Genomic DNA, 57,671 nt, shown 5'->3' on the forward strand with positions numbered 1-57,671 from the left:
AAGAGCGTTATACTTTTAAATTTGGAGATTAATATGAAAAAGATAATTGCTATTGCTACTTTAGTAGCTGCTACATCAGCATCAGCTGGTTTCTTTAACAATGGTTCAAATAATAATGGCTACGGCTATGGTAATGGTTCAAATAATTGGGGCCCATTTGATGGTGGTTCTAATTTTGGTCCAATGAATGGAGGTTCTAATTGGGGTCCTTTTTCAGGTGGTAATAATTGGGGCCCATTTGATGGTGGTTCTAATTTTGGTCCAATGAATGGAGGTTCTAATTGGGGTCCTTTTTCTAATAATAATGATATGAACAATGATTCTGATTGGGGCTTCCATTATAATAATAAGAATAAAACTAAAAATGTTTCTAATGTAACCGCTGATGGTAAATATGCAGGTACTGCTGATGCATTTGCTAAAGGACAAGCTGATGCATTTGCTAAAGGACAAGCTGATGCATTTGCTAAAGCTCAAGCTGATGCTTATGCTAAAGGTTATGCAGATGCTAAAGCTAATGCAACTATTGATAGTCGCGATCAAGTGATTGTTAAGTAAGTTTTTTTAGTATTTAAGGATCACTAAAGATCATCCTTTTTTGGGGTGGTCTTTTGCGTTTGGTAAAATTTTAGTAGTTTTAGAAGATTTTAGTATTAGCTTAAACAATTATAATTATAAAAATAACTATTTTATAGCTATGCTATTGAGTAATGATTTTTTTAGTATAAAACCATACTAACTTAAAAGTTATAAAAATAACTGACCTTTAGATTGCTTTAGTAATCATGTATCATTATAATCTTATCTATTATTCCTTGATAGCTCAGTTGGTAGAGCAATGGACTGTTAATCCGTTTGTCGGTGGTTCGAGTCCACCTCGAGGAGCCATATTTTTTACGTAAGTTATTGATAATTTATATTAATATTATCAATTTTATAATATGTATCAAAATACCTACTATATACATCAAAGAAATAGTTTGTACTATTATGTTTAATGACATAATAGGTCTACATTCAAATAGTTGAATTAGTACTCTTATCTATGAAGACATGGATCACTAAATTTAAATGTAGTGATTAGTAAATATTAGTATGCAGTTAAGTATTTGGAGGTAATAATTTTATTTACTACATTATTTTAGTAGATGTATTTCAAAGTTGTGATAAATATACTAACTTATATATCTTCAACTGTTTATATCTTATTATCTAGGTTGAAAAGTCTCTTTTCTAAGGATTTGTTACTCTTATATATTTATTATAATTGTAAAATATTTATAATAGCCTAAGAGGCTTTATTTTGTACATAATTTGATGAGCAGGTCAGGTATAAAGTTCAAACTTATATTCAGTATGATTTATATTATTAATTTAGATAAAATTGCCATTGATTTAGATTAGTTATTTGATTAAATTAAGAAACAATAATTATCATTATCATTGTTAAAAATATGTTAATAAATTTTTGTTATTTATTGATTATTTTGATGTATTTTAAGTTATTTTATTTAGACAGAAAAAACAGATTTAAAACCTTAAAGTATATTGTATATATATATTACGTATTTTTTCTTAAAATTTTTTATATTTAGTGTGACGAAAGATAGTTTTATATCTCGGTAATTCAGTATAAATTAATTATACTTATATTTTAAAGGTGTACTTCTTAAATATGGAAAGATAATCTTTATATTACTTTAGTACTAAAGTTTTGTTGGGTTTCCTAAAGTATTTAATTTTTATTCCTGATAATTTAAGATGATGATTCGTGAAAAATGGTTTTTCACGCTAGTTAATAACTTAGGAAAAATTAAAGATACATGGTATTGTAATTTTGGTATCTTTTTACCCTATAAAATGATGAGTTTGATATTCTTACAGAAGAAGAATGTTAATTTTTTAAAGGTATTAAAAATAACGAGAAACTATTAAAAGAATTATTTGATAAATTAGACAAGTGATAGATAAGTTATTCTATATATAAGGTAGTATAGATATTGTATTATTCATATAATAAAAGTATCTATTGCTAAATATATAAGGAGTTTTTAGAATTGTGCTAACTTAACAAATTTAATGCTGATATTGTTTATTACTTATAAATAAGCCAAGGAGAAGAAAGTGGTACATAAAATTGAATGTGAACATTGTGGTAATAAAATCAATATTGAACAATCAATATGGAAAAGTATATCAATAGATTTAAATTCTAAATATGTCAAAAAAAATGTTGAAATTAAAGTAAGAGAGAAAGCACTTAATGATAAAAAAGAGAAGCAGGATGAAGAGGTTGCTTTTTTAGTAGCGCAGGAAAAGAGTGTATTAGTAAAAGAATACAACAATGTACAAAAAATTCAAGCAAAGATGATTCAAACTGAAGTTGATAAAAGAGTGATTTTAGATAAAGAATTTTTAGATAAACAGATACGTGAAGAGGTTAAAAATGATTTAGAAGATGCTAAACAGAAAAATATAGAAAATAACAAAATTAAAATAGAAAACATTAGGTTAGAGGCTACAGTTAATACAATGGAATCTCAACATCAGGTAGATATCGAAATGAAGGTAGCTGAAGCTATTAATTTATCTGAAAAAAAAGCTATAGAAGATAGAGAACAGCAACGTAGTGAGAACGATGTGAAAATGAAACAAATGCAAAAAAGTATAGAAGATGCACATCGCCAGTCTAATCAAGGTTCCATGCAGATTCAAGGCGAAGCTCAAGAACAAACTATTGAGAGTTTTTTAAAATATAATTTTCCGTTAGATATAATCGAACCAATCAAACAGGGTGCTAGGGGAGGGGATTATTTGCAATATGTAGTAAACAATAATAATCAAAAATGTGGAATAATTTATTATGAAAGTAAAAGAACAAAGAACTTTGAAAATTCTTGGGTACAAAAATTCAAAGCTGATATGCGTGAGAAGAATGTAGATATAGGTGTTTTGGTAACACAAGCTATGCCAATAGGTATGAAGCGTGCTGGATTAGTAAAAGGTATTTGGGTATGTTCACTTGAAGAGTTTAAAATGATATCTTATATTCTTAGAAAACAGTTGATTGAAATATATAAAATTAGGGGTATTAGCGAAAATAGAGAAGATATAGTAAGTCATTTATATAGATATTTAACTAGTAGTGAATTTAAAATGGATATGGAAGCAATAGTTGAAGGTTTTACAGAGATGAGATCAGATATTGATTCAGAAAAAAAGGCCTTTAATAGAATATGGAGTAAACGAGGTAAGCAACTTGAAAAAATTATGCTGAGTACTGTAAATATGTATGGATCACTACAAGGTATTTCAAATAATTCTATTGAAACAATTAATGGGTTGGAGTTACCTGGAGATCATTATAGTTCAATTAAAGAATGATAGAGTGTATAAATTTTTTTAGACCCATATAGATTTTATTTTATAATAAGTTTTTATACTTTTCTGATCTTATCAATAGCTTTTCTGATGTTATCCATACTTGTGGCAAATGAAAAACGTATATAACCTGGCATACCAAAATCTGAACCTGGGACTAATGCAATATTCAATATTTCTAAGCAGTAAGTAGATAGTTCAATATCATCTTTTAAACCAAGACGGTTAATTAACCCCTCAACTCTTGGAAAGGCATAAAAGGCGCCTTGTGATTTAGGACATTCAATGCCATTAATTGTATTTAATGCATCAACAATAAAATCATGTCTTTTTTTAAAAGCACAAACCATTATGTTGATAATGCTTTGATCACCATTTAAAGCCTCTAAAGCAGCTGCTTGGGAAATAGAGCAAGGATTAGAAGTGGATTGACCTTGGATTTTTTTCATGGCTTGAATAATATCTTTTGGACCTGCACCATATCCAATTCTCCAACCAGTCATTGCATAGGCTTTAGAGACTCCATTCAGAATAATAGTGCGGTCTTTTAGTGTTTTATCAACCATAACAATGTTAACAAAATTCTCATTATTGTTCCAATGAATATGTTCGTAAATATCATCAGTGATGATTAATATTTTTGGGTATCTTTTTAATACATTTGCTAAAGCTTGTAATTCAGCTTGAGAATAAACTGCACCTGTTGGGTTGGAGGGGCTGTTAATAACAAATAATTTAGTATTATTGGTAATATTTGATTCTAATTGTTTTGGTGTAATTTTAAAATTTTGTTCCAATCCTGTTGTAATAATAATTGGTGTTGCATCAGCTAAAAGAGTTATATCTGGATAACTTACCCAAAAAGGTGCGGTAATAATTACTTCATCACCCTTGTTTAGTACTGCTTGGCAAAGGTTATAAAATACTTGTTTTCCACCTGATGAAACAATTACTTCGGTATTGGTGTAAGTTAGGCTATTTTCTCGTTTAAATTTATCAATAATTGCTTGTTTTAATATTGGTGTTCCATCTACCATTGTATAACGAGTTTGACCATTCTTAATAGCTTGTATAGCTGCTCTTTGAATATTGTTAGGTGTATCAAAGTCTGGTTCTCCTGAACCCATAGATATAATTTGAATACCTTTAGATTTTAATTCGTTGGCTTTGGCAGTGACTTCAAGTGTGGCTGATGGTTTAATTTTTTGAATTCTATTGGAAAGATATGTTGACATGATTATGTAATAATAAAATAGATTAAAATTGGGTGCTTATGTTAATGAAAAAATCTTTTGTGTGGATAATAAATTTCAACTGATATCAAATTACCCCTAGTAGAAATCAGTTAAAAACGATTAAAATTTTGGTTGACAGAATGAATTATGATTCTAAGTTCCAAGTATCACTTGGTGTAATTAGTTCGGGAAAGACCTTTACACTAGCTAAATGTTATTCACTATAATAAACACCATAGTTTAATTATAGTACCAAACAAAACATTAGTAGCACAATTGTATAATGAAATGAAAGAGTTATTTTCACACAATTCAGTAGAATATTTTGTTTTTATTATAATTATTATCAGCCAAAGTCTTATGTTACTGCTTCTGATACTTGTATCAAAAGGAGGATTCTTTTATTAATAAACAAATAGAGCAAATATGTCTTGTGCTACTACCAAGGCTTTATTAGAGACGTGGATGATATTATTATTATTGCTAGAGTGTCTGCTATTTACGGTTTAGGCAATCCTGAAAGTTATATGGCGATGCTACTACTACATTTAAGTATTGTGAAAATTATTAATCAGCGTGGAATACTTTTACGCCTATCATAAATACAACATTCATGTAATGACATGACTTTAATATGTGGTTATTTTAGAGTTAAAGGTGAGGTAATTGATATTTTCCCTGCAGATTCTAAAAAGCAAACTATACTTATTGAGATGTTCTATGAATAAATTGAACAACTTTATTGGCTTGATTCTTTAATAGGTAGAAAGCTATAATTTTTACAAAAAAATATTATGTTACACTAAAATCTAAAATCTAAAATCTAAAATTTTGAATATATTGGATTATATTAAAGAAGAGCTAAAGGATTAAATAAATGCATTATTATTTGTTAATAAATTGGTTGAAGAGCAGCGTCTAACACAACTTGTACACATGGATATTGAAATGATAAGAGAATATAAGATATTATACAGGTATTAAGAATTACTCAGGTTATTGCCTGGTCAAAAACCTGGTGTATCCCCCAGGTTTTATTGTATTATTTGCTATATAATTCATTGATTATTTTAAGATGAGTCACATATTACTGTTAGTCAAATTTAGTGGTATGTGTAAAAGGCGATAGGGCTCGTAAAAACGCTTGTTGAATGTGGTTTTTGTCTATCCAAGTACCTTAGATAATATATCACTTAGATTTTCAGAATTTGAAGATAGAGTTCATCAATGTATTTTGGTATCTGTTACCTCCTGTACGATATGAACTAGAAGTTTCTAGTATCATTACTAACTTGGTAAGATCAACAGTATTATTAGATCCTAAAATTGATATTTTCTCTGTGAATACACAGGTAGATGATTTACTTAGTGAAATACTAATATATTTTAAAGTGGATGAACGTATACTAGTTACAATTTTGACCAAAAAAAATGATATTACACCTAAAGGTGTTTCCAAACTTATTATCAATATTCTTGATAATAAGTTTAATAAATAACATATATAGTAGTTCTTATTCAACTTTAGCCAGTGTAATTAGCAAAATAAATTAAAATATTAGAAGAGAAAATGTATAGTTTTGCTACCGATTTAGAGTTTGAATATGCAGTAGATATACGTAATCAGATTAAACAACTAAAAGACACTTAATTTTAAAAAATATTATGATTAACGTTAAATTAAATATTAATGAAATATTTTACTCACTTCAAGGTGAGGCACGTGAAGTTGGTTTGCCTAGCGTATTTATTCGCTTAACTGGTTGTCCACTTAAATGCACATATTGTGATACTGAATATGCATTTAAGGGAAATAATTTAATGAAAATTGATGCAATCATTAGTGAAATAAAACAATACGACACCCCTTATATTTGTGTAACAGGTGGCGAGCCTCTATTACAAAAAAACTGTTATTTATTGTTAGATAGATTGGTTGAAAATAATTATCAAGTGTCTTTAGAAACTAGTGGTAGCATTAACATACAAGATGTTAATGCTTTAGTGTCAATAGTTATGGATGTTAAAACCCCAAGTTCTGGTGAATCTGAACAAAATAAGTACACAAATTTTAAAAAACTAACCGTTAAAGATCAGCTAAAATTTGTCATTGGATCACATTCTGATTTTGACTGGAGTGTGGCTATTTTGAACCAATATTCTATCACTGCAGGTGTATTATTCTCACCTGTATTTGGCAATATTACACCAATGCAATTAGCAGATTGGATTTTGGATAAACAATTGAATGTGCGATTACAATTACAATTACATAAATTACTTTGGGGTGATGAAAAAGGAAAGTAACTATTGAATAGATATTTTTTGTACTTCTTGTGGTTTTTTCTGCTTAAGTTTTGGAATAGAGATATTCAGTATATTGTTGTCAAGGCTTGCATTGATATTATTGGTATCAACATCATCTGGTAGGGTAAATTTTTGGAAAAAACTGCTAGACGAAGTGCTTAAACTGTGATTGTTACTTTGAACTTTTTTGACACACCATTTGATTAAAATAATGTTATTATTGGTATAAATATTAAGATTTTCTTTACTGATTCCATTAACTTTTATTTGGATAATAAAACTATTTGTTTGATTATCAAAGTATCTTCTACTTTGTGTTCTAAGGTTACTATAGTTTTGTGTTTGATTAATTTTATAATGTAGTTGTTTGAACTTTTGTTCAAAATCGTGCCAAATAAAATTGTTATCAAAGAGAGTGCTATTAAATAAATGGTTGTTATTGGCATTAATTGTGCTGGAAATTAGTAATATAGATAGTAGTATCTTGTACATTATTTTTCTTAGAATGGTTTTTATTAATTTTATTATACTAATTAATAGCTATATTTTCAAGGCTAAATCAAGCTAATTTATGATTTTTATATTTTTAAAATTATTTTTTTAGGAGTAAAATACTTGCAAGTTATGTGTATTGGAAATAAGTAAGAAGATATTAGGCCCATAATGTTTACCTAGTAAGTTTTAATATCGCTTATGTTATTTTATTTTGATTGTGTAGTGAACAAATCTATATTGAGGATGGAATAATAGGTGTAATTGATGCAACGTTTGAGTTTTGAGCCCGATGACGCATGACGTGATCCATAATGGTTATTGCTAGCATAGCTTCAGCAATAGGTGTTGCACGAATGCCTACGCAAGGGTCATGTCGTCCCTTGGTGATTACTTTAATAGGCCTTCCATTTTTATCAATACTTTCAATTGGTAAGTTCAAACTTGAGGTTGGTTTTAGTGCAATAGACACCAAAATATCTTGACCTGAACTAATTCCACCAAAAATGCCACCAGCATGATTTGACTTAAAACCTGTCAAGGTAATGGCATCACGATGTTCAGTACCTTTTTGGTTAATTACTCTAAATCCATCACCAATTTCAACCCCTTTTACTGCGTTAATGCTCATCATACTATGGGCAATATCTGCATCTAATCTATCAAAAATCGGCTCTCCTAATCCAACAGGCATATTATTTGCTATGATGTTGATTCTAGCACCTACTGAATCACCTGATTTTCGCAAAGTATCCATATATTTTTCTAAAATTTTAACTTTACTAACATCGAGGCAAAAAAATGAGTTGTTGTGTATTTCGAGCCAATCATAATTTTCAATTTTAATAGGTCCTAGTTGAGATAAATAACCTTTAATTTCAATGTCGTACTCTTGGTTTAAATACTTTTTAGCAATACCACCGCAAGCAACACGCATAGCAGTTTCTCTTGCAGAAGAACGTCCACCTCCACGATAATCTCTAATACCGTATTTTTGATGATAAGTGTAATCAGCATGACCAGGTCGGAAGGTATCTTTAATATTTCCATAATCTTTGGAACGCTGGTCTGTATTTTGAATGATGAGTGCTATTGGTGTACCTGTTGTTTTTCCTTCAAACGTGCCAGATAATATTTTTACTAAATCCTCTTCATGGCGCTGACTAGTGTGGCGGGAAGTGCCTGGCTTTCTAAGATCTAAATCATCTTGTAAATCAACCTCAGTAAGCGTCAGTCCTGGAGGACAACCATCTACAATACCAATTAATGCCTTACCATGAGATTCACCTGCTGTGGTAACTGTAAATAATTTTCCAATTGTATTGCCACTCATTTACCATTCCTTATGTAGGATAATATTGTTATAAATTATTGTCTTAGTTCGTTTTTTAAGTCTTTAAAAATATGTTTTTGAATAGGCTTCTTAATGTTGTTTACAATAGTACCTATCTTAATTCTTGTGTGGTTTGGATTGTTTTTCAATTTTTACACAATTGGTAAGTCATGTTTTTTACAAAAACCTATTTTATTAAAATTCTTTTTAAATTCAGTTAAGTTTTTTATATTATCATTAGTTGCAAACGCCACACTCTTGAGAATTGTGATATTTAGAGCAACGACACATATATAATATTGGTAATTTTATTGACGTAGTTTAAATTGTACTGATTCACACAAACATTTGTACTTGATGTAAGAAATTTATTTTTAAAAATAATTATACCTAGTCTATTTAACTAGATGGTTATATAGTAAAGTAATTATAAGATTAATAATACTTGTGTCAAAAAACGTATAATACTAATAACTCTTAAAGTTAAAATGTTATTGTAAAGATTTTAATATTAATTTTTATGCATTTTTACTTTTTTAATTGTGCCTCCGGTGCGATTTGAACACACGACCTACCGCTTAGGAGGCGGTTACTCTATCCAGCTGAGCTACGAAGGCAATGTGCTTATTATCCATGATATAATTATATATTGAGATCTTTGCATTATTCTTTTATCTGATTTATTGATGATAATATGTTTTACTTATTTTTTAGGTGGATATTTATTTGAATGAAGTTTTATTTTACAAATTTGTAAAATTTAAATCACAGTATAATTTTAATACTTTTTATATTTATTTTAATCAAACATGAAGGATATTAAAGTTGAGAATAGACTTATATTTGCTTTAGATGTGCCAGAAATTGAACAGGCTAAAGATTTGGTAATTCAACTGGATAATAGTATTAATTTTTATAAAATTGGTATGGAATTATTAATGACAGGACAATACTTTAATTTGCTTGATTGGTTATTAGAAAAAGACAAACAAGTTTTTGTGGATTTAAAATTTTTTGATGTACCAGAAACTGTAGGTAGAACCATTAAACGCTTAAGCCAATATGGGGCTACTTTTGTAACTATCCATGGTAATCAAGCACTTATGGAAAAAGCTAATGAAAATAAAAACAATCTTAAAATTTTAGCAGTAACTGCGCTTACTAGTGTTGATAGAGGTGATTTAGATGATTTAGGTTTTGATTGTGATGTGCTGGAGTTGGTTGTTTCTCGTGCTAAACGTGCTTTTGAAGCTGGTTGTGACGGTGTGGTATCCTCTGGACTTGAAGTGCCATTTTTGCGTGAATATGTTAACAATAAACTAATTGTTGTTACACCAGGTATCCGTCCTGTGGTTAATGATGATGATCAAAAACGTATTGTAGGGGTAGCAACAGCATTTAACTCAGGGTCAGATTATATTGTTGTTGGTCGTCCAATTAAAAATGCTACTAGCCCGTACCAAGCTGCGAAAGATATTCAAACAATTATTAAAGGTTGTTTTTAAGTAAAATTATAACTTCTTTAGTCGCGTAGCTCAGTTGGTTAGAGCGCTACCTTGACATGGTAGAGGTCGGTGATTCGAATTCACTCGTGACTACCAAAGAGATAGTCAGTTTTTTAAAATATTTAGGGGATTTTAGAATAAAACAAATAACTTAAACTATATATCTATTTTTAATTCCAAATGGAGAATTTTTATAATGCCAAAACTTAATAATGTAAATAATAAGATTATTTAGATACATATTTTATAAGTGTAGGCAACCCCAACAATAAGTATTAAAACTAATAATAGTTAAATATATTAAGGATAAACACTAATTTAATTTACTAATTAAATAAAAAATATAGTCAAATTGGATAACAATATAAATCATAGTAAGTGCTCGTGGTTATAATGCAGTATATTATTTTAATTTTTTTTGTTTAATGAAAGTTGATATTGTAATTATTGGCGGTGGTCCAGTTGGTTTAAGTTTTGCTAGTGCTATGCTGAATTCTAATATTAAAATATTATTGATTGAAAGATCAAGTCTTGACTCTATTGCAAGCCCTCAGGTAGATGGTAGAGAAATTGCATTAACACATTTGTCATTAAAAATTTTAAAGAAGTTGGGTGTTTGGGATTTAATCAATCAAGCAGAAGTTTCTCCTTTAAAAGAAGCAAAAGTGTTTGATGGCGATTCACCTTCTTTATTGAATTTTACAACTAAAAATACTTCAATAGAAGCCTTGGGTTATTTAGTTCCTAATTATCAAATAAGAAAAGCGCTTTATACAAAAGTTAAACAGAAAAAAAAGATTGATATTATTACTAATATGGTAGTTGAGGATGTAATCCAATTGGATGAGTGTTCACAGGTTATTTTATCTAATGGCGATAAGATTGAGACTAAATTAGTTATTGCTGCTGATAGTCGTTTTTCAGATATTCGTAGAAAAGTTGGGATTCCGACCTTGATGAAGGATTTTTCTAAGCTTATGATTGTTACTCAAATGAGTCATGAATTATCACATAATAATGTTGCTTTAGAACGCTTTGATTATGGTAGAACATTGGCATTATTACCAATGGTAGGCAATATTTCATCTATTGTATTAACAGTTAAAATCAACCAATCTAAAGCAATACTTGAAATGAATGAAACTGATTTTAATCACATGATAACACAATCATTTAAATATGAGTTAGGGCAAATGATACAAATAGGCGAGCGATATTCTTATCCATTGATTGCAACGCACGCTCAAACTTTTATTTCTAAACGATTTGCATTGATTGGTGATGCTTCAGTAAGCATGCATCCTTTAACTGCGCATGGGTTTAATTTAGGTTTAAGAGGGCAAGCTATATTAGCTAAATTAGTTAATGAGGCTTTAGACAATGGTCAAGACATTGGTTCTAAATCCTTACTAAAATTGTATGAGAAAAAGCATATTAATTTAACTAGACTTATGTTTTTTAGTACTAATAGCATTGTGGCATTATTTACTAATGATGCACCGTTGATTAAACAAATAAGGAGCTTTGTGCTTAAGTTTGCCGAGCATTTTCCACCTATTAAGTATCTTATTTTTAATCATTTAACACAAGATAAAAAGTATAAATCTTTTCATTTTTAATGAAAGTTGATTTAATTGGTCTTAGGCGTGAATTTAGTCAGAGTGGATTAAATCGGACTGATTTGAATAATAGTCCTTTTTGTCAATTTAATTTGTGGTTTGAGCAAGCTCAAAAAGCAGATATTATTGAGCCAAGTGCTATGAGTTTAGCAACAAGTGATAATAATGAAATAGGTATTAGAACTGTATTACTTAAATATTTTGATATGTATGGTTTTGTGTTTTTTACAAATTACAATTCTAAAAAATCTAAACAACTTCAATCCAATCCGAATGTAGCTTTGTTGTTTCCATGGTTGGTTTTAGAGAGGCAAGTTAAAATTTCTGGTTATGTGGAAAAGATCAGTATGCTTGAATCCTTAAAATATTTTTCTTCTAGACCTAAAGCTTCCCAATTGGGTTCCTGGGCATCTCAACAATCATCAAACTTATCCTCAAGGAAGGTGTTATTATCTCAATTTGAACTAATGAAGGTTAAATTTAGTAAGGGAAAAGTGCCATTACCTGATTTTTGGGGCGGGTATCGTGTTGTGCCATTAAAAATTGAATTTTGGCAAGGAAGGGAAAATCGATTGCATGATCGATTTGTATATCAACTAAATAAAGGTAAGTGGAGAATTGAACGTTTAGCGCCTTAAGTTACTTAGAACTTTTTTAGTATCAGGTTTAGTACCTGTCCAGAATTCAAAAGCTATTGCTGCCTGTTCAACTAACATGCCCAAGCCATCACTAATCATTTTGGCGTGGTTGGTTTTTGCCCAATCCATAAATGGAGTTTGATACCCATACATTAAATCGTAACATATCGTATTATTGGCAACATTAAAGGCAATATTAGGTATTTTTCCATCAAGTGATGCACTAGTAGCATTGATAATAATATCAATTGACTCATGTTTAATTTTATTTAAACTAATACTACAAGTATTGCCAAATTTAGAGAAGTTTTTAGCTAGTCTAATTGCTTTAGAATGTGTTCGATTAGAAATGATAACTTGATTAGGCCCTTGTTTTAAAATAGGGAATAAAATTCCTTGAGTTGCACCACCTGCACCTAAAATTAGAATAATTTTATTTTTTAATTTAATACCAATATTATGAGTTAAATCTTTAATTAGTCCAATTCCATCGGTATTTTCACCAAAAATTTTATCAGCCTCTATCTTAATAGTATTAACTGAACCTGCTATTTTGGCATTTAGTGTAAGTTCGTTTGCAAATTTAAATGCATCTAATTTAAAAGGCATGGTAATATTAAAACCATTTCCCCCTTGATTGATAAATGCTTGTACTGGGGATACAAAGTCATCAACAGGTGCTAAGATTTTGTCATAGCTAATTTCAAAACCAGTTTGCTTAGCAAACTGGTTTTGAATATATGGCGACAAACTATGATGTATCGGATTACCAAAGACAGCGAATTTATACATTATTAATCTTATTTTTATTTCGGTTTCTATTATTAGGATTTATTTTACGTTTATTAGGTTGTTTTTTCTTCTTTCCAAATAAAGTATTTTTGATTTTATCAAACAAGAAAATTTTCTTTTCAGGAACGCGAGTATTAGGTCTATTGACATTAATGGCTGGAATTTCAGCTTGATTCGCAAGACCATTCTCAACTAATATATGTTGGGGCTTTGAAATACCTTGGTAGCTTTTATGTTGTGATTTTTTACCCCATTTTTGTTTATTAATAGTGAAATTAGGAAATTGCATATATGGATTAGGCAATAAGGTAATTTTAATACTATGTTTGTCTTCTAATTTTATTACCTCTTGGCGTTTTTCATTCAAAATGTAAGTAATCACTTCTATACTTGATTGAATGGTTAAACGTGCTGTTTGTTTGGCAGCATTACAGCTATTTTCAAGTTGTCTTAAAATGGTTAATGCTAAAGTTGGAATAGTTGGAATAGTGCCACGACCATGACAAATAGTGCAAGGCTTTTCGACTGATTCAGTGACTGAGTTCATCAAGCGTTGTCTTGACATTTCAAGTAAGCCAAATTGAGAAATTGTACCAATTTGAATACGTGCTCGATCTGAATTGATCGCTTTTTCCATAGCCTTTTCGATTGAAACTCTATGTTCTTCAGAGGCCATGTCTATAAAATCAATTACAATTAATCCACCAATATCTCTTAATTGTAGTTGTAGGGCAATTTCTTTAGCTGCTTCAAGATTAGTGTTGTAGGCAGTTTCTTTAATGCCAGCACCTTTAGTAGCACGAGCAGAGTTAATGTCAATTGAAGTGAGTGCTTCAGTTGGATCAAAAACAATAGTGGCTCCTGTTCGTAACGATACTTCACGGTTAAATACACTTTTAACTTGGGTTTCGATGCCCATATGACTAAATAAAGAGTGTTCTGAAACATCAAAAAATTTGATGCGATCTAAATAGTGTGGTAATACAAAGCTGACAAATTCTTTAGCATTTTGAAAAGCTTCCAATTCATCAATAATGACACTATCAGTATCAGAGCGAAGGTGATCTCGTAATGTGCGAATAATAATATCACTTTCTTGATAAATTAAGAAAGGTGCACCATGTACTAAAGCCATTGTGTTGATTGATTTCCATAAGTCAGATAGATAATCTACCTCCCATTGCAATTCTTCAAAACTTTTTCCAGATCCGGCAGTACGAATGATTAAACCTGAATGTTTAGGTAAAATAATTCTGCTAATAATTTCTTTTAAAGACTGTCGATCTGAGGAGACTATTTGTCTTGATATACCATGACTTTTCGGATTATTTGGCATTAAAATCATATAAGCACCGGCAAGATTGATATAAGTGCTAAGTGCCGCACCCTTATTACCACGTTCTTCTTTTTCAATTTGAACAATAATTTTTTGTCCTTCTTTTAAAACATCAGAAATGGTCAGTTTTTCACATTCAACTTTAGTGTCATTATATAAAGTTTCAGCAATTTCTTTAAAAGGTAAAAATCCTTGTTTTTCTTTGCCGTAGTCAACAAATGCTGCTTCTAGTGATTGTTCTATTCGAGATATTCTACCTCGGTAAATATTACCTTTTGTTTTTTTATTAAGGCTAGTTTCTATATTAAGACCAGTTAGTTTTTTGTTTTTTATAATACCTACTCTGATTTCTTCGGAGTGGGTAGCATTGATTAAAATATGATTCATGGTTAAGTCCTAGAGTGAATGAATTTGGTTGCGCATATAAAAGGTTCAAACACTGGCGTGTTAATTTTGTGTTACAGTGTGATTTATTTTTATCATAAAATGATTAAAAACTTATTCCTTAATAGTTTTAAACCTTTTTATTTAGTCGCTTTTAAGCGACTAAATAATTAATTTACTTTGATATGGCAACAAAAAGTCCAAAATATTAATAGTATTTTTGTGGTATTTATTTTTGGCATATAAAAAAATATTTTAAAAATCTTTTTAGTTGATAAAATTTAAATATCAATTTTCTAAAATTATATCACAAAAATAGTATGATATTTATGCAAAGACCTCTATTGATTAAGTGTTCGACCACCATCAACATTAATAACTTGTCCAGTAATATATGTAGATTTGGCTAAAAATAAAACAGTATCAGCAATATCTTGTGCACTACCTTGTTTTCTAAGTGCAATTTTTTTAAGTATTTTATTTTTTTGAACTTGATTAAGTTTAGCTACATTTGTTGGCCATAAAATTGACCCAGGCGATACTCCACAAACACGAACATTGGGTGCTAATTCTTTAGCTAAAGTTTTTGTCATCATAGCAACAGCTGCTTTAGAAATGCTATAAATTGTGTAATTTTTTAAAGGACGTTCGCTGTGAATGTCAATAATATTGATAATGCAACCTTGATTATGAGCTAACTTATCACTTAAAGTACTAGATAAAAATAAAGGAGCCATAAGATTAGTGTTCATAATAGATTGATAATCATGTTGATTTAATTTATCAACAGGTGTTGAGTAAAAAATAGATGCATTGTTAACTAAAATATTAAGTGACTTAATAGCATTGCAAAGTTTATTAACTTCTTGGATATTAGATAATTCAGCTTGTAAAGTACTCGCAGAATTTTGACGAATGTTATTAAGTTTATTCATTAGATTGTTAGCATCTTGGAATGAATTTCTATAATGAATAATTACAAAGTAACCATTTCTATGTAAAGTATGACAAATTTGCATACCAATTCTATGTGCTCCGCCTGTAACTAGTGCTATTTTCATATAAAATATGTCAAGTGGGTCTTGAACAAATTATTAAAAATACTATTATACAAAATACTAGTCCTATAGGTTTTGATGAATTTATGAATTTAGCGCTCTACTATCCTACATTGGGTTATTATCGATCTGGTTTGGAAAAATTTAGTGAAAATGGCGATTTTATTACCGCACCAGAAACTTCAGATTTATTTGGATTTTGCTTGGCCAAGCAATGTGCTCAGGTGCTAAATGGTACCAATGATATTTTAGAGTTTGGTTCAGGTAGTGGTATTCTTGCTACTCAGATACTTCTTGAGCTAGGGAGGTTACAAAGGTTGCCTCAAAAGTATTATATTTTAGAGTTAAGTGGTGAGCTTAAACATAGACAAGCAGAAACCATTGGTAAGGTATTACCAGAATTAATAGATAGAATAGTTTGGCTTGATGAATTGCCATCAGATTTTTCTGGTGTGATTATTGCTAATGAGGTATTAGATGCCATGCCAGCAAAACGTGTTATTTATAAAAATAAACAATTTTATGAGTTAGGTGTTGATTATCATGAAAATGAATTTTTTTGGAAAAAATTCGATTTTCCCTATCAAAATAATAAAATATTATTGCCTAATAATGTGATTGAAGATTATAAAACTGAAATAAATCTTTATGCTATAGCATGGATTAACTCCTTATATAATGCTACTAATAAGGCGCTTGTATTGTTGATTGATTATGGAATGAGTAGGGATGAATATTTTCATCCACAAAGGTTAGATGGTACTTTAAGGTGTTATTATCAACATAAAGCAAGTGAAAACCCATTTGTGAATATAGGTAAGCAAGATATTACTACATCAGTTAATTTTTCTGATATTGCTGACCAAGCAAGTATTAGTGGTTTTAAGGTTAGGGGTTATGCAACACAAGCGTTATTTTTGATTTCACTGGGTATTAGTGATTATTTGCTTAAACAAAAAGATAAAAACGAATGTATGAATTTAGCACAACAAATTAAACAGTTGGTTCTACCTAGTGTAATGGGTGAAAGTTTTAAGGTGTTGGCCTTAAGTAAGAAATTATCGATAAAATTAATAGGATTTGTTGAACAAGACCTGAGCGGTAAATTGTAAAAGATTTTTGTATAAATATGGATGTTTCTCAGACAATTGTTTTAGCGTTAATCCAAGGTTTAAGTGAGTTTTTGCCTATCTCTTCTTCAGCTCATTTAATTTTAGTACCAAAGTTAACCAATTGGACTGACCAAGGTTTAGTATTTGATGTAGTGGTGCATATGGGTACTTTAAGTGCAGTGATATTTTATTATCAAGCAATGATTAAGAGTTTGTTTTTTGATTTTTATCATTCAATAATTAAACGTCAAATTATTGGTCAATCAAAGTTAGCATGGGGAGTGCTGTTAGGTACTATCCCAATAGGATTAGTTGGTGTGATATTTAAAGATTTTGTTGCAGTTGATTTACGTTCAATAGAGATTATTGCTTATACAACACTAGTGTTTGGATTACTTTTAGGTTTTGCTAATTGGTCTAATCATAAAAATAAAAATCCAAAAAGTGCAATCAGTTGGATAGATGTTAGCTTTGTTAGTATGATGCAAATCTTAGCATTAATTCCAGGAACTTCTAGATCAGGAATAACAATTACTGCTTGTATGTTAGTAGGATTGTCTAGGAAGTTATCAATACAATTTTCATTTTTATTATCAATTCCTGTAATTACTTTGTCATTAATACTTATGTTGGTTGATTTGTATCATCAGACACAATTGGTTAGTGTTAGTTTATTAGTTCTGGGTTTTGTAGTTTCAACAATTAGCGCTTATGCAACTATTATTTTTGTTATTAGGTTAATAGATATGGTTGGTATGACACCATTTATTGTCTATAGATTAACTTTAGGCGTATTTTTATTCTTTTTATAAATATAAGTTTCAATCTAAACTTTTTTCTATTTGTTATTTAGTTATAACGGTATCATCGCTCTAGCAATATTGCTATTATATTAGATTATTAGTTATTTGTTGCACCTATATTAATTGCTTAGTAGTATGCTATTCAAATATGGAATAATTTTTAGGCTAATATTTAGCTTTTAGCTTATTAATTAGGTTTTACTTTAAAAATAAACTCAAAATGAATAGTCTATAATCTATTTGTAGTAAGTGCATGCCTAATGAGTATTTAATTCATACTATAAAGATTGAGTTTAGTTTGACTAAAATGCAAATTATTTTCATCTTTTGAATTGATTAAACATTGATCGACACATTTAAATTTGATTACAAGTATTAATTTAGCGTAGAGTAAATGTATTTATAGGTGAATTATTTTTTTTAAATAGGTTTGATGTGTTAAGTATCTTTACTTCAATACATTTGAGATTCATAAATAAAAATATCTAGTATTTTTAATCAATGGAATAATATACTATGACCACCTTTAATTCTAAAATCTTCGCACTTTGACTAATATTTGTTTTCCTATTTCATTGAAAAGATCTTAACTAGATACAAAAGTCATGAATAAATATTTTTCCATTAAATCGTATACTTTTAACAGAATGTGTTGAAAAGTATTAAAATATTTATGTAATACAAACTATTTTTATTTAACATATTAAACTTTTTACCCAATGTTATAGAGGTCTATTAGTTACAAACTTATATTTACTTTAATAACTAATCAAGTCGTTAACTTTTATTTATTGAACTAATATTAAAGTAAATGTATTAATCACCTTGTTAAAATAAAAGTTGTTTACCATAATCGTGGTTGAATCTTGTATAGGCGGAAGTTTTATCGGTATTACTTACTAAGTAAAGTGGTTTTTAAACCTATTTTGACCAAGCAAAAATTGATATGCTAGATATTATAGCTAATAATACTAGATAAGTTTAGTGTGGTTAGCGAACAAACTACATTAGAAATTGTATGTGATGTAATAAAAACTCATTTACTAATATTATAATATATCAATCACTACTTTTTCTGGACTTAGTAGTGCTACGATAGATAAATCTGTTGATATGATTTGTTTTATTTTTTGTGCTCTAAAAAAACTGTTTTTAACTAGCATCAAACAGTTTGGTTAAAATCGAGTTAAAATAGTCTAGTAAAATATTTATTTTATAAACTATTAAAGTAAATCTTTATGTAGTAATAATAATGGCTAAAGTGATATTTTATGACGATAAAAAATAGCCTGTTGGATTTTAATGTATTTGAATATACTCCGGTATTGTAATTGGACGTTAAAGTGAGTCATTTGGAGAGACTTTTGATAGAGTGTAATTGGTTATTTTAGAGAATATTTAATGTAAATATCGTGCTAGAAACTGTAATGGAATATGTTGATACAATTAGGAAATCAGTAGTGTGGTTAAATGTAATTATTGTGGGTGTATTAAATTAAGTGAAAGTTCTACTTGTTGATTTCATACTAAATTAGACTTATAATTAGGGTATTTTAAAGTAAAAAATACTAAAAATATAAAATATTTTTCAAGTGGAAAAATAGTTGAACATTAATTTTACTTAAATGAATGATATAAAATAATGGTTAGTAGTGAGAATTATTCTGTAAGTGTTGATATAAGAATAAGCAAAATTTTGGTATTAATTGCTGATGTTAATAAGATAGCAAAAGCAATGTTAAAAGTAGTTAAAACTGTTTATAGTATTGTAAATACTATAAACCATAATGTTTAACCAATATTTATGATTTAAATTTAAGTACGATTAATCAATATAGAAAAATATTGGTAACAGGTGTAAGCAATATTTCTGTTTTTGTAGTTGACGGTATTATTTATAGTAATATTTTTAGAATAGGTGATAATCAAATTACTCAAAATATTATTAATGTCTTTCTGTCTTATTTAAAAAGACAGAAAGATTCAAAATTAAACATATTTATGCTCAATTAAAAATAGTACTAGCGGATAAATTAATTGAATTAAAACAGTTCAATTCTATTGAACAATATTATTTATCATTACATAATTTAGTTGATACTTTAGAAAAATATTATTAAGATATTTATTTTTTTAAGTAAAATTTAAAATCTGAAAGATATATAGAAGACTCAAATCAGGATTGTTATTAACAGGTGATATGTCTTGAATAGAAGGTTGTAAGGGGTTGTTTATTAATATATTTAAATAAGCATCAAACTGGTTAAAGTTGATACAAATAAAATTATAAGTAAGAATGTGATTCTTACTAGTTTTAATTATATTTGTATACTAAGCTTGTTGATGCATATTGACAATAATACTTATTTAGAAATAGTGTAAGAACCTCAACAAACTAACTTTGTGAGTAAAATAAAATTATTATTGGAATAATAAATATTATGATCAAGCAAAGAACCATTAAAAAAGAAGTTAAAGCTAGAGGTATCGGTATTCATAGTGGTAGTGTTGTAAATATGACTTTGATTCCTGCTAAAGAAGACCATGGTGTAGTATTTAGGCGGATGGATGTGGGTGATAAGTTGGTGCGTGCACATAGTACCTTTGTTAATGAGGTGGTGCTTTCTACTGGGCTTGAAAATAAAGGTGTTAAAGTGTCAACAGTTGAGCATTTAATGAGTGCATTTTCAGCTCTTGGGATTGATAATGTTTTAGTAGAACTTGATTCGTTTGAAGTACCAATTATGGATGGCTCATCTGCCCCTTTTATTTTTCTGGTTCAATCTGCTGGTATTGAAGAGCAAAGTACTCATAAAAAATTCTTTGTCATCAAGGATACTATACGAGTAGAAAATGGTGATTCATGGGCACAAGTGTCTAAATATGAAGGATTTAAGGTATCACTTGAAATTGATTTTGATCATAAAAAAGTTAAGGAAAGTGGAGAAAAATTGAGTATTAATTTTTCCAAACAGTCATATTTAAAAGAAATTTCGCGTGCTAGAACTTTTGGTTACATAAAGGATGTAGAAATGATGCAAAGACAAAATTTAGCGCTTGGTGCTAGTATGGACAATGCGATTGCTTTAAGTGATGATGATGTTTTAAACGAAGATGGCATGCGTTATCAAAATGAATTTGTTAAGCATAAAATTTTGGATATTGTTGGTGATTTATATTTATTAGGCAGTAATCTAATTGGACATTACGAAGGATACAAGACAGGGCATTTGCTTAATGATCAATTGTTATCAACTATTTTAGCAAAGCCTGATACATGGTCTATTGAGACATTTGAAGAAGATAACTCGCCTATTCAATTTTATTCTGAAGATTGGCAAAATTCCTTATAATAGTGGATTGATATTGATATATCATTAGGTATAATTGATAGGTTATTATGCTAAATTAAAAAGAATGAAGTTAAATGGTGCTCAAATATTAGTTAATAGTCTTAAAAGTGAAGGAGTTAAGCACATTTTTGGCTATCCTGGCGGTGCAGTTTTACATATTTATGACGCACTAAATGCTTGTGATGAAATTGAACATATTCTTGTTCGTCATGAACAAGGTGCGGCACATGCTGCAGATGGTTATACGCGAGCAAGTGGCAAGTGTGGTGTTGCTTTGGTTACTAGTGGGCCTGGTATTACCAATGCAGTTACAGGTATTGCGACTGCATATATGGATTCTATTCCCATGGTTATTATTTCAGGGCAAGTGCCTTCAGCACTTATTGGTAATGATGCGTTTCAAGAGGTTGATGCGGTAGGTATTACTCGTTCATGTGTGAAACATAACTTCTTGATTAAAAATATTAATCAAATTGTTAACACCATAAAGAAAGCATTCCATATAGCCACTACAGGCAGACCTGGACCTGTGTTGATTGATATTCCTAAAGATATTACCATTGCTACTGTTGAACCAAAACCTTATCCAAATTCAGTTGAAATGCGTTCATATAAAGTTCCATCTCGTGCTGATAGTGCTAAAATTAATGCTGCAGCTGATTTGATTGCATCAGCCAAATGTCCAATTGTGTATTCTGGTGGAGGTTGTATTATTGGTAATGCTGATCAAGAACTTCGCGCATTTACACGTCAGTTAGGTTTTCCAATCACACAAACATTGATGGGCTTAGGTGCTTACCCAGCTACGGATAAGCAATCATTAGGTATGTTAGGTATGCACGGTACTTATGAGGCTAATATGGCAATGCATGATGCGGATTGTGTGATTGCTGCAGGTGTTAGATTTGATGACAGAGTGACAGCTAATATTGATAAATTTTGTCCTAATGCTAAGATTATTCATATTGATATTGATCCATCTTCTATTTCCAAAAATGTGGCTGTAGATATAGCAATTGTAGGCGATGTTAAATTAGTACTTAGTGATTTAATTGTTAAGATGAAAACCAAGTTCATTCAAGATATTTCCCTTTGGTGGTCGCAAATTGACCAGTGGCGCTCTGTTAATTCTTTGGCTTATCAAACTAAATTAGGTGTTATTAAACCGCAGACTGTTATAGAAACTCTATATGAAGTGACGAAAGGTAATGCTATTGTTACTTCTGATGTAGGCCAACATCAAATGTGGGCAGCACAATATTATCAATTTGATTATCCACGTCGTTGGATTAACTCTGGAGGTTTAGGTACAATGGGCTTTGGTTTACCAGCTGCCATGGGTGCAAAACTTGCTAAACCAGAGTTGAATGTTGCGTGCGTAACGGGTGAAGGTAGTATCCAAATGATGACTCAGGAATTATCAACTATGTTGCAATATGCAACACCTGTTAAGATTGTTAATCTTAACAATGGCTATTTGGGTATGGTGCGTCAATGGCAAGAATTTTTCTATGAAAAGCGTTATTCTATGTCGTACATGGATGCATTACCTAATTTTGTTAAATTAGCAGAAAGCTATGGGCATATAGGCATTAAAGTTGAAAAAGAAAAAGATTTAAAACCAGCTTTGATTGAAGCATTTAAGCAAAAAGATAGAACAGTATTTTTAGATATTTTAATTGACCCTACAGAAAATGTATTCCCAATGATTCCATCAGGTGCAGGACATCATGAAATGTTATTGGCTGGTCGTGATGAGATGTCATCAATGAATGATGATGGATTGAATTTAGTATGAGACATATTATTTCAATATTATTAGAAAATGAGGCAGGAGCTCTGTCTAGAGTGGCAGGATTGTTTTCTGCCCGTGGATTTAACATTGAGTCGCTCACAGTTGTAGCAACTAACGATTCAACCTTATCACGTATGACTATTGTTAGTATTGCTGATGATGGAATTATTGAGAAAATTGTTAAGCAACTTAATAAATTGATTGATGTAATTAAAGTAACAGACTTAACCGCAACTGAGCATATTGAGCGTGAACTGTTATTAGTTAAAGTGAACGTTAATCAACAAACACAAGTTGATATTGATAAGCAAATTAGTGCTTTTTCATGTAAATTAGTTGATGTATCAGAAGATATTTATACGATTGAGTTGGCAGGAAAAAGTAAAAAAATTAATGATTTTTTAGCAAATTTGGATGCTTCAAAAATTTTAGATGTTTCTAGAACAGGCGTAACTGGTATTTGCATGAAAAATAGGAATTTAACAAAAGGCGTATGAGGCGTTCAAAAATAGAGGAAAATATGAATATATATTATGATAAAAATGCAGATTTAAACATTATTAAAGGTATGAAGGTTGCCATTGTTGGCTATGGTTCACAAGGCCATGCGCATGCAAATAATCTAAGAGATTCTAGTGTTGAAGTAGTTGTTGCACTTAGAGATGGTTCTGAATCTTCTAAAAAAGCATCTGTCGCGGGGTTAAGCGTTAAATCAATTAAGCAAGCAACTGCATGGGCAGATTTAATAATGGTTTTAGCGCCTGATGAGTTTCAGTCTCAAATTTACACAGACAATATTGAACCAAATCTGAAGCAAGGTGCAACTTTAGCATTTGCTCATGGTTTTAATATTCATTATAATAGAATTATACCACGTGCTGATTTAGATGTTATTATGATTGCTCCAAAAGCACCAGGGCATACAGTACGCTCAGAATTTGTTAAAGGTGGTGGTATTCCAGATCTTATTGCGGTGTTTCAGGATGTTTCAGGCAATGCTAAAGACACTGCATTATCTTATGCTTCAGCTATTGGCGGCGGTCGTACCGGTATTTTAGAAACCTCATTTAAAGATGAAACTGAAACGGATTTGTTTGGTGAGCAAGTGGTATTATGTGGAGGTACAACTGCTTTGGTTCAAGCAGGTTTTGAAACCTTGGTAGAGGCTGGTTATGAGCCAGAAATGGCATACTTTGAATGTTTACATGAATTAAAGTTGATTGTTGATTTAATGTATGAAGGGGGTATTGCTAATATGCGTTATTCAATCTCAAATACTGCCGAATATGGTGATATTACTCGTGGCTCTCGTATTATAACTACTGATACTAAAGCTGAAATGAAAAAGATTTTGATCGAAATTCAAAATGGTGTTTTTGCTAAAGAATTTGTGGCTAATGTGGGCGAACTTCCAGCTCATCGAGAAGCGCAACGAGCACATCAAATTGAACAAGTTGGTGAATCACTTCGCTCTATGATGCCATGGATTAACAAAAATAAAATTGTTAATCAATCTAAAAATTAGTCATTTAATAAACGTATAAGCTGATTAGACGTTTTAGCGAATAATACATAGTGGAAAGAAAAACAAAAAGAGGTATTTATTTATTGCCAAATATTCTCACGACATTTGGATTGTTTTCTGGTTTTTTTGCTATTATTCTTGCCACTAAAAGCCAATATAGTGACGCTGCGATTGCAATATTTTTTGCTATGTTATGGGATGGACTTGATGGGCGTGTTGCTCGCTTAACCAATTCTCAAAGTGAATTTGGTGCACAGTATGATTCTATGGCTGATATGATTTCATTTGGCGTAGCTCCTGCATTACTAATGTATTTTTGGTTGCTGTCTGATTTGGGTAAGATTGGTTGGCTAGGTGCTTTTGTATATGTAGCGGCAGGTGCACTTCGTCTGGCTCGATTTAATACACAAATTGGTATTGAAGATAAATGTTATTTTCAGGGTTTACCATCCCCAGCTGCTGCGGCATTAATTGCAGGTTTGGTTTGGACCAAAGAAATGATTGGGGTCACTGGTTATGATCAAAATTTAATTTTAGCTAGTTGGATTATTCTGGTTGGTTCTGGTGTGTTAATGGTTAGTAATATTCGTTACAATAGTTTTAAAGAAATTAATTTAAAAGGTAGATCGTCATTTAAATTATTATTAATTGCTACATTAATTATTATTGTTATTACTTTAGAGCCTAGTGCTATTTTATTTGTCTTCTTTTTTATTTATGCACTCTCTGGATTGTTAACAACAATGGTTGAAGTGAGAAAAAAACGTCGTTTAAAAAAACATCATCTAAAAGGTTAAATTTCCTTTATAATTATCCTCATAATGATTAATCAATTTACATTTTATTTTCCTATAGAAAACATTCCTTTGTTTTTATTATAATTATTGCTTTATGGCAATAATTATCTGCGCACTATTGAAAGATTTTGTCCTCCAATTTGGAAATTTAAATAAACCAATTAGGAAACTTGAATGACTAATAAACTAATTATTTTTGATACAACTCTTCGTGATGGTGAACAATCACCTGGTGCATCCATGACTAAGGATGAAAAAATACGTATTGCTAGAGTATTGGAAAAAATGAAAGTAGATGTTATTGAAGCAGGTTTTGCTATTGCATCAGAGGGAGATTTTGAAGCCGTACAAGCTGTGGCCAATATAGTACAAAATTCTGTTATTTGTTCATTGGCTAGAGCGCTTGATAAAGATATTGATCGTGCAGGAGAGGCATTAAAAGGTGCTAATGCATCTCGTATTCACACTTTTATTGCCACTTCTAACATTCATATGAAGATGAAATTGCAAATGACCCCTGACCAGGTAGTAGGACAAGCAGTTCGTGCTGTTAAGCGAGCCAACCGGTATACGGATAATATAGAATTCTCACCAGAAGATGCAGGTCGATCAGATGAGGATTTTTTGTGCTATATTATTGAGGCTGTGATTAAAGCTGGTGCTACAACTATTAATATTCCTGATACAGTAGGTTATAATATTCCACATCAGTTTGGTGCAACTATTAAATCTTTAATTGAACGTATACCAAATTCTGACAAGGCTATTTTTTCAGCACATTGTCATAATGATTTGGGTTTAGCAGTAGCCAATTCATTGTCTGCTGTACTAAATGGTGCAAGGCAAGTTGAATGTACCATTAATGGTTTAGGTGAACGTGCAGGTAATACATCATTAGAAGAACTGGTTATGGCAGTACGAACCCGCCAAGATATTTTTGACTGTGATACCAATATTGATACCATGCATATTTTATCAGCTTCACGTTTGGCTTCAAGTGTGACAGGTTTTATTATACAACCTAATAAAGCAATTGTTGGTGCAAATGCTTTTGCTCATGAGGCAGGTATTCATCAAGATGGTGTTCTTAAACATCGAGAGACTTATGAAATTATGCGCGCTGAAGACGTTGGTTGGAATGCTAATAAATTAGTGTTAGGTAAACATTCAGGGCGCAATGCGTTTAAGGTTAGACTGGCTAAATTAGGTGTTGAGTTTAACGATAATGCAAGCCTTAATGATGCTTTTAGACGTTTTAAAGAACTAGCTGATAAAAAACATGAAATTTTCGATGAAGATTTGCAAGCACTAGTATCTGAAACACAAACAGAGTCCTATGATGAAGCTATTAAACTAGTGTCTTTGAAGGTATGTACAGAAACGAATGAGAAAAATACGGCAACTGTTGTATTATTTATTAATGATAAAAAGAAAACAGCAACGGCGAATACTTCAGGTGCGGTAGATGCTACTTTTAGTGCAATTAATTCATTGGCTAGTATCAAGATAAACCTTCAATTATATTCTGTTTCAAATGTTACTCAAGGTACAGATGCGCTTGGTGAAGTGAATGTTCGCTTAGAGTATAATGGTCGTATTGTTAATGGACAAGGAGTTGATACTGATATTATTACTGCTAGTGCAAAAGCTTATGTTCATGGTTTAAATAAGGTATTAACTGTAACTAATAAGGCGCATCCTCAAATATGAATGAATCTCTAAGATCTCGTTATTTAGAGGTGTTTGCTATACCTGAATTTTTGCATATTCAGGCAAAAACTCAAGATCTAAATTTTCTAAAAATTGATACACAATGTTTAGTAATTGAAACTAAAATACCTTCTTCATTTTGTCAAAAGGGTAAGACTCAAGACTTTTTATTCAAAATGTTAGGTGCTATTGGACTTAAAAAATCTGATATTAAATATGTTAGCATTAATATTAATGATTTAGATCAAACGCTTAGTCAATATAATGCAAAAACGGTATTATTAATGGATATAGGCTTAAAGTCATCTTCAATACATCATTTTTACATTCATCATCCAAGCAATGTTTTGACTAATGGGAAACTCAAACGTGAAACCTGGGAAACGCTAAAAAAAGTTAGACAATGTCTCAAGTAGATTATAGTTTGTTAGGTTATAAACGTCCTAATTTGACTTTACCAAATGGTGAAACTAAATTGCTAATGCATTCTTGTTGCGCGCCTTGTTCTGGTGAAATTATGGAAGCTTTAGCAGTATCAAATATAGACACTACTATCTTCTTTTATAATCCTAATATTCACCCAAAAGAAGAATATGAATTACGTAAAGAGGAAAATATACGTTTTGCACAAAAGCTCAACATGCTATTTATTGATGCAGATTATGACTGTAATATTTGGTTTGATCGTACTAGAGGTCAAGAGCATGAACCAGAACGTGGCAAGCGTTGTACTACTTGTTTTGATATGCGTTTTGAAGTTACAGTTCAGTATGCCCAGAATCATGGTTTTAATTTAATTTCTTCAACACTTGGTATATCACGTTGGAAGGATATAAATCAAATTAATAATTGTGGTATGCGTGCAACACAGTTATTTAAAAGTATTTATTATTGGGATTTTAATTGGCGCAAGCAAGGCGGGTCAAGTAGAATGTTAGAATTGTCTAAACGTGAAGCATTCTATCAACAAGAATATTGTGGTTGTGTTTATTCATTACGTGATACTAATCGTTGGCGTGTGTCTTGCGGGCGAGAAAAAGTAAAACGTGGAGTTAAGTTTTATCAACAAACAATGGAAAGTTCTAAGGATTTTTAATTTAGTAAATATAATAGTAATGCTTTTTGTACATGTAATCTATTTTCAGCTTCACTCCAAACTAAACTTTGATTACTATCAATTACGTTGGCAGAAACCTCTTTGCCACGGTGTGCAGGTAAGCAATGCATAAATACAGCACTTGGTTTGGCTTTTGACATTAAGACTGTATTGACTTGAAAGTCTTTAAAGGCAATTTCACGCTTTATTTGTTCATTTTCTTGCCCCATACTTGCCCAAACATCAGTTACTATCAAATCAACCTCTTTACATGCTGTTTTTATATCGGTGAATAGATGAATGTGGCTAGCATATTTTTCAATAAAACTTTGATCTGGTTGGTAGTTTTTAGGGGCAGCAATATTAAGTTTAAAGTTGAAACTTTTTGCTGCTTGTATATAAGTGTGGCACATGTTATTTCCATCGCCAATCCAAGCTACGGTTTTATTAGCAATAGAACCGTTGTATTCTTGGTAAGTCATCATGTCAGCTAATAGTTGACATGGATGTGATTCATCAGATAATGCATTAATAATCGGTACAGAAGAATGTTCTGAAAAGGTCTGAATATCCTCATGAGAAGAGACACGTATCATAATAGCATCAACCATTGAACTGATCACAATTGCGCTATCGATGATTGGTTCACCCCGACCTAATTGAATATCTTTATCAGATAAGAATAGGGCACGACCACCTAGTTGAGTCATTCCAGCTTCAAAAGAAACACGCGTTCGTGTAGAAGATTTATCAAAAATCATGGCTAATGTTTTATGTTCTAAACATTTATTTATTTTACCAGATTTATACTGTTTTTTTAATGTGATTGCTTGTTTAATGATTCGAGTTAAGTCATAATTCGATAAATCATTAAGATTAATAAAGTGTTTTATCATAGGGTATCCCCTTTTTATAAAGTATTGATCAAGTTACTAACTTTATCAATAAGAATATCAGCATCAGATTGATTAATGATTAAGGGTGGAAGTAAACGTATTGTTTGACCAGTAATATTAATTAAAAGTTTGTTGTTTAATGCTTTTTGTAAAAGAGTAGAACAATTTTGGTTTAACTCAATGGCAATCATTAAACCTTTTGAGCGAATTTCAAATACTTTGTTTGAATTTTTAAGTTTGTTTCTAAAACTAGATGTTATGTATTCACCCATTACTAAAACATTATCTAAAATATTATCTTTTTCGATAATTTCTAATACAGTAAGTGCTGTTTTACAAGCCAGTGGATTACCACCAAAGGTGGATCCGTGTGTACCAGGCATTAGTAATTGTGCAGCTTTTCCTTTTGCAAGACAAGCACCAATAGGCATACCATTACCAAGTCCTTTAGCTAAAGTGAATAAATCTGGTGTTATATTGTTATAACAATGTGCAAATAATTTACCAGTACGACCTATGCCTGTTTGTATTTCATCAAGAATTAATAACCAATTATTATTATTGCAAATTTTTTGAACTTGGTTCAGGTAATTCTTATTTGGGATGATAATACCACTTTCACCCTGAATAGGTTCAAGCATAACTGCAACAATATTCTTGTTATTTTCATGAGCTTTAATTGCTTTAATATTATTAAAGTCAAAATAGATAAATTTACTAACTAATGGTGTAAAACCTTTTTGTATTTTAGGATTGCCAGTGGCTGAAAGTGTTGCCATAGTGCGTCCATGAAAACTTTGGTTAGCAGTTAAGATGGTTGGGTTGTTAATATGATTAGCATGTCCATGTAAGCGAACAATTTTAATAGCTGCCTCATTTGCTTCAGCACCAGAATTGGCAAAAAAAGCTTTATCCATGTTAGATAATTGGCATAATTTTTTAGCTAAATCTTCTTGGTGCTGGATATGATACCAATTACTGGTATGTAGTAAATTAGCAGCTTGTGTTTGAATTGTTTTTGTAATTTCTTGATGACAATGTCCCAGACCAACAACACCCACACCACAAAGCGCGTCTAGATATTTTTCACCTTTGTCATCTATCAGATAGCAACCTACACCTTTAACAAAAGTAACCTTAAGTGGTGTATAGTTTGACATTAAATAGGACATTATGATTATCTAAAACAATTAATAAAAAGCTCTAAATTAAGCTTTTATTACCAATCATAAAATAATTTATGATTGGTAAGTTAATGGTGGAGCCATTTCATTATTAATTTTATCTAATTCTTTTTTGTATCCTTCATAAAAAGAGCCCACTGGGGGGTTAATCCAATCTTTATAAGAAAAACCATTGACTTGTGTATGAGTTTTGAAAGTATTTTGTAATACAATTCTTTTAGCACTTAATTCGTTAAAATGTTGACTTGTTGCAATCATTTTGATCTCCTATAATATGTAAGTAAGTAAACGTCGGCATTATACACTTTAAATAAGATTTAAGGTTTTTGTCTTAAATGTGTATAAATTACCTTATAATTTATATTAAAGTTATGCTTTAATATAAATTATTTTTCAAAGAATTTAAGGAGTATATATGCAGTTAAATATTTCTGGTCATCATCTTGATATTACCGAAGCAATTAAACAACATTCGTTAATAAAATTAAACAAAATAAAGAATCATTTTAATCAAGTAATTAACATTAATATAATCTTAGAAGTTAAAAAAGATGTACAAAAAGCCGAGGCAATAATCCATGTTAGTGGTGCAGATTTATTTGCAAAAGCAGAAAGTTCTGATATGTACAACTCTATTGATCAAATGGTTAATAAATTAGATGTTCAAATTAAAAAACATAAAGAAAAATTAAACAACCAGAGAAAAAAACTAATAACAATCTGAGTTTTATTTAAACATTTATATTGTTTTAAAAGATAAGAGCAATACTGATGTCAGAAGTTGAAAATACTTCGTTTGAAGAACGGCTTAAGAAATTAATAAAGTATTTTGGAGAACTTAAAATATAAAGAGGTAACCTCTTATCTTTGTTTGAGCTACACACACTTGAAATTGTTAGTTTGTTAGAAAGTATATCGTCTAAAGACAGGATTCAAGTTTGGTTAAATATTGATTTGGAATTAAAAGTGATATTATTAAAAATTTGAATGAAAATGAAAATGAAAATGTTGAATCTTACTTGTTAAGTAAAACGGATATTGCTAATATTGTAAAGACTATAGAAATCTTGGATACGAAGAATCCATCTGATATTATACCTAAATTACCTGAATCAGAAATACATAACTTATTATTAATATTGGATTATAAACATAAAGATCACTTAAAACGAGTTTTATCTTATCCTAAAAACTCTGCTGCCGGTTTAATGAATATTGATATTATTACCGTACGTAGTAATGTGACAGTAGGTACAGTTATTCGTTATCTACGTTTGTTAAAAGAAATGCCGATTGATACTGATCAAGTATTTGTGGTTAATAAATCTTATCAATACCTGGGCTCTATTTATATTGCTACTTTATTAACTAATGAAGCTGAACAAAATATTAATCTACTCATAAACAAAAAATTAAAACCTATTCTAGCTACTACTGTTGATAATGAAGTAGCTAGTCTATTTGGACAGAGGAACTTAATATCTGCTCCTGTGGTTGATGAAAGTAACCAGCTTATAGGCCGTATAACCATTGATGATGTGGTTGATATTATTCGAGATGAAGCTGAACACTCAGTTATGTCAATGGCTGGTTTGAATGAAGATGAGGGCGTATTTTCTCCTGTTATACAAAGTGCTAAGCGTCGTAGTATTTGGCTTGGAATTAATCTAATTACAGTTTTTATTGCTGTATTTTTTATCGGTCTTTTTGAAGCTACTTTACAAGAAAAAATTGCATTAGCAATTTTAATGCCAGTTGTGGCATCAATGGGTGGTATTGCTGGTACACAAACACTTATCTTGGTAACACGTGGTATAGCAACAGGCAGGGTAACAGAGACTAACCTTAAAGTATTAATGAATAAAGAGGTTGCAATTGGGGTTTTAAATGGTATTTTCTGGTCTTTAATTATTAGTGTGGTAACTTATATTTGGTTTACAGATTTGATGCTAAGCCTAGTAATAGCGTTGGCGATTATTGTTAATTTAATCTTTGCTGCTTTTTCAGGTGCATTTTTACCATTACTACTAATTAAATTTAAAATTGACCCAGCACTTGCCGGTGGGGTTATTTTGACGACAATTACTGATGTTATCGGTTTTTTAGCTTTTTTATCTTTAGCGACTTTGATTGTTTAGTAATGGAAGTTTTTAAAAATATCACTTAATTGTTTTTTAGTTTAATGGTTTCATTATTAATTGAGAAAAATTTTATTTAGTGGTATTTTTAGTATTTTACTAAATAGTATTATAGCTTGGTCGGTTTTTGTTCATTTATAGAGAAGTTTTGATTTGTATACATTTATGGGATTGTTCTGGTACAGGTGAGGTATTATCCATTATAGATGTATATTGTATATCTCTTAATATTTATGCATAACTTTAATTAATATCTATACATAATGTTAACTTGTCAAAAATATTGGTATATCTTTAATTTCTAGTCTTATTCTTAGTTAGGTTAGATTTTAACTGTAATTAATCCTATTATTAAAAATATTGAGTAGAAATATTGTTATTCTTTAGCCAAATTCTAAATCTTCCTTGAATTTCATTTAACACTTTTTGACTATCTGCTTCAAATCTAAGAACCAAACAAGACGTAGTATTAGAAGGGCGAATTAACCCCCAGCCATTGTCATAGTCAACACGAATACCATCAATAGTGGTAATTTTTGCATTAGGGAAATCTACATTTTTAGCTAATTTATTCATGACATTAAATTGTTCTCCTTGTTGTTCAAAATGAATATTAATTTCTGGTGTATTGACATTATCAGGTAATTCAGAAAATATTTCGGCACAAGTTTTTTTTGTTTTTGATAAAATTTCAAGCAACCTAGCACCTGTATAAAGCGCATCATCAAATCCATACCAACGCTCTTTGAAGAAGATATGTCCACTCATTTCTCCACCAAGTGCTGCACCAGTTTCTTTTAATTTAGCTTTAATAAAACTATGTCCTGTGCGTGACATAATGGCTTCGCCACTATGTTTGATGATGTCTTTGGATAACAGTGATGAACACTTAACATCAAAAACAATCTTGGCACCTTTATTACGCTTGAGAATATCTCTTGAATATAAGATCATTTGTCTATCTGCCCAGATTACATTTCCTTTGTTGTCAATCAAGCCCAATCTATCACCATCACCATCAAAGGAAAAGCCCATGTCTGCACCTGTATTTCTTACTTCTTTAATAATATATTCAAGGTTATGAAGTTTAGAAGGGTCAGGATGGTGATTAGAAAAGTTACCATCAACTAAACAAAATAATTTTGTTACTTTAACACCTAATTGTTCAAATAGTTTTGGTGCAATATTACCTGCAACTCCATTTCCTGCATCAACAACAATACTAAATGATTTGTCTAATTTAATATCATTAGTAATACGCTTAATATAATCTTGTTCAATGTTAACTTTAATTGAAGTTCCATGACCTGAGGAAAAATCACCAATCTGAATACGCTGATAAAGCGCTTGAATACGTTCACCCGAGAGTGTTTCTCCTGCAATTATGATTTTAAAACCATTATATTCTGGTGGATTATGTGAACCTGTAATCATTACACCTGAAGTACTAACCTTAGTATGCGTTGCAAAATATACCAAAGGAGTTACTACCATACCAATATCCACAATATGACACCCACTTTTTTTAAGACCTTCTGTTAAAGCTTGCATTAAATCAAGACTACTGAGTCTACCATCACGACCAATAACAATATTACGTTCACCTTTAGAAATAGATTCGCTACCAATTGCTAAACCGAGAAGTTTAACATTTTCAGGAGTTAAATCATGCTTAGCAATACCACGGATGTCATAAGCTTTAAAAATTGATTGTGAAATATTCATAATTCAATAAGATAGTGTACAATAAAGCTTTTATTTTAAACATAAAACTAATTAAGTGAAAGAACAGTTTAAAGTTATTGCAATTGACAATAAAATGATGACGCTTGAAGTTGATCGCTCAAGCGGTTGTAATAGTTGCGAATCAACTAGTAGTTGTGGTACAGGGATATTGTCTAATTATTATTCTGTGTTTAACAGGCCATATCGAGATAATATTTTAGCTGGTGATTTTGTAACATTAGAAATTTCTTCAAGTAAATTATTTTTACGTGCTTTTCAACTTTACATACTACCATTGTTATCATTATTTATAGGCGGAGTGTTAGGTAGTATCTTATATACAATTAACGAAATAGGACAAATTGTATTTGCTTTGATTGGTTTTTTTGCCTCATTTGTATTTATTAAATATTTTATAAAGTAGACTCTAAAGATATAATAATTTTGGGATAATTGGTTTTTTTTAAATAAATTATACATTATTATGTTAGTTCAAGATATTGACCCTTTGGAAACCCAGGAATGGCTAGAAGCTTTTAAATCTGTTATTCGTATTGAAGGCGATGATCGTGTTAAGTTTTTGTTAAATCAATTAATAGACATGGCGTATAACGAAGGGATAGATTTACCAAAAGATATTAATACCTCTTATCTAAACAGTATTTCTAAAGAAAAAGAAGTTGTAACTGATATTAATGAAGATATTGAGGAAAGAATTTCAGCTATTGTTCGTTGGAATGCTATGGTAATGGTAGTAAAGGCTAATCAGTTGCCGTATGATTTAGGTGGACACATTGCTTCATTTGCATCAAGCGCAACTTTATATGAAGTTGGTTTTAATCATTTTTATCGTGGGCCTGATGCACATCAGGGTGCAGATCTTGTCTTCTTTCAAGGACATATATCTCCAGGTATTTATTCCCGTGCTTATTTAGAAGGACGTATTACTGAGGATCAGATGCTTAAATTTCGTCAAGAAGTTGGAAAGGAAGGTTTATCTTCTTATCCTCATCCATGGTTAATGCCAGATTTTTGGCAATTTCCAACAGTTTCAATGGGTTTGGGTCCAATTATGGCAATTTTTCAAGCACGATTTATGAAATATCTTCATCACCGTGAAATTAAACAAACTGACAAGCGTACTGTTTGGGCATATTTAGGTGATGGTGAAACTGATGAGCCAGAAGCATTAGGTGCTATATCAATGGCAGGTCGTGAAAAATTAGACAATCTTATTTTTGTTATTAATTGTAATCTTCAGCGCCTTGATGGTCCTGTACGTGGTAATGGAAAAATTATTCAAGAATTAGAAGGTGTATTTCATGGTTCTGGTTGGAATGTGATTAAAGTTATTTGGGGAGGTAAGTGGGATGAATTATTTGCCAGAGATACTCAAGGACTCTTAAAAAAACGCATGGAAGAAGTGGTGGATGGCGAATATCAAGCTTATAAAGCTAAAGATGGGGCTTATGTACGTAAACATTTTTTTGGTAAGTATCCTGAATTATTAGCCATGGTTGAAGATATGAGTGATGATGAAATTTATCATCTTGATCGTGGTGGTCATGATCCTTATAAGGTGTTTCAAGTTTATCATTCTGCTAAAGCATGTCACGACAAACCAACGGTTATTTTGGCTAAAACGGTTAAAGGTTATGGTATGGGTGAGGCTGGTGAAGGACAAAATACTACCCACTCACAAAAAAAAATAGGACTAAAACAAGTTGAAATTTTTGCTAAACGCTTTGATGTTCCAGTTACTGAAGAAGACGTTAAGTCTTTAAATTTTTATAAGCCAGCACTTGATAGTGAAGAAATGGTTTATATGCGTGCTAAACGTAAGAAACTAGGAGGTTCTTTGCCAGTACGTGCGTTTGATTTAGAACAAATAAAAATACCTAAACTGAATGTATTTGAAACGTTATTAAAATCAAGTGGAGACCGTAAAATGTCAACCACAATGGTATTTAACCGGGTTATAACATTATTAGTTCGTGATAAGCAGTTAGGCCCTAAAATTGTACCAATTATTCCTGATGAAGCACGTACTTTTGGTATGGAGGGTTTATTTAGACAATTAGGTATCTATTCTGCTTCTGGGCAACTTTATCAACCTGAAGATTCAGATAAAGTTATGTGGTATAAGGAAGACAAGAAAGGTCAAGTGTTACAAGAAGGAATTAATGAAGCAGGTGCAATTTCTGATTGGATTGCAGCCGCAACGGCTTATGCAACACATAATACTACTATGATCCCATTTTATATTTATTATTCTAAATTTGGCTTCCAACGTGTAGGGGATTTGGTTTGGGCGGCTGGAGATATGCAAGCTAAAGGTTTTTTAATTGGCGGTACTGCAGGACGTACAACACTTAATGGTGAAGGTTTACAGCATCAAGATGGTGACTCTCATTTAGTGGCAAATACCATTCCAAACTGTATTTCTTATGACCCAACTTATGGTTACGAATTGATGGTAATTATTCATTCTGGTCTTTATAGAATGTATGAAAAACATGAAAATATTTTTTATTATATTACTGTAATGAATGAGTTGTATACTCACCCAGAAATGCCAAAAAATTCTGAACATGGTATTATTAAAGGCATGTATAAATTAAAAACCATTGGCAAAAGTATGATAGAAGTACAATTAATGGGTTCTGGAACTATTTTAAGAGAGGTAGAAAAAGCTGCAAAAATGTTAGCTGATGACTGGGGGGTGAAATCCAGTATTTGGTCAGTTACAAGTTTTAATGAATTAACACGTGAAGCACAAGATATTGATAGAATCAATCGTTTTAATACAAGTGGTATTAAAAAACAAGTACCTTATATTACAAAATGTTTAGAAGACGCCAATGGACCGATAATCGTAGCAACTGACTACATGCGTAATTTTGCCGAACAAGTCCGTAAGTATGTTCCTAATCGATACGAAGTGTTAGGAACAGATGGTTTTGGTCGTTCTGATTCAAGAGCTGCACTTAGAGAATTTTTTGAAGTTAATGCTAAATACATAACGATAGTAGCATTAAAAGCGCTTTCAGATGAAGGGAAGATTGAAATTTCAATTTTTACAAAAGCGATTAAAAAATATAAGATTAATATCAGTAAACCTAATCCAATGACAGTATAAATAAATTTGTTTAGTAAATACTTATAATAAAACTAAATTTACTCTTGTATGAAAATATTTCTCTCACGTGCAAGAACTATTAATTTGAGGTTGTAAAAATTATTTTTCTAATAAAGCTTTACGAGATAATTTAATACGACCTCTATCTAAACCTATAACCTTTACATCAATTTTATCACCTTCTCTAAGATGATTCTTTACTTTTTCAATACGTTCATGAGAAATTTCAGAAATATGTAGCAAACCATCTTGGTTAGGCATGATGTTAATAAAAGCACCAAACTCAACAATTTTAACAACTTTACCTGTATAAACTTTATTCACTTCAGGTGTAGCAGTAACATCTTTTACCATTTGCACTGCTGTATCAAAGGATTTTTGGTTATTGGAAAAAATATTAACATTACCACTATCATCTACATCAATATTAGCGCAAGAAGTTGAGATAATACCTTTAATGGTTTCTCCACCTCTGCCAATTAAATCACGAATTTTATCAGTTTGGATTTTAATAATAGTAGTTTTAGGTGTATTTTTGTTTGACGTATTAGGTTCACAAATAACTTGATTCATTTGACCTAAAATATTTAATCTTGCCTCTTTAGCTTGTTTTAGAGCGATCTCCATAATTTCATGGGTAATATCCTGGATTTTAATGTCCATTTGTAATGCATTTACTCCACGTGATGTTCCTGCTACTTTAAAATCCATATCACCTAAGTGATCTTCATCACCTAAAATATCAGTCAATATAGTAAATCTATCATCTTCTTTAACTAAACCCATTGCAATGCCTGCTACTGGTGCTTTTATTGGTACACCTGCATCCATTAATGATAATGATGAGCCACAAACACTAGCCATAGAGCTAGAACCATTAGATTCGGTAATTTCTGAGACTACACGTACTGTGTACGGGAATTCTTCAATTGAAGGCAAGCAAGCAGTAATACCCCGGCGCGCTAGATGACCATGACCAATTTCACGACGCTTAATTGTAGCTAAGCGACCAGTCTCACCCACACAATATGGCGGGAAGTTGTAATGTAACAAGAAGTAATCATTTTGACGCTCGGAAGATTCTAATTTTTCAATTAATTGGGCATCACTCTTAGGGCCTAAAGTGGTTACAACTAAGGCTTGTGTTTCACCCCGAGTAAATAAAGCAGAGCCATGAGTATTCTTTAGAATACCTGTTTCAATCTTTAACTCACGAACAGTTTTATTGTTACGACCATCAATACGAGAATCATTATTTAAGATTCGCTCACGTACGGTTGATTTTTCAACCTCTTTAAAGTATTTGCTAACTTCTTCGGCAGAATTTCCGTTTTCATTTTCATTCTCCAATGCTTCAATTGCAGCCATTCTGATTTTATCAATTTTGGCATGACGGTCAAGTTTTTCCTTGATTTGGTAGGCTTTATTAATTTTTTTGCCAAATTTTGATTTGATATCACTTAATAAAACTTCATTAGTTATAGGTGCTGTCCAGTCCAATTTTTGCATGCCAACCTCAGTGGTAAATTCAGCAATATTAGTAACGGCAACTTGGTATTGTTCATGTGCATATATGATTGCACCTAGCATAATTTCTTCAGAAAGTTCATTAGCTTCTGACTCTACCATTAATACTGCTTTATCAGTGCCTGCAACCACCATGTCCAAATCTGAATTAGTCAATTCAATATAAGTTGGATTAAGAATATATTTACCATTAGAATAGCCAACACGAGAACCGCCAATTGGTTTACTAAATGGCACACCAGAAATACTTAGTGCAGCAGATACACCTAACATTGAAATAATGTCTGGATTAACCTCAGAATTAGCAGAAACAACGGTAATAATTACTTGTATCTCATTCATGAAACCATTCGGAAATAGTGGACGAATAGTACGATCAATCAATCTAGATGTTAGAGTTTCTTTCTCACTAGGTCTTGCTTCACGTTTTAGAAAACTGCCAGGAATTTTTCCGGTTGCGTAAGTTTTTTCAATATAATCAACAGACAGTGGAAAAAAATCTTGTCCAGGTCGTGTTTCTTTAGATCTAACAACGGTTACCAATACTTGCGTGTCATCCATACTGGCCAGTACTGCACCATGTGCTTGTCTAGCAATACGCCCTGTTTCTAATGTCACTATGTGCTTGCCCATAGTGAAGCTTTTTGTTTTGATATTCATACCCATGAGAATCTCCAAAGAAAAATTAAAAAAAGAAGTTTATGGTTTGAACTTAATAAGCTTTATTTGAAATATATTCAAACCTCTAAAATAAGTAAATTTCTCTTTGCCTATAATGAATATATTTTATGTAAAACTTACGCTCAATTAAACCATAAAACTTAATTATTATACTTATTAAATCTTTGATTGAGAATGAATTTAATACAGCTTGTATTCATTGTGGTAATTTTACAATGGGGAAAATAGACATCATGTTAAAGTGTCTAGAATTTTGTATTTATTGGGTAATGTATTATTTAGATTAGTTAAATTCAAAAGTAACTTTTTAGTTAATGATTTTACTGCTGTAAATAGTTATGAACTAAAGTATCAAAAGATGATTTATTAGATATTGTAATAGTTTAGTAAAATCAATTCTAATATTGTATAGAGCTATTGAAGTGTTTGTTATGCTAGTTATAATTTTCTGTAGAGAAAAATACGTAAACTTGAAATATAATTCTACAACTAACCAAACCTATTTAGATGCTTATATTTGGATACTAGAATTAAGGGTTGAGGCTAAATAGTTGGTATTTTTCTAAATTAAGTTTAATTAAAAATTGATTAAAATTTTTCCAAAATAGATTACTTTTTATGGTGTTTGTTTAGCTAAATAAACAAAAATATTGGCGAGAAATTCTGATGGTTATTGGTGATAATTTGATGCTTCTTTTGTAATAGATACATCATGAACATGAGATTCAACCATACCTGCTGAGGTAACTTGTACGAATTGTGAGTTTGTGCGCATTTTTTCTAATGTATCACAACCAATATAACCCATAGAAGATTTAACACCACCAATCATTTGGTGAATGATAGGGCGTATAGAACCTTTAAATGGAACACGTCCTTCTACTCCTTCTGGTACTAGTTTATCGGCTTTTGAGTCTGATTGAAAATATCTATCAGATGAACCGTGTGCTTGGTTCATTGCACCTAATGAACCCATGCCACGATAAGATTTATAAGAACGACCTTGGTAAAGTTCAACTTCGCCTGGAGATTCTTCAGTACCTGCTAGCATTGAGCCTAACATGACGCAGTATGCGCCAGCAGCTAATGCCTTTGCAATGTCACCAGAATAACGTATACCACCATCAGCAATTAGTGGTATACCTGTGTCTTTAAGTGCATCTGCCACTTCTGAAATAGCACTGATTTGGGGTATACCTACACCAGCAACAATACGAGTAGTACAAATACTACCTGGACCAATACCTACTTTTACGCAATCTGCACCTGCTTTTACTAAATCTAGTGCTGCCTCGCCTGTGGCAATATTACCAGCAATAATAGACACGTTTGGATGTTTGTTTTTAGTTTTTACAACCCTATTAAGTACACCTTGAGAATGTCCATGAGCAGTGTCAATAACAATGACATCTACACCTGCTTCAATAAGTGCATTAATACGCTTGCTTGTCCCAGTACCAACACCAACAGCAGCACCTACACGTAAACGTTCTTCTGAGTCTTTACAGGCATTGGGGAAGTCTGTTGATTTTTGAATATCGCTTACATTAATCATACCTTTAAGATTGAATGCATTATCAGTGATAATGATTCGTTCAATACGATGCTTTTGCAATAATGATCTTACTTTGTTTATGTCTGTACCTTCTTGAACGGTAATCAATTTGTTTTGCGGGGTCATGACATTTTTAACTAATTCGTTCAAGTGGGTTTTGAACCTTACATCTCTACCTGTAACTAAGCCTTTAATAGTGTTACCTTCAACTACAGGTAAGGCAGAAATATTGTATTGTTGCTGCATTTTAAGAACATCAGCAATGGTTGCTTTCAGTGATATAGTGATTGGTTCTTTAATAATACCTGATTCAAAACGTTTGACACGGTGAACCTCATTAGCCTGTTCCTCTACTGATATATTTTTATGAATAATTCCAATCCCTCCTTCTTGAGCAAGGGCAATAGCTAGTTTAGATTCAGTGACAGTATCCATTGCTGCTGAAAGAATGGGTATGTTAAGAGTGATATCTTTAGTTAATTGTGTTATTAGGTTTACTTTTTTTGGTATGATTTTTGAGTATTTTGGTACTAGTAATACGTCATCAAATGTGTATGCGGTTTTTAGTAAATTCATTAATATCTCCTACGGTTAACAAAATTTGAAAGAATTAGACCTATTATTATGCCAAAGAATAATACTAAACCACCTGTAATGAACCAGTTTCGAGAACTATAATTCTGTGTGGCAGTGTTGTTATTTTCTAATATTTGAATCTCAGCTTTTAGTTGTAATATTTTTATAGAAAGTTTTTCATTATAATGTTCAAGCTTTAGTGCATCTTTATAGATTTTTTCAATGTGTTGTTTTTCAGCTTTAGATTTGTTATCTTGTATAACAAGCTTGGTATTTTGATTTTTTAGTATTTTAATTTGTTTTTCCAGTTCTGTATTTCTTTTACTTTGTTTTATACTTAGTAATTGATTAGAATTATATTTTTTCTTAAGTTTGTCTAGCTTTATTCTTGCTGGTGGATTATTAGATAAATATCTTGATATAACCCAGCCTATTGATTCTTTATGCTTAACTTGAGTCCAGCCGTCTTTAGTAGTTTGTAAGATATATAATTTTTCTCCAGAAGAAAAAGACCGTATTATGTTATTATTAAAGCTTTTATCTTCTCTCATTGGAATATCTACCTGGTCAGTAATATAGACAAATGATTTAGCGTTAACAATTGACATAAGTGTGCTAAATAGCATGGGTGTTAATAACAAATACTTAATTAAATTCATAAGCTGGATATCTTGTTAAGTTGATTATTAAAATCATGAATGGCGGATAGTGTTGTAGCTAATCTTTCTTTTTCTATATTAATAATTGTTTTAGGCGCACCTTTTATAAATTTATCATTGTCTAATTTACTCTTAAATTGACTTTTCAGCTTTTCTAATTTTCCTATTTCTTTATTAAGGCGAATTATTTCTTGGCTTTTGTCAATTAATCCAGCTAGTGGAATGAATATTTTCATATTATTAACCAAGGCAGTAGCTGATTCTGGTGCTTGTTCGGTAGTTGTTAGTTTATTAATACTTTCTATTTTTGCTAGTGAATTTAAAATATTTATGTTGTTAGTTATATATTGTTCATCTTTGGAGTTAAAGTTTTGTACAAAACAAGGCAGCCATTTTAAAGGTGAAATATCCATTTCACCACGAATTTGTCGAATTCTTAAAATAAAGGTTTGTAGCCATTTAATTTCTGCTTCTACTTTAGCGGATATTAAATTATTAATTACTTTTGGGTGAGGTTGAATTATTAAGCTTGTATTATTACAGCCTGTAATTACATTACATTGCTCAAAGATTTCCTCAGTAATAAACGGAATGATAGGATGTAATAAAGTTACTATTTCGGTTAGTACTTTGATTAAAGTAGCTTGTGTACCTGGTTTAGTTGTATTATCTTGTAATAAAGGCTTAGATAATTCAAGATACCAATCGCAATAGTCATGCCAAATAAATTCATACAAAGTTTGACTCATTAAATCAATACGATAGTCAGATAAATGCTTTTCAACATTTATTTTTGTATTTTGTAAACGAGATAGAATCCATTTATCAGCTGTTGATAAATGTGCATTAGTATCAATAGTTTTACCTTTAAGATTCATTAATACGAAACGTGAAGCATTCCAAAGTTTGTTACAAAAATTTCGATAACCTTCAATACGCTTTAGGTCAAATTTAATATCGCAATTAAAAGAAGCTAAAGCAGCGAAAGTGAAGCGTAATGCATCAGTGCCAAAAGCGGGAATACCGTTAGCAAAGTCTTTTCTAGTTTGTTTTTTGATTTTTTCTACCATTTTAAATTGCATTAATCCTTGTGTGCGTTTTTCAAGTAAGTTTTTTAAGGTAATACCATTGACTAAATCAATTGGATCAAGAACATTACCTTTAGATTTTGACATTTTTTGTCCTTGTCCATCCTTGATTAATCCAGTAATATAAATATCTTTAAAAGGTACTTTTCCTGTAAATTTAAGTCCAAACATAATCATACGAGCAACCCAAAAAAAGATAATATCAAAGCCAGTGACTAACACATTGGTTGGATAAAAACGAGATAAATCAGGTGTTTTTTCTGGCCAACCTAGGGTTGAAAATGGCCATAAAGCAGAGGAGAACCAAGTATCAAGCACATCTTTATCTTGAGTGAGTATTATGCCTTCTCCTGCTTGTTTTTGTGCTTGTTTAAGTGAGTCTGCAACAAAGATATTACCTTTGTCGTCATACCACGCAGGAATACGATGTCCCCACCAAATTTGGCGAGAGATACACCAATCTTGAATATTGTTCATCCAGTTAAAGTAAGTTTTACTCCAGTTTTCAGGAATGAAACGAATATCTCTGTTTTTAATTGCATCAATGGCAGGTTGGACTAATGGTTTTATTTTAACAAACCATTGATCGGTTAAATAAGGCTCAATAATTGCATTTGTTCTATCGCCACGCGGTATCATTAATTTGTGTGGCTCAATTTTCTCTAGTAAACCTTGATTATCTAAATCTTGAATGATTTGCTTACGAGCTTTAAATCTATCCATACCTGTGTAGGCACTAGTAATCACGTTGTTAATTTTAGCATCATCAGTTAAGATGTTAATAACATCTAAATGATGGCGAAGACCCAACTCATAGTCGTTAAAATCATGGGCTGGAGTAATTTTAACGCATCCTGTACTAAATTTAATATCGACATAATCATCTTTAATGATTGGAATTTTTCGGTTGGTTAGGGGTAAATCAATGGTTTTACCGATCAAATGTGTATAACGTTTATCGTTAGGATGAACAGCAATGGCACTATCGCCTAGGATAGTTTCAGGGCGTGTGGTTGCAACAATTATTACTTTATTAGTATTGGTAACAGGATAACGTATGTACCAAAGTGAGCTCTGCTCTTCGGTGTTAATGACTTCAAGATCAGATATAGCAGTGTGTAATATTGGATCCCAATTAACCAAACGTTTACCACGATAAATCAATCCTTCTTTAAATAGTTGTATGAAGACTTTTTTAACGGCGTTAGATAAGCCATTATCCATTGTAAATCTATTTTTTTCCCAATCTACTGAAAATCCTAAGAGACTCATTTGCGAAGTGATTGTGCCACCAGATTGTGCTTTCCAGTCCCAAATTTTTTGAGTGAATTTTTCACGACCAATCTCATGACGAGTAATGTCTTGTGTTGCTAATTGACGTTCAACTACCATTTGCGTGGCAATACCTGCATGGTCCGTACCTGGCTGCCAAAGGGTTTGTTTTCCATTAGCGCGATGATAACGCGTTAATATATCCATAATTGTATGTTGAAACGCGTGCCCCATATGTAAAGAGCCAGTAATATTTGGTGGTGGTAGCATAATGCAGTATGCACTTTTGCTACTGGTATTTGAATTAGAAGAAAATAGGTTTTTATCTTTCCAAAGTAAGCGAAATTTTTTTTCAATTTGTTTTGGATTGTAAGTTTTTTCCATTAAAGTAGCGAGATGGATTAAACTTCGTTATTATACTATATCACCAAAATTGATTTGGTTAATAAGGCCTATTTTATTGTGTTGATAACTAGTTTTATCGTAACATTAATAATAATATTGAAAAGTTAAGTGGTGATGTGAAGTACACACGTATATACGTACTTTTTGAGTTGGTATTAAAAAAAGTGAGTATGTAAAAGTCAATATACTTAAAGGCAAGTATAAAATTAAGTTAATAAGTTGTTATTAAATTATGGAATAATGATTACATATTGTACTGTACAAATTATGGTATTTATGAATGAAGCATAATATGCCTACAATTTGTTAAAATTTTATTAAAAAGATTGTTTTTAAGTAAATTCTTCTTTAAGATATAAAGATTAATATCTTAAAGAAGAATCTTTCATTTTTATAAATGAATAAGGTATAGGAGAAGAAATCATCTCTAAAAGAGAATATGCTTATTTAAAAATAAAAAGTAATTAGAATCTAATATATTATTTATTTAAGTGAGTAATTTTAATGTCAAATTATTTAGTGTCTACTTCTCCTTTATTATAACAATGGTTACTAGTTAAAGTATATTTTATATTCTAGTTCTTTTGAGTTTAATTTATAGGCTCTAAAACCATCATCAATAAAATATAGTAACCACCAAGATAAGATATTTACTTCTTGTAAATTCTACTTTGTTAATTAAGTGATGTAATCATTAGAAAGGTAAGTTAATGTCACCAGTGATAGTTTTCATTTTGGCAGATGAGGCATCAGAAATTTGTTTAACAGCATCATTCATAGCATTAAGAATTAAATCTTCAAGTAGTTCTTTATCATTCATTACTTTATCGAGAATTGTAATATTAGTAACTATATGTTCACCATTTAATATGATTTTAACAGAACCATCAGCGGCTTTTCCAGTAGCAGATAGATTCTTGATTTCCGATTGTGCTTGTTTCATATTATTTTGTATTTGTTGGGCTTTTTTCATTATGTCAGTCATTCCAGCTTTAAACATGCTTAATCTCCTTAATTGAATTAATGTTAATTTTTGTATCAAATATTTTTTCTAGTTTTTGCACACCTTCATCATTTAAAAATTTTGTTTGCATTTTTGTTATTTTTTTACTATGAGCTTGAGTTTTTTTTTGTGCTAATGTTTGAACATTTGGTTTACCGAGATTAATTACTAAATTTAATGTTGAAAATTTTTTTCTAAGTGTTGTTAACATGCTTTTTTGCACATGGTTACTTAGTAAATTAGTAAATTGATCATCTAGTGTTAGTGTTAGTGTTGTGTTATTAATTTTGTCAAATAATGTATTTTCTACTAACATCTTTACACTACCTTTAAATTCTAGTGATAGGATAAGTGTTTCCCATTGTTGTTGATTGTTAATATTGAGTATTTTTGGTTTTGCAAAATCTGGTATTTCTTTTTTTTCAATTAGTACTGGTATTTTAACTCTAGACTTGATTTTTAGTGTTTTTTTTTCTGTATTAGGTTGGTTATCGCTACGAAATGCTAACATTCTAAGTAGCGTCATCTCAAATCCAATCTGATCGCTAGGAGCTAGTGCCATGTCTTTAGAGCCATTAATTGACATCTGATAAAAAATTTGTAAATCAAAGTTTGATATTTGTTCGCTAAGATTTTTAATAGTTCTGTCACTTTTAATATTAACAATTTGTGCAATAGATATTTTATGGAACAATGAACTTAAATCTTTAAGTGCATTATTAAGGTTTTCGCCTTGATGAGATAAATCTTCAATAAAATTAATTACCGATTTAGCATCTCGGTTAAATAAATGTGTGGTTAATGTTATAATGTCCTCATGATGTACTAAACCTAGCACAGTTTTAATATCGGCATTGGTTACTGTACCTTTGCCATAAGAAATTGATTGATCAAGTAAGCTTAGTGCGTCACGCATTGAGCCTTCGCCAAAATCAGCAATTTGACTAAGGGCTAATTCTTCATAGCTTAGTGCTTCAGAATCCATGATAAATTTTAGTTGTCCTAGAATTTCATCATGGGTTAGTTGCTGCAATGTGAATTGCAAGCAACGTGATAAAATAGTCACAGGTAGTTTTTGTGGGCTAGTAGTTGCTAATAAGAATTTAACATGTTCTGGTGGTTCTTCTAGGGTTTTTAAAAGCGCGTTAAAACTACTCTTAGAGAGCATATGTACTTCATCAATAAGATAAATTTTATAACGATTTTTGCTTGGCATGTATTGCGTATTTTCTAGAATAGAACGCATATTATCCACCCCTGTGTGTGAGGCAGCATCAAGTTCAATTAAATCAATTGATTGACCTTTGTCAATCTCGATGCAAGTAGAACACTTGCCACACGGGGTTGAGCTAACTCCTTGTTCACAGTTAATAGATTTGGCAAAAATTCTAGCAATACTGGTTTTACCAACACCCTGTGTTCCTGTGAATAGAAAACCGTGATGTAAATTATTAGCATCAAGTGCATTAATTAAGGTTTTTTTGGTGTTTGTTTGACCTACTAATTCAGTAAAAGAATGCGGGCGATATTTTCTAGCTAAAACTTGATAGTGTTTACTCATCAAAATAGGATTGATTATATTAAAAATGATAGCATCAAGAATATCTTCCAACACATAAAAAATTATTACCGTTGCTTCTTTCCAGATCTGGCGGGGTTCATAACTATTTATTGTTGGTACAACCTTGATACTATCAAGTATCTATTTTACATTTAGTTTGGTTTTATTATTAGCTAATTCTAAACGTTCTTGAGTTTCTGTATCTTACTAATATACTGTGTAATATCCAGCACTAATTTGATTTAGCAATGGTTGTTTTTAGTACTTTTGAGAGTGCTATTTTTTTAAATAAATAAGGTTTAAACAGTGTAGATTGGTAAACAGCAATGCCAGAAAAGTATAGGTTTTTGTTTGCAAGAGTTAACTAGGTATTTATTTGCTGTTTATTCTACGTATTTTTAACCAATTGTGCATCATTTAAATATTGGTTATTGTTGTTTTTAATTGACAGGAGTTTAAGAATACATACATAATTTTTAGTTGAAGTTTGCAATCTCATTAGTTTAAATTAATTAAAAAATTGAGTAGTTGTTTGTTGTATTTGTTAAATGTTAGATTTTGAATGTGAATAGCTTGTATTTTGATAATTTCATTAAATGGTAATTTTGTATAGATTAAGATTTAAATTTTCATTTAAAACATACAGAAAAGTTATTAAATTAAATCCTAATTGATATTGAACTCTAAAATAACGATGAAAACTAGCATCATTATTTACGCGTGTGAGTTAAAAATCTTGATAATCAAAAAAATTTACAAAGCTAAATATATAACATATTTAGGTATTCGTCATGTATTCTTTAGATTTTGGTAGTAATCATAGACACGGCTCCAAACGCTACCAATATGACCATTATTAATTAACTTATTATCAACTTTGGTTATGGGCATAATTTCGCGTGTAGAGCTGGAGATCCACAACTCATCTGCAGTGTTTAGTTCATTAATTGAGAACGAGGTTTCTTGAATAGAGATATGATATGCCTTTGCACTTTCTAAAACCAAATCACGAGTAATACCAGATAGAATGTGAGTATTAGTTGGGTGGGTATATAGGGTGTTATTTTTTATCATAAAAACATTAGAAGTTGCACCTTCAGTCACTTGAGTGCCTTGATAAAGAATAATCTCTTCAACATTTTTTTCTTTTGCTTGTTGTGAATACATAACATTAGCTAAAAGAGAGGTGGATTTAATGTCACATCGACTCCAACGAATATCTGGTTGTGTGATGGCTGAAAATCCTGTTCTAAGTGTTTTCTTGGTTTTAGTTAGCAAAATGTTAGTTTCGATATAGACAGTTGGTGTCAAATTACTAAAACTATGCTGGCGTTTGTTACTTATACCCCGACTTATTTGTAAATAAATTGATTGTTCTTGATTGTTGTAAAATTTTAGAAGTTTATTGAGAATACTGCCCCACTTTTTTGAACTATATGGATTTTTTATTTTGATCGAATCAAGACTTGTTTGTAAACGTAATAAATGTTCATCAAGACGGAATATTTTGCCATTATAAATAGGAATTACTTCATACACGCCATCACCAAACAAAAAACCTCTATCCATCACAGAAATGTGTGCTTGATTTTTTTTAATAAATTCTCCGTTTAAAAATACCACTAAAATCCAATAGCCTCAAGCATACGTGAAAAAAAATTTGCTTGTTGTGCATTTTCAAGCGCAACAAGTGGAATACTAGCTATGGTTTTGCCTTTAAACTGAATGAGAAGTTTTCCAACAATATCACCTTTATTAATAGGTGCTGATAAGGCTGTATCAAGTTGGATAACTTGGTCTGAAAATTTGAACTGACCACGTGCTAGAGTAAAACTAATTGTTTTTGATGTACCAACCTTTAACATGTTTTTAGTTGAGCTAGCTATAGGCAATTCTTTTTTTATTTTTCTAATGGTTTTAGTTTCAAAAAAACGAAAGCCGTAATCAAGAATTTTTTGTGTTTGTGAAGTTCTGTCGTTGACACTATTAGATCCTAGAACAACAGAAATCAAGCGCATACCAAGACGTTCGGCACTGGCTACTAGATTGTATCCTGCTTTTTTAGTAAATCCAGTTTTAAGTCCATCTACTGTATGATCATTCCATAGTAATTTATTACGGTTGTATTGTTTAATACCATGGTAAGTAAATTCTTTTTCTGAATACCATGGGTAAAATTGAGGAAAGTCTCTAATTATTGCTGTTGCTAGTAATACTATATCGGCAGCAGTAGTGTATTGATTATTATCTGGTAAACCAGAAGCGTTTTTAAACTGAGAATTATTCATACCAAGTTTGCGTGCATATTCATTCATATAAGTAGTAAATGTACTTTCATCTCCTGCAATATGTTCAGCTAAAGCAACAGCAGAGTCATTGCCGGATTGAATAATCATGCCTTTAAGCAAAGTTTTAAGCTTTATAGTTTTTCCTACTTCTACAAAACTTTTTGAACCACCTGTTTTCCATGCTTTTTTACTGATACGTACTTCATCTTCTAAGTTTATACGATCATTGTTAATGAGTTGAAAAATGACATACGCTGTCATTAGTTTAGTTAGACTTGCTGGTGCTCGTTTGTAGTTTTGTTTGTTGTTAGCAATGACTTTACCAGAATTGTAATCAACAATACTATAAGCAACAGCAGATATTTCTGGAGCTTTAGGGGTAATGAAAATTGCTGCTTGGGTATTTAAGGTAAATAAGTATATAAGAATAGTTAAGGATTTGATAAATAATTGGTTTTGCATAAAATAATTAGTTGTTTAGTTAATTAAATACTTGTTTTAACTTTGCTTTATAGTTGATAAGATACCATAGCATATCTATTATCGTGATTATAATATGTCAGTACTTAAAAATTATAAAAAGTAAGCAAAGTTTTATTGATTAACTATTTTTGGTAGGCTAATGAATTCCAATTTAGTTTTATTTTTAATATCTTAATGAATATTTAAATACTTATTTCGCCAATATTGGATATTTTTTATGTTTTCAGCACCTTCTAAGTGTTACTAAGTTATTTTCACAAAATAATCAATGTTTATTATTAATGTGTTCATTAATAATAAACAAACCTTTACATCTATCCAAAGACACGATTTTTTACTATTATTTTTAATAAGATAACAGGTTACTTGAAAATTAGTTGTTGGTAAAAATTAAGTTAAAAAAGCAAATAAGCAAGAATATGTACATTATTTTTGTAGGTAACTTGGTGTTTTATGTTTACGAATTGCCATGATAATGCCAAAGCTAGACATTAAAGTAATGATTGATGATCCGCCATAACTAATCAATGGTAATGGTACACCTACTACAGGTAGTAGTCCAGATACCATGCCAACATTAACAAAAATATAAGTAAAAAAGACAAAAGTTAAACTCAAGCCTAATAATCTTGAAAAATTATCCTCTGATTGAAAAGAAATTATCAGTAATCGGTAAATAATCAATCCATACAAGGTAAATAAGAATATAATTCCTATAAACCCCAGTTCTTCAGCAATAACAGCAAAGATAAAGTCAGTTGTATGCTCAGGTAAAAAATTAAGATGAGATTGAGAGCCTTGTCCTAAGCCTTTACCAATTAAACCACCAGAGCCAATTGCAATTTTTGATTGCAAGATATGATAGCCAGAACCTAAAGGGTCAGAACTTGGGTCAAATAAGGTCATAATACGTTTTTTTTGATAACCTATTAATAGGTAGTCCCATACAACATAGACGCATGAAATAGTGATTGATGAAATTAAAGTAAAATTTAGCCAATTGTTTTTAATAATTTGAATGCGAACACCAGAAAAAAACAATACATAAAAACCAGATGCAGCAATTAATAGTGAAGTACCTAGATCTGGTTGTTTAGCTATAAGTATCACAGTTGAAATAATGGCAACAATGGATAGAAAAATGGGTAGTAATTTTGGTAAAAATGTTTTCTCACTTAAAATTGAAGCTATAGCAATAGGGACGATAACTTTCATAATTTCAGAAGGCTGGAAGCGTATAAAACCCAAATTAAGCCAGCGTTGAGCGCCACCACTATTTGAACCAAAAATTAAGACAAAAATTAGCAAAAATATGCCAAGTAACATTAAATAAGGAGAGAAACGTTTAAGTTGATAAGGTGGTATTTGAGCAATAATTAACATTGCACAAATTGCCAATGCAAAGTGTAAGGCTTGCTTATACATAGTTTGCATAGAGCCTTCTGAAGCTGAATAAAGCACAATAAGTCCAAACCCACTAAGTGTGATAATCAATAAAAATAAAGGAGTATCCATCTTAAAATAATGCCAATAATGACGTATTTGTGCAACATTTAATAATTTTATAATAATAATAAACCAACTGATCTAGCGTCAGATAGTAGTAAATTAAAGCTTCGACAAGCTGATTTATTATTCATAATTTCAGTGCTAATACCCATTTGACGAATAGCTATCTGTTGTTTTGGATGTAAAAATTTATGTGTTGAGCCTGAACCAATAATTAATAAATTAATATTATCTTGATTGGATAGAGGGAATAACGAAATTTTATTAATATCATTAAGATGATTGATATTAATTTCACAATAGTAACTACAAGAAATAAAACAAGGTATTTTAAGTTGTATATGTGTTAATTTAACATGGTATTCTTCGATGGAAACAATACTGTTATAATCTGTCTCTTGTTGGTTAAATTCCATGGTGTTACAGTGACTATTTGATGAATAAAAGCACATTATAACAGTGTAAAATTAATTCTCTTTTTTATTATTAGAGAAATAGATGTCAGATTCAAGTAATACAGATATATATAATGCAGATTTATTCAGTGGTGTCACTGCTTTTGATACTAAGAATTTTACCATGGCATATCAATTATTAGCTCCACTAGCTATAAAAGGTAATGCTGAGGCTTTATGGCGTGTTGGTATGATGCAAATGAACGGTTTAGGCATGGTCAAAAACCAGTCTTTAGGGTTTGAAAATTTTTTACAAGCAGCAGGAAAAGGACATGCATTTGCTCATCATATGCTAGGGGTAGCATATATGACTGGAGAGGGCGTAGAAAAAGATATTGTACAGTCTATTAAGTGGTTTAAAAAAGGTGCTAAATTTGGTATTTCTGGTCCAATGTACACATTAGGTATGCTATTCGAAGATGGTAAAGAAGTTAAACAAGATTTAGAAAAAGCACAATATTGGTTCGACAAAGCCGATAGAGTAGAGTAAGCCCATAACATTAAAAAATAATGATGAAATCAAGATTTGCTCCATCCCCAACAGGCTATTTACATATTGGGGGTGCTAGAACTGCATTCTTCGCTTGGATTTGGGCTAAAAAACAACATGGTAAATTTGTATTACGTATTGAAAATACAGATTTAGAACGTTCAACTCAAGCATCAACTGATGCTATTTTACAAGGCATTGATTGGCTTGGGCTTAATTATGATGAAGGTCCTTTGTACCAAACGGATCGTTTTGATAGGTATAAACAAATTATTCAGTATCTATTAGATGAAAAAAAAGCTTATTATTGTGAATGTTCTAAGAATCGTTTACAAATATTGCGTGAAGAGTTAACAAAACAAGGTAAAAAGGCTAAGTATGACGGTTGTTGTCGTGATAAAAATCTACATACTGGTGTTGTACGTTTTAATAATCCAAAAGAAGGAATAGTGGTTTTTAATGATGTAGTCAAAGGAAAAATTTCAATTAATAATCAAGAATTAGATGATTTAGTTATTGCTCGTAGCGATAACACACCAACTTACAATCTTACTGCGGTAATTGATGATCATGATATGAAAATTAATATCATTATTCGCGGTGATGATCATATTAACAATACACCTAAGCAAATTAACCTTTATCAAGCATTAGGTTGGCATCTACCAGAATTTGCACACTTACCTATGATTCTAGGTAATGATGGTATACGTCTTTCAAAACGACATGGTGCTGTGAGTGTTATGGCATACCGAGATGCAGGATTTCTGCCTGAAGCCTTGCTTAATTATTTATCCCGTTTGGGCTGGTCGTATGGTAATCAAGAAATATTTTCTATAAATGAAATTATTCAGCTATTTGAATTAAAAAATATCAATAAAGCGTCTGCAAATTTTAATCAAGATAAGCTTTTGTGGTTCAATAAAGAAACCATTAAAAGTTCTAGTGTTAAGAATTTACTTAGTAACCTGACTTGGCATTTACAAAATCAAGAAATTACAATTAAAGATATACCTAATATTGAAATAGTAATTCGATACTTGCAAAATAGATGTAAAACTTTGGTTAATATGGCAGGTGAGTTAAAAATGTTTTATCAAGATTTTGACAATTTTGATGAAAAACTTGCTAAAAAATTATTTAAAGATAAAGCACCACTTAAGCACTTACTTGTAGAATTAGAAATGCTAAACACCTGGAAAGCTAATAATATTAAACAAGTTGTTAAACAAGTATGCTTTGAGCTCAATATCGACTTTGGAAGAGTAGGACAGCCTTTTAGGCTTGCGCTAAGTGGTGATGGCAATGCAGGCAGTATTGATATTGTAGCCGAATTGGTTGGTAAGAATAAAGCGTTATTACGTTTAAAGATGGCGATTGATTTCTAATAAATACTTATAAGTATGGTAGATTTATCACTATTTAGAGGACAATATCAATCATTACAGGATTCAGTCAAGGAAGATTTTTTAAATAGTCCAGAGACAGCTCAAGCACTTGTTTTATATAGAAGTGATGGAATTGATCAATTACTAAAGGATATTTGGCAAAGTTTTAATCTTTCTTATCAGTTGTGTTTAGTGGCAGTTGGAGGTTATGGTAGGAAAGAATTGCATCCATACTCAGATATAGATTTATTAATCTTAATTCCTGATGATTCTCATAATACTTATCAACAGGATATTGCTAGTTTTTTGACATTTTTATGGGATGTAAATCTGGAAGTAGGGCATGCAACTCGAGATTTGAAAGATTGTATTAGCGTGATTGATGATCTTAGTGTGGTGACTAATTTATTAGAATCTAGAGTTATTCTAGGTAAAGTGTCTTTGTTTTATAAGATGAAAGCTGTGATTAAATCTAGTGTTTGGTCAAGTCAATCATTTTTAGTTGGAAAGAAAAAAGAACAGTATAATCGTCATCAAAACCCATCTAATACTGCTTACAATTTAGAACCTAATATTAAACAAAGCTCTGGAGGTCTTAGAGATATTCAAACGGTTGTTTGGGTGGCGAAATGGTATTTTTGTGTTAATACTTTGTTTGAATTGATCGATAAGCAATATTTAACAATTGCTGAATATGAATTATTAAACACAGCACAACTATTTTTATTCAAAGTCAGATTTGCACTACATATTATTGCTAATCGACGTGAAGACAGACTTGTATTCCAATATCAAAAATCTGTAGCAAATATATTGGGTTATGTTGATGGGGATTTTTTAGCAGTTGAGGCTTTCATGAAAGATTATTATCAAACAGTGACTAAGGTCTCTCGTCTTAATGATATTTTGTTGCAATTATTAGAAGATGAAATTTTAAATACACAGTGTTTGAATAGTCGTTTTATGGTTAGTCATGGTTATATTCATTCAATTGATGAGCGGATTTTTATTAAAATACCGTCCGCTTTTATTGAAATATTTTTACTTATTGCTAAGCATAATTATGTATGTGGTATTAGTGCAAAAACGCTTAGACAAATGCAAACTAGTATCAATTTAATTGATTGTGACTATTATAAAAGACGTAATAATAATCGATTATTTATTGAATTATTACAGCAAAATCAAGGGGTGAATAAGGCGTTAAAACTTATGAATCGTTATGGTATTTTAGAGCGCTACATTCCTGCTTTTGGTAATATTATAGGGCTGATGCAATATGATTTATTCCATGCCTATACAGTAGATCAACATACGTTGTTTGTGATTCGTAATTTGAGACGTTTTTTTGTGTCTGAGTTTGCTAATGAGTTTATACTTTGTAGTGAGATAGCAGCAGGCATTCAAAAACCAGAATTGTTATTATTAGCAGGGCTTTTTCATGATATTGCTAAAGGTAGAGGTAGAGGTAGAAAGCATGCTCAGTTAGGTGCAATTGATGTACGTAAATTTTGTCGATATCATCAATTAAAAGCAAATGATATTGATTTAGTTTCACAATTAGTTGAAAAACATTTACTCATGTCAATGGTTGCACAAAAGCAAGATATTGGTGATTTTGAGGTAATTAAGTATTTTGCTGAGCAAGTGAGTACAGTTGAATTCTTAGAATTTTTATACTTACTAACAGTAGCTGATATTCGTGCAACAAAAGATAATTTATGGAATGGCTGGAAAGATTCTTTGTTAAAGAAACTATTTTACAACACTAAAAAATACCTAGAAAGTAGTAATGGTCAACGTTCAAGTGTAGATCAGAGAGTGCAAAATATCAAACAAACTATTATTAATAACTCTATTATTCAAGGTTATCCAATAAGTGAGGTTGAAAATATATTATCAACTTTACCAAAAGATTATTATTTACGTTATGATATAAGTGATATTCTGTGGCATTTAAGTTTTACCACTAAAATAACTGTAGATAAGATTACTGTTAGCTCTAGAATTTCACAATATAACGTAATTGATATTCTTATTTTATGTAATAATTTTAATGGACTATTCTTTAAATTAATTAGTATTCTTGAAAGATTAAGGCTTGATATTGTGGATGCTAAAATTTTAACCACCAAGAATAATAAAGTCTATAACACAATTAGTGTTTTGCAAGATGAAGCATTTGAGCATATTAATATAAATCAAAAAATCAAAAATGAGTTGGATAATTTAGATGTGAGCTTAAGAATAACTCATGATATGTACATATATCAATATTTTGATCATAGAGTAAAAGTTAGTTTTAGTTTAAATGAACAATGGAACCTAACTCAATTAGAAATTAACGCGCTTGATAAACAAGGGATACTTTCTAATATTGCCTACGTATTCTTTGAATTAAACATCTTATTAATTAATGCTAGAATTGCAACTATGGGAGAAAGGGTTGAGGATGTATTTTTTATTAGCAATGCTAAAAATGAACCATTGAGTATGGCAGAAAAATTAACTCTAAGAGAGAGTTTAGAGGAAAAATTGTAAAAAAGAATTATGCGAGTTAAATAATGATATAATTTCACGCAGTTATCAAGTTCTGCTGTTTTTTAATTTCAGATTAATATAAAAATATGAACGATAAAATTAAAATAGTAGTTGATGCCTCTTTTGAAGCAGAAGTTGTTAACTCATCACAAATGGTATTAGTAGATTTTTGGGCGCAGTGGTGTGGACCGTGCAAGACGCTAATGCCTGTATTAGACGAAATTGCTGATGAATATGATGGTAGAGTTCTTATTGTTAAAATTAATATAGATGAGAATCAAAAAATGCCATCAAAGTATGGAGTTCGTGGTATTCCAACTATGTTGTTATTTTTTGATGGTGTTGTCCAAGCAACAAAAATGGGCGCACTTTCAAAAGCAGAACTTAGTGCATTTATCGACGCTAATATTTAAAGACTAAATAACTGATTATTTTTCTCTTAAGTAGTTAGTTTAACAAAGTTTTATAGTACTTTAGATACACATCTATAATTAAGTAAAAATACTTAACCTTAATATGGACACATTCATGAAATTATCAGAACTAAAAAAATTTAGCCCAGAGAAATTACTAGAATTGGCACAATCTTTAGGTGCAGAAAATATTTCTAGAGCTAAAAAACAAACCTTAATTTTTATTATTCTTAAAGCCAAAGCGGCTAATGATGAGGAAGTTTTGGGTGATGGTGTTTTGGATGTGTTACAAGATGGTTATGGTTTTTTAAGATCAAGTGATGATTCTTATACCTCAGGTGCAGATGATATTTATATTTCACCTAATCAAATTAGACGTTTTAATTTATCAACTGGTGATTTGGTTGCGGGTAAAATTAGAGCA

At 30.8% G+C, this 57,671-nt stretch carries 49 protein-coding genes, 3 tRNA genes and 1 other RNA gene (1 of these 53 running past the window's edge); 31 read left to right on the plus strand and 22 right to left on the minus strand.

Translation table 11 applies throughout. The annotated features are described in order from the left end of the window. Positions 1 to 33: 33 nt before the first annotated feature. The 3 genes from HUW60_RS01970 (at position 34) to HUW60_RS01980 (ending at position 3,384) form a co-directional block, all read left to right on the plus strand. Positions 34 to 558 carry a hypothetical protein gene (locus tag HUW60_RS01970; RefSeq protein ID WP_190600765.1) on the plus strand — a complete coding sequence of 175 codons (525 nt, stop codon included), beginning with the start codon at positions 34 to 36 and terminating at the stop codon, positions 556 to 558. 254 nt (positions 559 to 812) lie between these two features. Then, positions 813 to 888: transfer RNA gene (locus tag HUW60_RS01975), tRNA-Asn, on the plus strand. A 1,236-nt stretch (positions 889 to 2,124) separates the two neighbouring features. Next, the gene (locus HUW60_RS01980) at positions 2,125 to 3,384 is read left to right on the plus strand and encodes a DUF2130 domain-containing protein (RefSeq protein ID WP_190600766.1); all 1,260 of its coding nucleotides are present in this window, start codon (positions 2,125 to 2,127) and stop codon (positions 3,382 to 3,384) included. A 53-nt stretch (positions 3,385 to 3,437) separates the two neighbouring features. Here the strand turns inward: HUW60_RS01980 and HUW60_RS01985 are convergent, their stop codons facing one another. Further along, positions 3,438 to 4,616 carry a pyridoxal phosphate-dependent aminotransferase gene (locus HUW60_RS01985; protein ID WP_190600767.1) on the minus strand — a complete coding sequence of 393 codons (1,179 nt, stop codon included), beginning with the start codon at positions 4,614 to 4,616 and terminating at the stop codon, positions 3,438 to 3,440. Between the two features lie 461 nt (positions 4,617 to 5,077). Between HUW60_RS01985 and HUW60_RS04965 the strand changes: the two genes are divergently transcribed. The 5 genes from HUW60_RS04965 to queE all read left to right on the plus strand — a co-directional run bounded on the left by HUW60_RS04965 (position 5,078) and on the right by queE (position 6,923). Beyond that, positions 5,078 to 5,218 carry a hypothetical protein gene (locus HUW60_RS04965; protein ID WP_238924515.1) on the plus strand — a complete coding sequence of 47 codons (141 nt, stop codon included), beginning with the start codon at positions 5,078 to 5,080 and terminating at the stop codon, positions 5,216 to 5,218. A 21-nt stretch (positions 5,219 to 5,239) separates the two neighbouring features. After that, the gene (locus tag HUW60_RS04970) at positions 5,240 to 5,344 is read left to right on the plus strand and encodes a hypothetical protein (protein ID WP_238924516.1); all 105 of its coding nucleotides are present in this window, start codon (positions 5,240 to 5,242) and stop codon (positions 5,342 to 5,344) included. 480 nt (positions 5,345 to 5,824) lie between these two features. Further along, positions 5,825 to 6,115 carry a hypothetical protein gene (locus HUW60_RS04975; protein ID WP_238924518.1) on the plus strand — a complete coding sequence of 97 codons (291 nt, stop codon included), beginning with the start codon at positions 5,825 to 5,827 and terminating at the stop codon, positions 6,113 to 6,115. A 71-nt stretch (positions 6,116 to 6,186) separates the two neighbouring features. Then, a complete protein-coding gene (locus HUW60_RS04980) occupies positions 6,187 to 6,267 on the plus strand; it encodes a hypothetical protein (protein WP_238924534.1) in 81 nt (26 codons plus the stop codon). A gap of 14 nt (positions 6,268 to 6,281) precedes the next feature. Further along, on the plus strand, positions 6,282 to 6,923 hold the full coding sequence (queE, locus tag HUW60_RS01995; protein ID WP_190600768.1) for a 7-carboxy-7-deazaguanine synthase QueE: 642 nt from the start codon (positions 6,282 to 6,284) through the stop codon (positions 6,921 to 6,923). Here the strand turns inward: queE and HUW60_RS02000 are convergent, their stop codons facing one another. The 3 genes from HUW60_RS02000 to HUW60_RS02010 all read right to left on the minus strand — a co-directional run bounded on the left by HUW60_RS02000 (position 6,924) and on the right by HUW60_RS02010 (position 9,365). After that, positions 6,924 to 7,415 (minus strand): Hsp20/alpha crystallin family protein, encoded by a 492-nt coding sequence (locus HUW60_RS02000; RefSeq protein WP_238924520.1) that lies wholly within the window; start codon positions 7,413 to 7,415, stop codon positions 6,924 to 6,926. A gap of 235 nt (positions 7,416 to 7,650) precedes the next feature. Further along, the gene (aroC, locus tag HUW60_RS02005; RefSeq protein ID WP_190600769.1) at positions 7,651 to 8,748 is read right to left on the minus strand and encodes a chorismate synthase; all 1,098 of its coding nucleotides are present in this window, start codon (positions 8,746 to 8,748) and stop codon (positions 7,651 to 7,653) included. 543 nt (positions 8,749 to 9,291) lie between these two features. Further along, positions 9,292 to 9,365: transfer RNA gene (locus HUW60_RS02010), tRNA-Arg, on the minus strand. 192 nt (positions 9,366 to 9,557) lie between these two features. Between HUW60_RS02010 and pyrF the strand changes: the two genes are divergently transcribed. The 4 genes from pyrF to pdxH all read left to right on the plus strand — a co-directional run bounded on the left by pyrF (position 9,558) and on the right by pdxH (position 12,510). Then, positions 9,558 to 10,253: an orotidine-5'-phosphate decarboxylase gene (gene pyrF / locus HUW60_RS02015; RefSeq protein WP_190600770.1), complete on the plus strand. Its 696-nt coding sequence runs from the start codon at positions 9,558 to 9,560 to the stop codon at positions 10,251 to 10,253. Between the two features lie 19 nt (positions 10,254 to 10,272). Further along, a tRNA-Val gene (locus HUW60_RS02020) sits at positions 10,273 to 10,349 on the plus strand. Positions 10,350 to 10,678: 329 nt separating this feature from the next. Next, a complete protein-coding gene (gene ubiM, locus HUW60_RS02025) occupies positions 10,679 to 11,872 on the plus strand; it encodes a 5-demethoxyubiquinol-8 5-hydroxylase UbiM (protein ID WP_190600771.1) in 1,194 nt (397 codons plus the stop codon). Further along, positions 11,872 to 12,510, plus strand: coding sequence for a pyridoxamine 5'-phosphate oxidase (gene pdxH / locus HUW60_RS02030; protein ID WP_190600772.1), 639 nt, complete (start codon positions 11,872 to 11,874; stop codon positions 12,508 to 12,510). Before ubiM ends, pdxH begins: the two co-directional genes overlap by 1 nt. Here pdxH and aroE read toward each other — a convergent pair. The 3 genes from aroE to HUW60_RS02045 form a co-directional block, all read right to left on the minus strand. Next, a complete protein-coding gene (gene aroE / locus HUW60_RS02035) occupies positions 12,499 to 13,302 on the minus strand; it encodes a shikimate dehydrogenase (RefSeq protein ID WP_190600773.1) in 804 nt (267 codons plus the stop codon). The genes pdxH and aroE overlap by 12 nt on opposite strands. Then, the gene (locus HUW60_RS02040) at positions 13,295 to 15,025 is read right to left on the minus strand and encodes an Rne/Rng family ribonuclease (RefSeq protein WP_190600774.1); all 1,731 of its coding nucleotides are present in this window, start codon (positions 15,023 to 15,025) and stop codon (positions 13,295 to 13,297) included. The genes aroE and HUW60_RS02040 overlap by 8 nt, the downstream gene beginning before the upstream one ends. A gap of 338 nt (positions 15,026 to 15,363) precedes the next feature. Further along, a complete protein-coding gene (locus HUW60_RS02045) occupies positions 15,364 to 16,083 on the minus strand; it encodes a pteridine reductase (protein WP_190600775.1) in 720 nt (239 codons plus the stop codon). A 14-nt stretch (positions 16,084 to 16,097) separates the two neighbouring features. On the opposite strand from HUW60_RS02045, the gene HUW60_RS02050 reads away from it, so the two are divergent. The 10 genes from HUW60_RS02050 (at position 16,098) to HUW60_RS02095 (ending at position 28,271) form a co-directional block, all read left to right on the plus strand. Continuing rightward, positions 16,098 to 17,192, plus strand: a complete 1,095-nt coding sequence (locus tag HUW60_RS02050) for a class I SAM-dependent methyltransferase (RefSeq protein WP_190600776.1) — start codon at positions 16,098 to 16,100, stop codon at positions 17,190 to 17,192. Positions 17,193 to 17,209: 17 nt separating this feature from the next. Beyond that, positions 17,210 to 18,004, plus strand: coding sequence for an undecaprenyl-diphosphate phosphatase (locus HUW60_RS02055; RefSeq protein WP_190600777.1), 795 nt, complete (start codon positions 17,210 to 17,212; stop codon positions 18,002 to 18,004). A gap of 2,432 nt (positions 18,005 to 20,436) precedes the next feature. Further along, a complete protein-coding gene (lpxC, locus tag HUW60_RS02060; protein ID WP_190600778.1) occupies positions 20,437 to 21,348 on the plus strand; it encodes a UDP-3-O-acyl-N-acetylglucosamine deacetylase in 912 nt (303 codons plus the stop codon). A gap of 64 nt (positions 21,349 to 21,412) precedes the next feature. Next, entirely contained in the window at positions 21,413 to 23,146 is a 1,734-nt protein-coding gene (ilvB, locus tag HUW60_RS02065) for a biosynthetic-type acetolactate synthase large subunit (protein ID WP_190600779.1), read from the plus strand. Then, the gene (gene ilvN, locus HUW60_RS02070) at positions 23,143 to 23,640 is read left to right on the plus strand and encodes an acetolactate synthase small subunit (RefSeq protein ID WP_190600780.1); all 498 of its coding nucleotides are present in this window, start codon (positions 23,143 to 23,145) and stop codon (positions 23,638 to 23,640) included. Before ilvB ends, ilvN begins: the two co-directional genes overlap by 4 nt. Positions 23,641 to 23,663: 23 nt before the next feature. Further along, on the plus strand, positions 23,664 to 24,668 hold the full coding sequence (gene ilvC, locus HUW60_RS02075; protein ID WP_190600867.1) for a ketol-acid reductoisomerase: 1,005 nt from the start codon (positions 23,664 to 23,666) through the stop codon (positions 24,666 to 24,668). 50 nt (positions 24,669 to 24,718) lie between these two features. Next, positions 24,719 to 25,465 (plus strand): CDP-diacylglycerol--serine O-phosphatidyltransferase, encoded by a 747-nt coding sequence (pssA, locus tag HUW60_RS02080; RefSeq protein WP_190600781.1) that lies wholly within the window; start codon positions 24,719 to 24,721, stop codon positions 25,463 to 25,465. Between the two features lie 174 nt (positions 25,466 to 25,639). After that, positions 25,640 to 27,175 (plus strand): 2-isopropylmalate synthase, encoded by a 1,536-nt coding sequence (locus HUW60_RS02085; RefSeq protein WP_190600782.1) that lies wholly within the window; start codon positions 25,640 to 25,642, stop codon positions 27,173 to 27,175. Next, the gene (locus tag HUW60_RS02090) at positions 27,172 to 27,591 is read left to right on the plus strand and encodes a uracil-DNA glycosylase family protein (protein WP_190600783.1); all 420 of its coding nucleotides are present in this window, start codon (positions 27,172 to 27,174) and stop codon (positions 27,589 to 27,591) included. The genes HUW60_RS02085 and HUW60_RS02090 overlap by 4 nt, the downstream gene beginning before the upstream one ends. Continuing rightward, a complete protein-coding gene (locus HUW60_RS02095; protein ID WP_190600784.1) occupies positions 27,579 to 28,271 on the plus strand; it encodes an epoxyqueuosine reductase QueH in 693 nt (230 codons plus the stop codon). The genes HUW60_RS02090 and HUW60_RS02095 overlap by 13 nt, the downstream gene beginning before the upstream one ends. Here the strand turns inward: HUW60_RS02095 and argF are convergent. The 3 genes from argF to HUW60_RS02110 all read right to left on the minus strand — a co-directional run bounded on the left by argF (position 28,268) and on the right by HUW60_RS02110 (position 30,609). After that, positions 28,268 to 29,167 carry an ornithine carbamoyltransferase gene (argF, locus tag HUW60_RS02100; RefSeq protein WP_190600785.1) on the minus strand — a complete coding sequence of 300 codons (900 nt, stop codon included), beginning with the start codon at positions 29,165 to 29,167 and terminating at the stop codon, positions 28,268 to 28,270. The two genes, HUW60_RS02095 and argF, sit on opposite strands and share 4 nt — an antisense overlap. A gap of 14 nt (positions 29,168 to 29,181) precedes the next feature. After that, positions 29,182 to 30,339 carry an aspartate aminotransferase family protein gene (locus tag HUW60_RS02105; RefSeq protein ID WP_190600786.1) on the minus strand — a complete coding sequence of 386 codons (1,158 nt, stop codon included), beginning with the start codon at positions 30,337 to 30,339 and terminating at the stop codon, positions 29,182 to 29,184. Positions 30,340 to 30,405: 66 nt separating this feature from the next. After that, complete coding sequence (locus tag HUW60_RS02110; RefSeq protein ID WP_190600787.1) at positions 30,406 to 30,609, minus strand: hypothetical protein; 204 nt, start codon at positions 30,607 to 30,609, stop codon at positions 30,406 to 30,408. 157 nt (positions 30,610 to 30,766) lie between these two features. On the opposite strand from HUW60_RS02110, the gene hpf reads away from it, so the two are divergent. Both hpf and HUW60_RS02120 read left to right on the plus strand, forming a co-directional pair. After that, positions 30,767 to 31,075 carry a ribosome hibernation-promoting factor, HPF/YfiA family gene (hpf, locus tag HUW60_RS02115; RefSeq protein WP_190600788.1) on the plus strand — a complete coding sequence of 103 codons (309 nt, stop codon included), beginning with the start codon at positions 30,767 to 30,769 and terminating at the stop codon, positions 31,073 to 31,075. 259 nt (positions 31,076 to 31,334) lie between these two features. Next, positions 31,335 to 32,489 carry a magnesium transporter gene (locus tag HUW60_RS02120; RefSeq protein WP_238924522.1) on the plus strand — a complete coding sequence of 385 codons (1,155 nt, stop codon included), beginning with the start codon at positions 31,335 to 31,337 and terminating at the stop codon, positions 32,487 to 32,489. Between the two features lie 351 nt (positions 32,490 to 32,840). Here HUW60_RS02120 and HUW60_RS02125 read toward each other — a convergent pair whose 3' ends face one another. Continuing rightward, positions 32,841 to 34,214, minus strand: a complete 1,374-nt coding sequence (locus HUW60_RS02125) for a phosphomannomutase/phosphoglucomutase (RefSeq protein ID WP_190600789.1) — start codon at positions 34,212 to 34,214, stop codon at positions 32,841 to 32,843. 55 nt (positions 34,215 to 34,269) lie between these two features. On the opposite strand from HUW60_RS02125, the gene HUW60_RS02130 reads away from it, so the two are divergent. Then, a complete protein-coding gene (locus tag HUW60_RS02130) occupies positions 34,270 to 34,638 on the plus strand; it encodes a SoxR reducing system RseC family protein (protein ID WP_190600790.1) in 369 nt (122 codons plus the stop codon). A gap of 60 nt (positions 34,639 to 34,698) precedes the next feature. Next, complete coding sequence (gene aceE / locus HUW60_RS02135; RefSeq protein ID WP_190600791.1) at positions 34,699 to 37,353, plus strand: pyruvate dehydrogenase (acetyl-transferring), homodimeric type; 2,655 nt, start codon at positions 34,699 to 34,701, stop codon at positions 37,351 to 37,353. A gap of 99 nt (positions 37,354 to 37,452) precedes the next feature. Here the strand turns inward: aceE and pnp are convergent, their stop codons facing one another. The 11 genes from pnp to HUW60_RS02190 form a co-directional block, all read right to left on the minus strand. After that, on the minus strand, positions 37,453 to 39,546 hold the full coding sequence (gene pnp, locus HUW60_RS02140; RefSeq protein WP_190600792.1) for a polyribonucleotide nucleotidyltransferase: 2,094 nt from the start codon (positions 39,544 to 39,546) through the stop codon (positions 37,453 to 37,455). Between the two features lie 685 nt (positions 39,547 to 40,231). Beyond that, positions 40,232 to 41,692 carry an IMP dehydrogenase gene (gene guaB, locus HUW60_RS02145; RefSeq protein ID WP_190600793.1) on the minus strand — a complete coding sequence of 487 codons (1,461 nt, stop codon included), beginning with the start codon at positions 41,690 to 41,692 and terminating at the stop codon, positions 40,232 to 40,234. Beyond that, a complete protein-coding gene (locus tag HUW60_RS02150; RefSeq protein WP_190600794.1) occupies positions 41,692 to 42,351 on the minus strand; it encodes a TIGR04211 family SH3 domain-containing protein in 660 nt (219 codons plus the stop codon). Before HUW60_RS02150 ends, guaB begins: the two co-directional genes overlap by 1 nt. Continuing rightward, positions 42,348 to 45,095: a valine--tRNA ligase gene (locus HUW60_RS02155; RefSeq protein WP_190600795.1), complete on the minus strand. Its 2,748-nt coding sequence runs from the start codon at positions 45,093 to 45,095 to the stop codon at positions 42,348 to 42,350. Before HUW60_RS02155 ends, HUW60_RS02150 begins: the two co-directional genes overlap by 4 nt. Before the next feature lie 715 nt (positions 45,096 to 45,810). Beyond that, a complete protein-coding gene (locus HUW60_RS02160) occupies positions 45,811 to 46,116 on the minus strand; it encodes a YbaB/EbfC family nucleoid-associated protein (protein ID WP_190600796.1) in 306 nt (101 codons plus the stop codon). Beyond that, entirely contained in the window at positions 46,109 to 47,680 is a 1,572-nt protein-coding gene (dnaX, locus tag HUW60_RS02165) for a DNA polymerase III subunit gamma/tau (RefSeq protein WP_190600797.1), read from the minus strand. Before dnaX ends, HUW60_RS02160 begins: the two co-directional genes overlap by 8 nt. Before the next feature lie 32 nt (positions 47,681 to 47,712). Then, positions 47,713 to 47,807, minus strand: an RNA gene (gene ffs / locus HUW60_RS02170) — signal recognition particle sRNA small type. Positions 47,808 to 48,469: 662 nt separating this feature from the next. After that, complete coding sequence (dat, locus tag HUW60_RS02175) at positions 48,470 to 49,303, minus strand: D-amino-acid transaminase (protein WP_190600798.1); 834 nt, start codon at positions 49,301 to 49,303, stop codon at positions 48,470 to 48,472. Beyond that, entirely contained in the window at positions 49,303 to 50,430 is a 1,128-nt protein-coding gene (locus tag HUW60_RS02180) for a D-alanyl-D-alanine carboxypeptidase family protein (protein WP_190600799.1), read from the minus strand. Before HUW60_RS02180 ends, dat begins: the two co-directional genes overlap by 1 nt. A gap of 447 nt (positions 50,431 to 50,877) precedes the next feature. After that, positions 50,878 to 51,966, minus strand: coding sequence for a rod shape-determining protein RodA (gene rodA / locus HUW60_RS02185; protein WP_190600800.1), 1,089 nt, complete (start codon positions 51,964 to 51,966; stop codon positions 50,878 to 50,880). A gap of 47 nt (positions 51,967 to 52,013) precedes the next feature. Further along, positions 52,014 to 52,376: an Mth938-like domain-containing protein gene (locus HUW60_RS02190; RefSeq protein WP_190600801.1), complete on the minus strand. Its 363-nt coding sequence runs from the start codon at positions 52,374 to 52,376 to the stop codon at positions 52,014 to 52,016. 82 nt (positions 52,377 to 52,458) lie between these two features. Between HUW60_RS02190 and HUW60_RS02195 the strand changes: the two genes are divergently transcribed. From HUW60_RS02195 to rho, 5 genes are all read left to right on the plus strand, one after another. After that, positions 52,459 to 52,905: a tetratricopeptide repeat protein gene (locus tag HUW60_RS02195; RefSeq protein WP_190600802.1), complete on the plus strand. Its 447-nt coding sequence runs from the start codon at positions 52,459 to 52,461 to the stop codon at positions 52,903 to 52,905. A gap of 23 nt (positions 52,906 to 52,928) precedes the next feature. Further along, the gene (gene gltX, locus HUW60_RS02200; RefSeq protein WP_190600803.1) at positions 52,929 to 54,293 is read left to right on the plus strand and encodes a glutamate--tRNA ligase; all 1,365 of its coding nucleotides are present in this window, start codon (positions 52,929 to 52,931) and stop codon (positions 54,291 to 54,293) included. A gap of 15 nt (positions 54,294 to 54,308) precedes the next feature. Further along, a complete protein-coding gene (gene glnD, locus HUW60_RS02205; RefSeq protein WP_190600804.1) occupies positions 54,309 to 56,834 on the plus strand; it encodes a [protein-PII] uridylyltransferase in 2,526 nt (841 codons plus the stop codon). Between the two features lie 86 nt (positions 56,835 to 56,920). Further along, positions 56,921 to 57,247: a thioredoxin TrxA gene (gene trxA / locus HUW60_RS02210; RefSeq protein ID WP_190600805.1), complete on the plus strand. Its 327-nt coding sequence runs from the start codon at positions 56,921 to 56,923 to the stop codon at positions 57,245 to 57,247. A gap of 115 nt (positions 57,248 to 57,362) precedes the next feature. Then, a protein-coding gene (rho, locus tag HUW60_RS02215) for a transcription termination factor Rho (RefSeq protein WP_190600806.1) crosses the window boundary here: on the plus strand, positions 57,363 to 57,671 show its 5' end (the start). It continues 954 nt past the right edge of the window; only the first 309 of its 1,263 coding nucleotides appear in the window; the start codon lies at positions 57,363 to 57,365; the stop codon falls past the right edge of the window.

This window comes from Candidatus Vesicomyosocius sp. SY067_SCS001 (assembly GCF_014706615.1).
Lineage (GTDB): Bacteria > Pseudomonadota > Gammaproteobacteria > PS1 > Pseudothioglobaceae > Ruthia.

Bases quoted from the DNA above. Each gene is read 5' to 3' on its own strand.
- HUW60_RS02095 (WP_190600784.1), top strand. From the start codon at position 27,579: ATGTCTCAAGTAGATTATAGTTTGTTAGGTTATAAACGTCCTAATTTG.
- HUW60_RS04970 (WP_238924516.1), top strand. From the start codon at position 5,240: ATGACTTTAATATGTGGTTATTTTAGAGTTAAAGGTGAGGTAATTGAT.
- pyrF (WP_190600770.1), top strand. From the start codon at position 9,558: ATGAAGGATATTAAAGTTGAGAATAGACTTATATTTGCTTTAGATGTG.
- HUW60_RS02105 (WP_190600786.1), bottom strand. From the start codon at position 30,339: ATGTCCTATTTAATGTCAAACTATACACCACTTAAGGTTACTTTTGTT.
- HUW60_RS01985 (WP_190600767.1), bottom strand. From the start codon at position 4,616: ATGTCAACATATCTTTCCAATAGAATTCAAAAAATTAAACCATCAGCC.
- HUW60_RS02190 (WP_190600801.1), bottom strand. From the start codon at position 52,376: ATGGAATTTAACCAACAAGAGACAGATTATAACAGTATTGTTTCCATC.
- lpxC (WP_190600778.1), top strand. From the start codon at position 20,437: ATGATCAAGCAAAGAACCATTAAAAAAGAAGTTAAAGCTAGAGGTATC.
- HUW60_RS02195 (WP_190600802.1), top strand. From the start codon at position 52,459: ATGTCAGATTCAAGTAATACAGATATATATAATGCAGATTTATTCAGT.
- argF (WP_190600785.1), bottom strand. From the start codon at position 29,167: ATGATAAAACACTTTATTAATCTTAATGATTTATCGAATTATGACTTA.
- HUW60_RS02150 (WP_190600794.1), bottom strand. From the start codon at position 42,351: ATGAATTTAATTAAGTATTTGTTATTAACACCCATGCTATTTAGCACA.
- guaB (WP_190600793.1), bottom strand. From the start codon at position 41,692: ATGAATTTACTAAAAACCGCATACACATTTGATGACGTATTACTAGTA.
- HUW60_RS02055 (WP_190600777.1), top strand. From the start codon at position 17,210: ATGGATGTTTCTCAGACAATTGTTTTAGCGTTAATCCAAGGTTTAAGT.
- HUW60_RS02155 (WP_190600795.1), bottom strand. From the start codon at position 45,095: ATGGAAAAAACTTACAATCCAAAACAAATTGAAAAAAAATTTCGCTTA.
- aroE (WP_190600773.1), bottom strand. From the start codon at position 13,302: ATGTATAAATTCGCTGTCTTTGGTAATCCGATACATCATAGTTTGTCG.
- glnD (WP_190600804.1), top strand. From the start codon at position 54,309: ATGGTAGATTTATCACTATTTAGAGGACAATATCAATCATTACAGGAT.
- ilvB (WP_190600779.1), top strand. From the start codon at position 21,413: ATGAAGTTAAATGGTGCTCAAATATTAGTTAATAGTCTTAAAAGTGAA.
- trxA (WP_190600805.1), top strand. From the start codon at position 56,921: ATGAACGATAAAATTAAAATAGTAGTTGATGCCTCTTTTGAAGCAGAA.
- HUW60_RS02040 (WP_190600774.1), bottom strand. From the start codon at position 15,025: ATGAATCATATTTTAATCAATGCTACCCACTCCGAAGAAATCAGAGTA.
- gltX (WP_190600803.1), top strand. From the start codon at position 52,929: ATGAAATCAAGATTTGCTCCATCCCCAACAGGCTATTTACATATTGGG.
- HUW60_RS02000 (WP_238924520.1), bottom strand. From the start codon at position 7,415: ATGTACAAGATACTACTATCTATATTACTAATTTCCAGCACAATTAAT.
- HUW60_RS02160 (WP_190600796.1), bottom strand. From the start codon at position 46,116: ATGTTTAAAGCTGGAATGACTGACATAATGAAAAAAGCCCAACAAATA.
- HUW60_RS04980 (WP_238924534.1), top strand. From the start codon at position 6,187: ATGTATAGTTTTGCTACCGATTTAGAGTTTGAATATGCAGTAGATATA.
- dnaX (WP_190600797.1), bottom strand. From the start codon at position 47,680: ATGAGTAAACACTATCAAGTTTTAGCTAGAAAATATCGCCCGCATTCT.
- ilvN (WP_190600780.1), top strand. From the start codon at position 23,143: ATGAGACATATTATTTCAATATTATTAGAAAATGAGGCAGGAGCTCTG.
- hpf (WP_190600788.1), top strand. From the start codon at position 30,767: ATGCAGTTAAATATTTCTGGTCATCATCTTGATATTACCGAAGCAATT.
- aceE (WP_190600791.1), top strand. From the start codon at position 34,699: ATGTTAGTTCAAGATATTGACCCTTTGGAAACCCAGGAATGGCTAGAA.
- HUW60_RS02045 (WP_190600775.1), bottom strand. From the start codon at position 16,083: ATGAAAATAGCACTAGTTACAGGCGGAGCACATAGAATTGGTATGCAA.
- HUW60_RS01970 (WP_190600765.1), top strand. From the start codon at position 34: ATGAAAAAGATAATTGCTATTGCTACTTTAGTAGCTGCTACATCAGCA.
- pdxH (WP_190600772.1), top strand. From the start codon at position 11,872: ATGAAAGTTGATTTAATTGGTCTTAGGCGTGAATTTAGTCAGAGTGGA.
- pnp (WP_190600792.1), bottom strand. From the start codon at position 39,546: ATGGGTATGAATATCAAAACAAAAAGCTTCACTATGGGCAAGCACATA.
- HUW60_RS02085 (WP_190600782.1), top strand. From the start codon at position 25,640: ATGACTAATAAACTAATTATTTTTGATACAACTCTTCGTGATGGTGAA.
- rodA (WP_190600800.1), bottom strand. From the start codon at position 51,966: ATGGATACTCCTTTATTTTTATTGATTATCACACTTAGTGGGTTTGGA.
- HUW60_RS02090 (WP_190600783.1), top strand. From the start codon at position 27,172: ATGAATGAATCTCTAAGATCTCGTTATTTAGAGGTGTTTGCTATACCT.
- HUW60_RS02125 (WP_190600789.1), bottom strand. From the start codon at position 34,214: ATGAATATTTCACAATCAATTTTTAAAGCTTATGACATCCGTGGTATT.
- ilvC (WP_190600867.1), top strand. From the start codon at position 23,664: ATGAATATATATTATGATAAAAATGCAGATTTAAACATTATTAAAGGT.
- HUW60_RS02110 (WP_190600787.1), bottom strand. From the start codon at position 30,609: ATGATTGCAACAAGTCAACATTTTAACGAATTAAGTGCTAAAAGAATT.
- ubiM (WP_190600771.1), top strand. From the start codon at position 10,679: ATGAAAGTTGATATTGTAATTATTGGCGGTGGTCCAGTTGGTTTAAGT.
- aroC (WP_190600769.1), bottom strand. From the start codon at position 8,748: ATGAGTGGCAATACAATTGGAAAATTATTTACAGTTACCACAGCAGGT.
- HUW60_RS02180 (WP_190600799.1), bottom strand. From the start codon at position 50,430: ATGCAAAACCAATTATTTATCAAATCCTTAACTATTCTTATATACTTA.
- queE (WP_190600768.1), top strand. From the start codon at position 6,282: ATGATTAACGTTAAATTAAATATTAATGAAATATTTTACTCACTTCAA.